The sequence below is a fragment of the Clostridium pacaense genome (assembly GCF_020709765.2).
Lineage (GTDB): Bacteria > Bacillota > Clostridia > Lachnospirales > Lachnospiraceae > Enterocloster > Enterocloster hominis.
In genome coordinates this window covers 1-57,671 of record NZ_JAJFEB020000024.1, presented here as the reverse complement: position 1 = coordinate 57,671, position 57,671 = coordinate 1, and the positions used below count along the sequence as shown (strand labels likewise).

Here is a 57,671-nt window from a genome sequence, read left to right as displayed (position 1 = left end):
AACCGGTGGCAGGAAGCGCACACCGGGATAAATGGCTCGGTCCGGTACACCAGGGAATCGTAGATACGCTCATCATAGTACCCCTCCACCATGGCAAACTGGATATCCCCGTTTGAAAGCTTATGAAGAAGCTCATCCGTGTTGCCGATGGATACCCGGATATCCGCATCCGGATGCCGGTGTATATAGGAAGCCAGGGGCGTGGATATGACTGACTCCCCAATGGTCCTTGTGGTCCCAAACCTCAAGGTAGGGGCCTGCTCCGGAACGCAGGCCAGCAGCTCCTTCAGGTGGGCCTCGTCATTCTTGAGCGTGGTGGCTGCCTGGAGCAGCCTTTCACCTGCCGGGGAAAGATGTACCTTCTTCCCCTCACTGATAAACAGCCTGACCCCATAAAGCGTTTCCAGATACCGTATATGCTGCGATACGGCTGGCTGTGTAATGTGCAGCTCCTCAGCGGCCTTAGTGTAATTCATATGCCTGCATACGGCAAGAAATGTGTAAACCCTGAAATCCAGCATGATCCAAATCCCCTTTATCCACCTATATTTCCAACGTATTTTATGCTTATTCCTTATCATAACATAACTTTATCAAAATATAAATATATATAATTTTACTTTATGCTTTCCATAAGTTACCATGTATTCCAGGTTACACCAATACATACCGATATTTTGAGGAGGAAAAAGGAATGATAGGATTGAAACAAAAATGGAAGGGACTGCTTCTGTGTCTGGTCATCGCACTGCCGTCCTGGTTTTTAGGGAAACTATTCCCCATTGTAGGAGGCGCCGTGATTGCCATCCTGGCGGGCATGGTCCTCACAGGCTTCATCCGGCACAAGGAAGCGCTGGAACCGGGAATTAAATTTACATCAAAGAAAATACTTCAATGGGCCGTCATACTTCTTGGCTTTGGGATGAATCTGAGTGTTGTCCTGGAAACGGGCAAACAGTCCCTGCCAATCATAATCTCCACCATCACAACCTCCCTGATCATTGCATATGCATTACATAAAGCCATGAATATACCATCTAAGATATCCACCCTGGTGGGCGTTGGTTCCTCCATCTGCGGTGGTTCCGCCATTGCGGCCACTGCCCCGGTCATTGACGCTGACGATGAAGAGGTTGCGCAGGCAATCTCCGTCATCTTCTTCTTTAACGTGCTGGCAGCAATCCTGTTCCCGGCCTTTGGGAAAATGCTTGGATTTGACACAATGTCCGGCAACGCTTTCGGCGTATTCGCGGGCACTGCCATCAATGACACCTCCTCCGTGACAGCCGCCGCATCCACCTGGGACGGCATGTGGAACCTTGGCTCCGCCACCCTGGACAAAGCAGTGACCGTAAAGCTTACCAGGACCCTGGCAATCATCCCAATCACCCTGTTCCTGGCATTCATAAGGACCAGGAACGAAGAAAAAAATGACAGGGCACAGGGACAGTCCGTAAGCTTCAAGGATATATTCCCATTCTTCATCCTTTACTTCATGGCTGCCTCCATCCTCACCACCATAGCCCTTAATGCGGGTGTGCCCATGGCCTTTTTCCAGCCCATCAAGGAACTGAGCAAATTCTTCATTGTTCTGGCCATGGCTGCCATCGGACTTAACACCAACCTGGTAAAACTCATAAAGACCGGCGGGAAGCCAATCTTCATGGGTGCGTGCTGCTGGGCGGGCATCACGGCTGTAAGCCTGGGGCTTCAGAGTATTCTCGGCATCTGGTAAACCCAGCCCCCTTCCAGTGTTCAGTTTCCTGCGATTAAAATAAGGCCGCCACCGTCAGCAACGGTGCGGCCTTACTTCATATTCCAATCGGTAACCCTGCCTGAATGTATCCCGGATCAGGCGTTCTTCCCTTCCAAAGCATGGACCATATTCACCACAAACTCATGGCTTGGCACTGGTACGCCCACCTTTGCCGCGGCGCGCACAACCGAACCGCTGATGGTGTCCACCTCGCTCTTCCTTCCATCCCTTAAGTCGGCACGGATGGAGGTGCAGCCATTGGGAGACATCTCGGAGGTCTTCCTTACCTTGGCGGCAATGGCTTCCTCGTCAGCCTCAAGGCCCATGGCCTTGGCCACTGCCACCGCCTCCTTAATGAGCCTGCGTGTCATGGCCCAGGCGTATTCATTGGATGCGATGTAGCCCATATCCACCTGAAGGATGCCTGTCACCGCGCTTAAGGATACATTGGTAAACAGCTTATCCCAGATCAGCTGCTGGATATTGGCATGGATTTTCACATTGAACCCGCAGCAGTCAAATGCTTCCTTCAGTCTTGGCAGGAAACCGTCCTTATCCTCAACCAGCATGCCCACATTGGTGTTTCCCTCACCGCCGCGTCTGATATGGCCCAGTCCAAGAACCGCGCCATTATCCTCAGTGGTCCCGATAACAATATGGTCCTGGTCAACAAACTCTCCCAGGATGTCTTCATGTCCGGAACCGTTCTGCAGTGTCATCACATAGGTATCCGGCCCGATCAGGCTCTTATTGCCTGACAGGGCTGCCCGTGAGAACAGGGACTTCACGAACAGGATGACCAGATCCACTGGTTCAAGCCCCTCCGTGGATGTCATGGCCTGTGGGCGGTATATCACATCCTGGCCGTTCTCCTGTATCTTAAGACCTTCTTTCCGGATATGCTCCACAACCGGAGCAGCCGTATCTACAAGATATACTTCATTGTTCTGTGACAGATGTCCGCCATAGATGGAACCCATGGCTCCGGCGCCGATTACAGCTATTCTCATATTTCCCACCTTCTATCATGCATATTATGCAGTAAATCCTGGCAGACCCTCGATTGCATATGCGCGGACCGGCATGGAGTCAGCGCCAATGAGCGGTAATGGGGTATAGGACATGAAGAAGGTATCGGTAGAAAGCTCCTCCAGGTTCTTTAATACTTCCAGGAATACAATGTCCACTTCCATCAGGATATCATGGAAAGGCTTAACGTCCTCGTTGCAGTTCTCAATGGAAACACCGTCGCCAAAGCCCACACATTTCACTTTGTGGTTGCGGAACCACCATGCGCTCTCGGCATTGATGAACAGACGCTTGTCATCCGGGCTGTTGGTAGCGGGTGTGAATGGAGGGAACTTCCAGTTGCTGTCCAGGATCACAATATCCCCTTCCTTGATGCGGTCCCCGCATGCACGGTCCAGGTCAGCTGCGCTGATGTGTGCATTGGGCTCCAGGAAATCGATGTTCACATAGATTGCACGTCCCATAAATGTAGTCAGAGGAAGATCCCCAACCGACTTCCCATCCTCAAAGTGATGGTAAGGACACTCGCAGTGTGTTCCCAGATGGGTGGTCAGATCCAGCGCCGTGTGGAAATCCGGGATCGGGCCGCCTGTGTTGTAGCGGATCAGATGACATCTTCTGGACTCTGTTGCCGGATCCAGCACCTTTGTTAAATCAACCAGTCTTAAACCATTGCCTAATTCGTATACGCTCATTGCTTAATACCTCCTGTTAATATGATTCATTATCGTTGAGTTCATTATACCAGTATACCGGTATACCGGTCAAGCACTTTTTCATTGACTTTATAGAATATCTGGGGTATGATTAATCCAATATCCCATAGGATTAAGAGTAAGGAGTTTTTTATGATGGTTGCCAAAAATTCACTGCAGTCCCAAGCATATAATACACTGAAGGAGCAGATCCTCTCCAATATCCTGACACCGGGAGAGCTCTATTCCGAGACAAGGATAGCAAAGGAGCTTGGCATCTCACGCACCCCCATGAGGGAAGCGCTCCAGTGCCTGTCCCAGGATGGCTATATCACTATCATTCCCAGCCGCGGCTTCATGATACGCCAGCTGAGCAGGGAATCCATGAGGGAATCCATACAGATACGCTGTGCCATAGAGGGTTTCTGCGTCCATCTGATTGCATCCCAGCCATCGGAGAAACGCTGCCAGAAACTATTAAAGGAAATGGAGCGCTCCCTGGCCCGCCAGAAAAAGGCCCTGGACTCCCCCAATGCACGGCGTTCCTTCATCGAGGAGGACCACCGGTTCCATCTTCTCCTGGTCCACTACGCGGACAATGACGAATTCAACCACCTGTTCCAGAGGCTGATGTACATGATCCATCTGACCACTGCGGGCGCCCTGGCCATTGACGGCCGCGCCCAGGCCACCTATGATGAACACGAGGAGCTTTACAGATGCCTGAAGGACGAGGACGGCGACAAGGCCTACCGGATCCTCATCGCACACCTGCTGATGCCTCTTAACATGGACCTGCTTTAACGGAATCCCTGATGGAAAAAATGCATCTTACACCAGTGCTGCCTGGTGCAGGATGCATTTTTAAAGTTGCCAAAGGACACTTAATCCATTTTTACAACTACCTTCATATAATTGCCGGGATTTTTCTCAATATCCCTGATTGTCTCAGGCGCTTCCCCAAGTCCGATGGTCTTTGTGAGGATTTTAGCCACATCCACCTTTTTCGTGTAAATCAGCTGGATTGCCTCCTCAAATTCGCCTGCGCTGGTACGCGCGCCCCGGATGTCGATTTCCTTGCGGGTAATCAGGTCCGTTGGTATCGATGTCTCCTTTGGAGGCCATCCGGTAAGGGTAACCCTTCCGGCATGGCTTACAAGGTCAAGGCTTAAACGGACAGCCGCATTGGCGCCGCTGCACTCCATTACCTGCTGCGCCATCATCCCTCCGGTAATCTCGCGGACGCGTGTTTCCGGATCCTCATTGCTGGAATTGATGACATATTCAATCCCCAGCTCCTTTGCAAAATCCAGACGCTCCTGTACCAGATCCAGCAGGATGGCATGGGCGCCGTAAGCCTGGGCAATCATTCCGGCCAACAGCCCGATTGGGCCTGCACCGATGATGGCGCAGTACTCCCCTGCCTTCAATCCGCCCCTGTGGACACCATGGAGGGAAATGGTCAGCGGCTCAGCCATGGCTGCATCCGTCCAATCCATATCCTCCGGCATCTTTACCAGCATGTCTGCGGGATGGCAGAAATACTCCGCCATGCCGCCGTCAATATGTACGCCCAGAACCTTTAAGTCCGTACAGCAGTTGGTGCGCCCGATGCTGCATGGATAACATTTCCCACAGTAAAGATAAGGATCCACAATCACCTTATCCCCCGGCTTTAAGCCCTTTGGGTTATCAGCCGGAATCTCTTCAATGATGCCGGCCAGCTCATGGCCGATAATCCTTGGATAGGATACCAGCTTGTTGGTGCCTCTGAAGGCGCCGATATCACTGCCGCATATGCCTGCTGTCTTAATCCGTATCAGGGCCTGCCCGGGTCCTGGCACCGGCTTTTCAAGTTCAACGCAGTCCACCTGTCTTGGTTCTGCCAGTTTAATTGCTTTCATTGTCGTCTCCTCCTTACCGCATGCAATGGACCCCGCCGGGATCCATGCCCGCCCCCTATTACAGAGCTACCTTCACAACTACCTTCTTAACCTCACATGGTCCGCCTGCCTGGCATCTTGGCTTGTGGGCATCCTCAGGCGCAACCACGATCAGGTCGCCCTCCTCCAGGAATACGCTTCCTGAAAACTCCGGCTCCTCATAAAAGATTAAATCGCTGGCCTCGTTGCGCTCCTTCTCAACCAGTCCGTCACGCTTGCACACGCCAAACTGCTCTTTGCCTGAAACCATGTACTGGATGTCAAAATATTTCTCATGTGTTTCAAAGGAACCCTGGCTTGCAGGAAATGTGGTGTACTCCTGGACATTGGCAACCACCGTGTCCCCCATGATGGGATAGCTTCCCGCAGCAAGGGACTTGATGTCGGTCTCAGCCAGCCACTTGTAGGCGCAGGTGAATTTCTCTTCCAGGTAATTATACTTCTCTGCAATACTTACATTTGAAAAAAACATGGTCATTACCTCCCTGTGTAAAAACCCCAGCACTGTCCGCGCTGTGTCATATTGTCATATATACTATTTGCTTGCAATGTCCTTTGTCTCCAGGTTGCCTGCCGCAATGGCCTGCACCTGTTCCCATACCAGCTCATCCACATTCACGCCTTCAGCCATACTCCTGGCGCGTGTTGAAACCGTGCGCTCGCCCGGACAGGTCACATGGCTTCCCTCGCGCTCCGGGTGGCTTGCGTCAGCGGCTGCCACACGTCTGTTAAGCATGGACTGGATTTCATCCTTAGAACCGAACAGATAGGGGTCAAAGGCAATGAAAACCTGGCAGCAGCCAGTGCAGCTTCCCTGATTCGCCTCATCCATATCGGTTCCGCAGTTGCCGTTTGCCAGCAGGGCAGCAGCCAGGTCAAGGGCAATCGCCATGCCGCTTCCCTTCCAGTATCCGGTGGGGAGGATCCGCTTGCTCTCCTCAATCGCGCCAGGGTCGCTGGTCAGGTTGCCGTCCTTGTCAAATCCGCCTGGGAATGGAAGCTCCTTGCCAGCCAGACGATAGACGCCCAGCTTGCCGTATGCATACTGGCTCATGGCCATGTCAAGGACAATGGGTCCGTCCTCCCTTGGGATGGCAATGCAGAATGGGTTGTTGCCCACGCCCGGCTCATCGCTTCCCCAAAGAGGCATGCAGCTCTCGGTGTTAATCCAGCTGATTCCCATGAATCCTGCTTCTGCCATACGCCACGCATAGGTGCCGCCCCTCATCCAGTGGGTTGTATTCTTAAGCGTCACACAGCCGATGCCGTGTTCCTTGGCCAGCTCCATGGCACGGTCCGCACAGAACAGTGCATTGGTGATTCCGATTCCCAGATGGCCGTCATAATTCTCCACCGCTCCCCTGGCTCCCGCCAGCTCCGGCTTACCCTCCAGATTAATCCAGCCTTTCTGCACATATTCCACAAAACGCGGGATACGGTTAAGTCCGTGGCTCTCAACGCCGTCCGCGCTTGACTGGGTGTGGATGGTTGCGCAGACCTCCGCCTGCTCCTCGCTTAACCCCACATTTAAAAATGCCTTCTTAACAGTTTCCTTGATAGTATCATAGGGGATACGTAAACTCATAGTCCTTCTCCTTTTTTCCGCACATTCCATGCGCTTTTATACACATTTTACAATCAATTCATATCAATCCGCGTCTGACGGCCGTCCCATGGCTTTTGCCGGATCAGGATCATCCTCCGGCAGACCGGAATCATCCTTCACCGGACCGGAACCGCCTTCCGCCGGACCGGAACCGCCTTCCGCCGGACCGGAACCGTCCTCCGCCGGACCGGAACCGTCCTTCACCGGACCGGAACCATCCTCCGCCATACCGGAATCGCCTTCCGCCCGGTCCGCCTCCAGTTCCTCCACGGACGGACACGGCTTAAGTCCTGCAAACTCCATCATTTCCTCGTAAAGCCCGCTGGCCTCTTCCGGGGAGTAACCATAGACCAGGAACACGTCCATGACATAGGGGGCATAGGGGATGCCCGTTATCTCCCTTGCAAATGCCATGGCAGCAATCTCGCTCAGGGCAATGATGGTGGAATCGTTGTGCAGGGGCCCAAGGGACCAGAGCCTGATTTTCTCTGTCCTGGTATAAATCTCATGTTTGTATTTTTCTTCCACATAATGGAAGAGTTCATGGGCCAGCAAAAGCCTGCTTATATTCAGGCTGTCCGTGAGCACATCCCTGATTTCCGGTTTTTCCAGGAATTTCTTTGCCTTTTTCACCGCATCCATATAGATGCAGATGGTGTCCGGCACCCGGTATTCGGCAAAAAGCACCCGGTCCGTCTTTTCAGGATAGGTGGGATAGGATACCTTCATGCCCATGGCCTTGGCAATGACCTCCGGATCGGAACTTTTATATTCCTCCATTACCTTTACCGCATATTCCCTGCCGCAGGCCAGGGCGTGTTCCATCCAGTCCCTGCGCTGCCCATCGTTAAATTTGCCGTTCAGGGGTTCCCGTGAGAACACGTACCGGAACCATTCCACCGCGTCAATGGAAGCCAGGTCCCGAAGCATCCGGTCCAGTGGACGCAGTGGAAAATGGGGACGCTCATAGCGCCTCGTCCCCTGTTTTCCAAACAGCCCGTCTGTTATGGGCTTTAAAGCTTTCTGAAACTCTTCCTTATTCATAGTAGATTAAATCTCCGTCACTGATGCCACGATAATGATATCCTCATCCGGTTCCCTGTCTCCCAGATCCAGGTCCATCAAAAGGAAAATCTGCTCTAAGTCAACCGCGCTGTAGTCGCCTACACGCGGGCCTACACATACGAAGAAGTCCGGTCTGAGAACGGTATCCGTCTTGAACACAGCGCCGTCCTTCCACATCTGGTCAACCACTTCCTTGTACTCGCTAACCTTACACTTGGTAACCTGTCCGTTGGAACACTGAACCTTGATGAAGCCCTTTTTATCAACAATACGCAGGGGTGTCTTGTCGCCGCGCACGCCCTCGTATACATAGAACTTGTCGGTCTTCTCGGAAAGCTTGATTTCACTGACCTTTGGTCCGAAGTCCTGGGTTGCCAGCTCGCATGCTTCTGCCTCGTCGCATTCCTTTAACAGGTCCGTGGTCTTAACCTCGGTGGATCCGGTTGCGATTGCGGTTACCTTACCGGTCTGGTTGTCAATCTCAATATGGACCTCAACCGTGTCAGGTGACGCGCCGGAACTTACAGCCATGTCGGCCGCTTCTTTCTTAAGTTCCCTGATATCGTCCTGGGACGGGTTGGGGATGACACGCTCCACCACGTCACGTACCATGGAAAGGGCCACGCCGATGGATGAGATGACTTCCGCATTCTCAGGAATGCTGTACTGGAGTCCCATCTTTCCTGCACAGTACGGAACAAGGGAAGCAGCGCCGCCGCCGCAGCCTACCAGCTTCATGCTGTCATGGTCAAGCTGATACTTCTCTGCCAGGGCAGTGATGGTTGCGTTAACCTTCTCAAAGTCCTTATCCAGGATCTGGGTTGCCAGTTCCTCCACCGTGATGCCTAACTTATCAGCCACCGGCTGCATGGCCTTGCGGGCCGCGCCCGCATTGCCGTGCGCAAAGTACTGCTCTTCAATCAGTCCCAGTACATTGGCAGCACATGTGTTGGTAAAGCAGATGCGCTTCCCGTTCTTTAAACGGATGGTGACATAGTCCGCCGGGTCACCCTGCTTCGGGCTTACCATCTCAATCTGCGGGTCTTCAATCTCCTCCTCAGGAGTAAAGCAAGCATACTCACATCCGGCAATATGGGCGGAACGCGGTCCTACATCCACAACCGCCTTGTCGTTAATACGCACCATGGAGCCGCCTGCGCAGCCCAGGATACGCACATCCAGGGAACTGATATATGTGTCATGTCCGCCAATCTGGGCATAGTCAACGCCCGGACGGCCATTCTTGATGACGCCGATGTTGGTGGTGGTCCCGCCCACCTCAAAGTAGATGGCATTGGAAGCACGCAGGTACATAAGGGAACCCATGACGGAAGCAGCCGGTCCTGAAAGTGCTGTCAGGATAGGACGCTTACGCATCTCGCTGATTTCCATGACGCCGCCGTCGCCTCTCATGATCATCAGGGGAACGGTAACGCCTGCCGCGCGTACGGATGACTCGGTTGCATTGGCAGTCATCATCATTTTTGGCAGGATGGATGCATTAATTGCAGCGGTACGCGTACGGCGGGTAAGGCCGTACAGCTTTGTAATATCAGAAGCCATGGTAACTGGCACATTTTTCTTCTCCGCACAGTTATGGATCATCATTTCCTCATCCATACTGTCTACACCAAAGGCCATGGAGGCAACGATTACCTGTGAACCCTGGTTCAGTAATTCATCAATATTCTGGTTAATCACATCTTCTGTCAGCATTTTCTTCTTAATGAAGGTGTTGTATACCTTAATCATCCTGCCGACCTTTTCATCCAGCACGATATCCTTAAGGGCAAGCTGGCGCTTTGCAAGGAATCCCTCCAGGCCGCCGCCTGCAACACCGACCACACCAACGCTGGCCACGTCGCCTTCAATAAAAGCGTTGGTAGCCTGAGTGGTAGAGTGGGCAACGAACACAACATCCTCAGGGGCAATGTTATTCTCGCGCATACAATTCTGAAAACTCTTCACAACACCGGCAGCAACGCCACTCTTGTCATCATGTGTAGTCTTAACCTGATTTTTTCCTATAATTTCATGGGTTTCATTATCCATTGCCACGCACTTGGTGTAAGTTCCGCCAACGTCAATACCCATACGAACAGCTCTGCTAATACGCTCTGCCATAATTTTCATTCCTTTCACTCTACAATACGTACCCGCGATTCTTTTATCGGGGACTTCCATTCATAATCTAACGAAACATTTGTCAGGGGATAACGGGTGCGCATGACACGCACCCGCTTCTATAGAATAAATCTTTATTTTTTAAGAGAGATTCACTGCTGGAAATTAGATGAACCAAGCAGCTCCAAGTCCGCCTAACAGGATGAATGCAGCAACATACTGGATTACACCTGTCAGATAAGCATTCGGAATTGACAGTTTCAGGAAGTCTCTGGATTCTACCTTGGTATAAGCAAGACCCCATGCCACCCAAGACTGGGTGATACAGCTTCCAATATTAACGGTTATGGTCGGGATGGCAAATACAGCATATAAGAACGGTACTGAGAAGGATGCAACATTAGAAAGCACACCCAGCGTAGCAGCACCACATCCAACCAGTGTCATAGGTCCGCGGAACAGGCCCATGAACAGCAGTACGGCAAAAATCACACACACAGCCAGTTCACTCTTAGGCATTACATTTCCTAAAATCGCCTTGAAGTAAGGAGATGCATAGGTTGCAACCTGGTTGAACATCGGCAGGGTAAGAAGGAAGCCTACCAGCGGAGCAGTATCAACCACACCGTCATAGTACAGCTTGTTCACTAACTGACAGTTCTCTTTAAAGGTTCCTTTCATCCTGCCGCAAAGGAACAGGGCCAGGAAACCTGCAATGATGAAGCCGCCGATAACGGAGAAATCCAGCCAAATTTTCAGCACAACCGGAACGATTGGGAGGATTAATGTATACATTGGCGCATTCTTCTGGTCAGCAGAGGAATTGCGGCTCTGGGCTGCCCAGGAATGTACTGTCTTTGACTTCTTAAGATAAATTGCAGCCAGTAAGGTGGTTGCCACCAGCATGATGATCAGGGCTGCATAACCCCAGTGAGCTGCATACCATCCCAGTGTGAAGTCCGGCATCTCATCTGGAGTGATGTAGAATGCGCGGTACTGCGCAAAGTTAACAGGGTTCAGGTAGATGCCTGCTGCAACAGAGCCCATGAAGGAGAACATTGCAATTGCCTTCGGTACGCCAAGGGACATTAAGATTGGAAGTACGATAACGCCGATAGCGATAACAGGGCCTGCACCGGTCATGGCTGTGAAGATCAGCGCCGTAACGATGTTTAACAGTGCGATGGTAACCATTGGCTTGTCTCCGCCAAGCTCAACTGTCTTACGGATCAGGGTAGATGCAATGCCTGTGTCCATCAGGACGCGGCCGAACCATGCGCCCCAGCACACATTAACCAGGGTGGTGCCCCAGCCTTCAGGAGCGCTCTGGAAAATCTTGTTCAGAATGGAAACCAGCTTTGTATCCGTGCCCGCGCCGAACTGAAGTACGGGGTTGGATTCGATGAATGCCGGGCTGGCAAACAGGGTCCCAAACAAAGGCAGAACGGTCCAGATTACGGTGATAATCAGGAATCCGATCATCAGGTTGTGGCCTTTAATACAGTAATATGCCAGGCCGAAGAAAGAAAGTAACAAAATTATACCAATTATGTATTCCATGGTATTCCTCCTCATATCTTTTTTTATAATCCTACACTGTGGAACTGTTTCGGAAACCTGCGGTATCAGGCTTCCCTCTCTCTCAAAACATCAGAATATCCTAAATCCATCCCCCTTCATCATGTAATTAAATATATTTCCATCCAGATCATGGAACCGGATCCCGCCCGGGCCTATCTGGAAAAGAACTGTGGGTAAATCCCCTGGAGCGTATCCGTATTCCAGAGAACCGCGTTAAAATGGTTGGAGCATATAAGCGACGCCGCCTCCGCGTCCCCGCGTATGATGTTGTCTAACAGCAGACGCGTCTCCACCTGGGTGTGTTCCCAGCGTGTAAGGCTTGACATATACACCTTGAAGTTGAAGGTACTGTACTGAAGGTAATTGACCCGCATCATGTCGCAGTCCAGTGTCCTGAAGTAATCCCAGATATGTTCCTTGCCGCAGAAGGTGGATAAGAGATACCGCATGTGCAGGTCCGCTGCCAGCAGCTCCAGCACATCACTGTCCCCTTTTACTTCTTTCTGCTTCTCCAGGCTTTCTTCCAGTAGGGCTTTCTGCTCCGGTGTCAGCCCCTGCCTGCAGACCTCCTCAATCACTGCCTGCTCCAGCACGATATGCGTATGTACGGACTGTTTAATCCTCTCAGGGTCAATCATGGTGACCACGGTCCCCCGCTGGGGATAGACCACGATATAGCCCTCTTCCGTCAGACGGGCCAGGGCGTCCCTTACCAGTGCACGGCTTACGCTCATCTGGGACGAAAGGGAATTCTCGCTGAGCATCTCCCCAGGCTCAATGGACAGGCTCAGTATCTGATTGCGCAAAAAGGAATAAATGTCATTCCTGGAATCAATTTTCGCCACCTTGTCAACGACCTCAGGCATCTCCCCATCCCCTCTCCGTCTGCCCTGACATCCCCATGCGGGGGGTCTGCCAGGATTGCATACAAGTTGATTTTTCTTTTGCATACCAGTTCGAGTCAAAAATGCATATCAGTTGCTCTTTTTCCGTCTCTCCATTGATTGTATCAATTTCAAGACATATACAAGATATCACATTTATCCCATGAACGCAACTGTTTTTTTATCATTTTCCACATGTTTATTGTTAAAATTTTGTTTACCAGTTGCTTTTTTCACAAATAATGATAAGATAATAGTAGAAATTACAAAGCAATAAATTGCATACAAGTTTATGATTGGAAATTTTTTACATTTCAATCTCCGGCTCTAATAAGGAAGAAAGAGCAAATGCATACTTATCAGACCGGATCTTCTATGCTATAATTTGATTTGCTGTACCAATCGAACGAACCGGATATCTGACAGAAACCAAGAAAGGTGATTGCCATGTCACTACTACCCTTTGATACCAATAACCGAATGATTGCAAGGCGCCCCACTGAAGACGCGCGCCAGTACGCGTACCGCGTAATAAAGAACTGTATATTAGAACTGTTCCTTCCCCCGGGACAGAAGATGAACGAGGCGGACCTGGCTTCTTCTTTAAATGTAAGCCGCACCCCGGTGCATGACACGTTTACCAGGCTCTCCCGGGAAAAGCTGGTGGATGTCATCCCCCAGAGGGGGGCTTTTGTGTCCAGGATTGACTCAGAACGGATTGAACACGCCATCTGGCTCCACACCCGGCTGGGAACTTCCATGCTCCACACCATCTTCATCAAGAACGTGAAAAAAAGCGACCTGGAGGTGCTGTACTACCACCTGCGCCAGCTGGATGACTACCTGTACCAGGGCAACTTAAACCAGGCGCCCAAGCTTCTGACGGATTATTACCACCAGCTCTACATACTGGCCGGGGACATGGACCTTGTATGGGAGTCCCTGCAGAAGGTGGACATGGACCTGCAAAGGCTTTTATACCTGGCCACCAGCAGCTCCGCCATGGTGGAAGGCTTCCTCTGCGAGCTGACCAACTTAACCGACGCCCTGGCTGACCGCAATAATGACCAGGCCTGCCTGATTTACAGCCATCACATGTCCAGGATGCTTTTACTGGTGCCGCCGTTAAAGCAGCACAACCCGGAGTATTTCATCTGTGACAGCACGGATGCCGCATCCTGATACTGGTACAGACTTGGATTGAGACGAATAAGGAGGATATATCTATGGAGAATTACCAGAACCTGTTTTCCCTGAACGGCAAGACAGCCCTGATTACAGGCGGGACCGGAGGACTGGGCAGCGCCATTGCCCTGGGCTTCTTACAGAACGGCGCCGATGTGGCTGTGTGCGGAGGCCATCCGGAAAAGGCAGCCGGGCTGGCTGACTATGCGGCCCAAGCCGGAAGGAGATTCCTTTCCCTGCGCTGCGATATCCAGAAACAGGATGACATTGACCGGATGCTGGATGAAATCGAGGAGCAGCTCGGCACCCTGGACATCCTTGTAAACAGTGCGGGCATGAACCGCCTGATGCCTGCCGAGGATTATGACGAGGAAGCATTTGACCAGGTCATGGGCCTGAATGTCAAGGGCCTTCACCTGGTAACCAAGGCCGTGGGCAGACGCTTCATGATTCCCAGGAACTACGGCAGGATTTTGAACCTTTCTTCTGTAAAAAGCTTTATCGGTACAACGGAAAACTATATTGCATACTGCGCCAGCAAGGGCGCGGTGAACATGTACACCAAGCAGCTGGCCTGCGAATGGGGCAAGTACCGCATTACCTGCAATGCCATCGCCCCAACCTTTGTCCGCACCCCCATTAATTCCTTCCAGTTAGATGACCCTGTATTCTATAAGAAGCTGACAGACCGTATCCCCCTGGGCCGCATCGGGCAGGAAAAGGACATTGCAGCCGCAGCCATCTACCTGTGCAGCGACGCGGCTGCTTTTGTGAACGGACAGGTACTGGCCGTGGACGGAGGTCTTACATCCATGCAATAATCACGGACATGTCTGGGCGCCGGACATCCGCGCCCGCGCCCCGGCAGACCTCTGCCAGGGTAACATGAATCATATAAAAAGTCAGGAGGCACCATTATGATATTCGGAAATGTAAACAATGAATTCTTTGAACAGCAGACAGCAATCCTTCCCGCTCCCCTTAAAAGCGCCCTTTGCTTTTTAAAGGAAACGGACCTGGCAGCCCATGAGCCGGGCAGGTTTGATATTGAACTGGGAGGCGTTCCCATGGTCCTCCAGGTCCTGGACCTGACCACGGCCCCCCGCCAGACCCTGCGCCCTGAAATCCACCGCAAAAACATCGATGTCCAGTTCCTGGCCGCCGGGGGACCGGAAAGGGCCGGATACTATAATGATGACAAAACCAGCGTGGTGGACGAGGACCTTCTTGACACCCCAAGGGATATCCTGTTCTATAAAGATAACCAGGACGCGCCCGAGGGCACCATTGAGATGGTTCCCGGCACCTACGCGGTCTACTTCCCATGGGATGTGCACATTCCTGCCATCCAGACCGGGGATGTGCCTGCGGCCATCCGCAAGATCGTAATTAAAGTGCCCATGGATGCCTGTCTTTGCGCAGAGAGAGGCTGAGGACCTGATTATGGAGATTAAACGCCATCTGGAAACCCTGGCCCAGAAAGACCCGGACCTGCGCCGCCAGGCGCTGGCAGATGTCCTGGACGCAGAAGGCCTGTCCTGCTTCCTTCAGGAGGACGAACCCAGCTTCAAGAACCCCCGCGGCACTGTGAATTATATTCTGGATCCGTGGCAGGAGGCGCCCAGCCTCCTGTTCTGCGCCCACTATGACGCTGTCCCCGGAAGCTTTGGCGCCAATGATAACGCCGCCGCACTCTGCATCCTCATTGACCTTGCAAAGGACCTAAAGGAAAATGGAGTCCCTGCACGCTTCGCTTTTTTTGACGGCGAGGAAACCGGCAACTCCGGAAGCAGGCTTTATGTGTCCTGTCTGGACAGGCAGGCCCCTGATAAGCAGGGCCTTCTAAAGCAGGAACCGGACAGGCAGGTCATCCGCAGGCAGGACCTTACCGGGGTCGTGAACCTGGACGTATGCGGATTCGGCGATACCATCGCCATCTGCGGCAAGGGCAATGAAAACAAACCTGTCTTTGGTCCCTTCTGCGACAAGGCCCTCTTAGGCAGACACAACGCGCAGGTATTAAAATACCTTCCAAGAAGCGATGAGGCCTCCTTTGCAGGAAGCCGCATCCCAGCCTTAAGCCTCTGCGCCATCCCCCGCTGGGACATCCAGTACCTGAAGGCCATGGCCACCTACGGGGACGGTTTCTTAGGCCGTCCCCCGGAGTTTGACATGATGATGGAGCAGATGGAAGTATCCACCACCATGCACGGCGGCTACCGCGACCATCCGGAATACGTGGAACCTGAGGCAATGAGCCGGATATACCATTATCTCAGAGAGGCCGTGACGGCGCCCCCGGCCGGCAGGAAGAAGCTGTTTGGGCTGCTGTAAGGCCAGGAGGTAATATTGAACCTTTTTAAAAACAAAGAAAAAAGAGCTGATAACCGCGGATTTTGACTGCCATAGGTTATCGGCTCTATATTTTTGTATGCTCTTCGGGTCATACCAGGGGTCTCCCCGTCTTCCCCAATGCCCGCAAGGTACTGTCATGGAGGATTTCCTTGGAGTACTTATCCTGGGACACATAACAGGAGTAAAAGATATCGGTCATCAGCAGGATTGGGAACTGAGGGGAAATGACATTGCCATGGTTCAGGTGGATGAGGGAGGGAAGGAGCATGACCTCATCGCAGAACGAGTCAAATTCCGGCTTGTTCTTGGCTGTGAGCAGCACGGTCCTTGCCTTTTTCTCATGGGCCTCCTGGAGCAGGAAGGTCACATCCTCCGTATCTCCGCTGATACTGACTCCGAACACAAGGCTGCTCTCATTCAGGAACACGCCCCTCATGCGGATCATGTCCCCGTAATCCATGGAGGTGATGTCCACGCCGATCCTCATGAACCGCAGCTCCATCTCCCTGGCCGCCAGGCCTGAACTTCCCATGCCGCAGACGAATACGCGGGCCGCCTTTGACATGTAACGGCAGATGCGTTCCACCTGCTTTTCATCCACCAGGTTATAGGTCTTATTAAGCAGTTCCTGGTAGGTGTTAAGGACAGTCCTTGTATTGCCTGTCATGGATTCCTGTTTGACCACGAAGTTTTCCCCGTACTGGTATATGAACTCCCGGTAACCTTTAAAGCCGCACTTCTTGGCAAAGCGGGACAGGGATGCCTCAGACACAAACAGCTTCCCGGCCACTGCCTTGGCTGAAAAGTCCATTTCCTCCCTGTTATAAATAAAGAAATCCGCAATACTGCGTTCCACCGTGGTGAAGTTGTCATAGTTGGACTCAATTACCGGTATGACTGATTTCAGATATTCCATGGTTTCATCCCTGTCTCTCTTTAAAATGATAATAGGCTCCCTTCATTCCGGCGTCATTGCCGTGTCTGGCAAAGGCCAGGGTGGTGTTCTTACGGATGCCGGACACCAGATATCTTGTGATGGCAGCCTCAATCCTGGGCTTTAAGTATTCCTCCTGGGCCATGATCCCGCCTCCCAGTACAACGACCTGGGGGTTCATCACATAACAGATATTGGCAATCCCTTTCCCAAGCACGTCGCACATCTCATCGATTGCCTGGACGCAGACAGCATTGCCCTGCTTTGCCAGTTCAAAGATACGCAGGCCGTTCCACTTCTGTTCCGGTTCCCCAAAACCAGCGGCCACCCGTTTTGTCAGGATACTGGCGGCGCCCAGTGTCTGGAAGTCACTGCCGTCCATATGCATATAACCCACCTCGCAGGCGCTGTTGCTGTATCCATGGTATACCCTGCCGTCAATGAGGATGCAGCCCCCGATTCCGGTCCCCACCGTCAGGCACAGCGCCGACCTGCTGCCTGCCGCTGCCCCGGATCTGGCCTCCGCCAGGCCTGCGCAGTTCACATCATTTTCCACTTCACAGGGAATACCGAATTCAGCTTCCATCCTGGCCTTGATTGCCGTGCCTGCATAATCCGGGATCAGGGGCGCTGCATAGAATATCTCCCCCTTCTCCACGTCCACCATGCCGGCCGTGGACACACAGATTCCATCCGCCTTCCAGACCTTCAGGTAATCCCTCACGATTCCAACCACCTTTTCTAAAAGGCATGGGCCGCCCTTTGATGCCTCGGTGGGTGTCCTGTCCTTGGCCAGGAACATTTCCTTTTCATCCATGATGCCATATTTAATCTCGGTGCCGCCGATATCGATACATACATACTGTTTCATAATGCCGCTTCTCCTTCCATCCCCGGTACCTTTATGACCACTGCCTGCCGCAAAAGGCAAACCTGCCGTCTGACCGTGGTTTGCCTTTTCTGGTTCTGGACTATATCCCCACCTTAAAGATGGCTTTCCTGATTTTCTCCGGTCCGTCCACAGCCACGGCTGTGCGGTGCCCGTCGTTGGGATAGCAGATAAGGAAATCCCCAGGCCTCAGCACCACATGGCTGTTGGCCTCCCCCTCGAGGGGAAGGAAATCATCCTTTTCCACAAATTCCTTCTGCTCCATATTCTCTATAAAGTTTAAATCAATCTGTTCCTGTCCGTCAAGCATTAAATGGACATCCAGATACTTTCTATGGGCTTCCCAGAACCGGTTCTCCGGCAATGTGGTTTCATATTCAACTATATTGACAAAGAAGCGTTCCCCGTCAATGGGATGGCTTCCCTTTTCAAAACCAGCCAGATCATGGTTGGCCGCATATTCAAAAAATTCCTTAACGTCCCTGGGAAGAAAACCGTACGTCCCTTCCTGTCCGATATTTCCAAAAATCATATGATTCCCCCGCATTCCATCCCAGGGCGTGGTATCACCGGCAGGACCAGCCTTCAAAAACCGCTGTCATGTCCGGCTCCCACGTCCAGGGACCTAAACTGGTTGATTAGTTGTGATAAACAGTAGCATCCGCCACCGGCTTCGAGTCATCCCCATCCATTTTCCTGGTGATGATGCTGACCGGGATTCCGACCACCAGCGAGATGGTGATGGAAATGATGGAGTAGGACCAGATGGATACTGCGCCGGCCGGAGCCATGTATTTGATGCATACCATGGTGATGGCTGCCACAAAGAATGCCACGTAAGCGCCCTTTGCATTGGCCACCTTCGTGAATGTGCCAAGGGCAAAGGTACCGCCCAGCACGCCCAGCACCAGACCCATGAATCCGTTGAACCACTCGTATGCGGACTTGATCTCACCGTTGGCAAGCACCATGGAAACACCGATAGCAACAATACCCACGCCAAGGGACACATACTGTGCAATCTTTGTCTGAAGGGCAAAGCTCATTTCCTTTTTAGACAGGCGCTCCTGGATATCCAGGGTCCAGCTGGTTGCCACGGAGTTAAGTCCTGTGGACAGGGTGGACTGGGATGCAGCGTAGATGGCTGCCAGAAGGATACCGGTGATACCTACAGGAAGCTGGTATGCAATGTAGGATGCGAAGATCTGGTCCTGCTGTGCTGCCGGCGGAAGCGCGTTCTGGCTGTAGAACACATACAGTCCTGTACCGATTAAGTAGAACACGGTTGCGATGAAGATGGACAGGGCGCCGTTGGTCAGCATCATCTTGTTCAGCTTCTTCATGTCGGTTGTGGTGGTGAAACGCTGTACGATATCCTGGCTGGATACATAGGAGGAGCAGGTATTTAAACCAGCGCCCACAATCAGCAGGAATACGCTGTCCTTCAGGATATTCGGGTTGAAGATCGGCTGGTCAGGCGCCAGGAACTTGCCCTGCCCCATGGTGGAGAAAATAGCCCCGAAGCCGCCGTCAATGCCGTGGGCAAGGTACAGAAGGGCAAATGTGACGCCCACCAGGAGCACGCTGCCCTGGATGAAGTCGGTCCAGAGAACGGATTTCAGTCCGCCTGTGTAGGAGTAAATGATTGCAATCACACCCATGGCGATGATCAGTATATTTACATTGATTCCTGTAAGATTGGATAATACCATGGACGGAAGGTACATGATGATGGACATACGGCCCACCTGGTAAACGATGAACATGATGGCGCCCAGCACGCGCAGTCCCTTGCTTCCGAAACGGATTTCAAGGTAATGGTAAGCCGTGTCAATATCCAGCTTGCTGTAAATCGGCAGGAAAAACTTAATGGTGATGGGGATTGCCACAATCATTCCCAACTGTGCAAACCACATGATCCAGGTTCCCGCATATGAATTGCCTGCCAGTGACAGGAACGAAATCGGGCTTAATAAGGTTGCGAAGATGGAAACCGAGGTAACCCACCAGGGTATGGTTCCGTCCCCCTTGAAGAACTCCTTTCCCTTCATCTCCTTTTTGGAGAAGTAGAGGCCGGCAAATAATACTGCTCCGAGATATACAATAAGAATAATCAAATCAATTGTTGTGAATCCCTGCATTGTCAAACTCCCTTTCTATCATACATACCATTGATTTCCTGCGCGCCCTCCGTCCCTCCCGGAAGGCGCCGGAAAAATCTGTTCCCTCTGTCAAACCTTCTTTTGCAGGTATTTTTAGCAGAATTTTGCAACTGCCTCTTTTACCATGCGTGCCGCTTCCTGCGCAATCGGCAGGTCTGCCTCCACCAGCTGGGGAAGGGGTTCCCTTACGCCCCCAAGGTCCAGGTCCTCGTTGATGCGGAGCATTTCCTTGATAGCGCCGTACATATTGCCGCGGCAGGAGCACATCTTGTAAATGATGTCGTTGGCAGCGTACTGAACTTCCTTTGCTTCCTCCAGCCTGCCTGCATTTACCAGCTCATCCATCTTTAAGAACAGCTCAGGCATCGCGCCGTAGGTACCGCCGATTCCTGCTTCCGCACCGATGACGCGGCCGCTGATGAACTGCTCGTCCGGGCCGTTAAAGATAATGTAGTCATTGCCCGCTGCAGCCTTGAACATCTGGATATCCTGCACCGGCATGGAGGAGTTCTTTACGCCGATGACCCTTGGGTTCTTGCGCATCTCAGCAAATAATCCCTGGGTCAGTGCAACTCCGGCCAGCTGCGGGATGTTGTAGATGATGAAATCCGTATTTGGGGCCGCCGCGCTCATGGCGTTCCAGTACGCAGCGATGGCATGCTCCGGAAGATGGAAATAAATAGGAGGTATGGCTGCGATTGCATCCACGCCCAGGCTCTCGGCATGTTTTGCCAGTTCCACGCTGTCCTTTGTGTTGTTGCAGGCCACATGGGCGATGACGGTCAGCTTTCCTTTTGCAACTGCCATGACATTTTCCAGGGTAATCTTGCGGTCTTCCACGCTCTGGTAAATGCACTCGCCGGAAGAACCGTTGACATATACGCCCTTAACGCCTTTTCTGATGTGATATTCAGTCAGCGCCCTTACACGCTCCGGGCTTACATTGCCCTCCTCATCGTAGCATGCGTAAAATGCAGGAATGATACCTTTGTACTTTTCTAAATTTGCCATGATTGTTCTCCTTCTCCCTTTTGGGGCTGCTTTGTTTATGTTAACTCCTACTTTGTTTCCATGTCCGCGTTCTGGTCCGGGCGGCTTTCCCGGCCCGTCTTTCCTGGACCGTCCTTCCCGGTCCGGGCGGCTTTCCGGCCTCATCTGTCCCGTCCGGTGCCGTCCTAGCCGTTCTATCTGAGCGCTTCTGCAAATGATTTTGTAATCAGCTGGGGCCTTGTGATGATGGAGCCGACAACCACGCTGAACGCTCCCAGCTCAATGACCCGCCTTGCCTTCTCCGGCGTGTTGATGTTGCCCTCTGCTATTACCCTGTGTCTTACCTTTGCCACTATCTCACGGATGATGGCGAAGTCGTCTGCTTCTATTTTAAGTCCCCTGCTCTGTTCGGTGTATCCAACCAGCGTTGTGCCTATGAAGTCAAATCCAAGTTCATCCGCGTGGAGCGCTTCCTCCACCGTGGAACAATCCGCCATAAGAAGCTGTTCCGGATATGCGGCCCTGATTTCCCTGTAAAACCCATCCAGCGTCTTCCCGCCCGGTCTTAAATCAGAAGTGGCGTCCAGGGCGATGATTTCGGGTTTTACCTCCATCAGTTCCTCAATCTCTTTCATGGTCGGCGTGATGTATACCTTGCTGTCCTCATAATCCCGTTTTACGATTCCGATGACCGGCAGGTCCACCTGGGCCTGTATCTCGGCGATGTCTTCTTTGGTGTTGGCACGGATGCCGGCTGCGCCGCCCTCCTTTGCGGCCAGTGCCATCCTTCCCATGATGAAGGAAGAGTGGAGCGGTTCGTGCGGCAGTGCCTGGCAGGAAACAATCAATTTTCCTTTCAGGTTTTCGACTTTGTCATTCATGTCTGTTTCCTCCTCGTAACAATCACTTGGTTATGTCTCATGTCCTTGTAGCCTTAGTATAACAGGTTTGTTTTTATTTTCAATAGTATGTATTTATCCTGAAAGTTCTTTCATAATCTTTGATTTACCCCCGCCTTTTCGCACAATTTTTCCATTCTGTTTTTGTCTAATATGCACAATTATACGAAGGTTGTTTCTCTCAAATCGCAAAGGTTCATTGATACGTCGGCAACAAGGATTTAAACTTCAGGCAAATGCTGTCAAATATCCAGGTATCAATAGACCCTTATCTGTATATCTGTCTCAAATCACTGCCATCGATAGGATACAAAAATAGCCGGAAGCCCGGACAGGGCGGTTTTCCCACTCTGTCCGGACTTCCGGCTGATAATTCCAGATACTCTTTTAATCTTTATTTCACTGTGCAGAACAGGGATTTCCCCATGGTTTCTTCGGTCAGTTCCTGTCCGATGCCCGGCCTATCCGGAACAGAGAAGTATCCGTTCTCAGGCTGGTAATTGTACTTGCACATATCGATATTTTCCTGAATCAGCGCTGCCTGATGGTGTTCATGGATAACAAAGTTAGGAATCACTGCTTCCAGCTGCAGGGCTGCCGCCGTGGAAATCGGGCTGCCGCAGATATGGATCTGTACGCCGATATCATAGGTGTGGGCCATATCGCAGATTTTCTTGCCCTCTGTCAGGCCGCCTGTGTTGCACAGGTCAGGCTGGATGATGCTGAGGGAACGGTCCTCATAGAAGGGACGGTAGCCCCATCTGGAGTATATCCTCTCGCCGGATGCCATCGGAATCCTGACATTGTTCGCAATCTCCTTAAATAAGGAAGGATTAAGGGGCTGTGTCGGCTCTTCATAATAGAAGCATCTGTATTGCTCCAGCTCGCGTCCCAGCTGGATGGCCGTATTGGTGTCGGTGAGGGAGTGAAGTTCGATGATGATATCAAGTCCCGGCCCGCCTGCTTCACGGATGGCTGCCACGCGGTCAACCGCAACCTTTAACTGGTCGTATTCCAGAAGGCCGTAGTTGCTCCACTCCATCCAGTTGCCCTTGGTGTTAAAGCCAACCGGGTCTACCTTTATGGCAGTATAGCCTTCTGCCATTGCCTTTCTTGCGGCATTGGCATAATCCTCCGGCGTTACCATAGGCGCGCAGACCGGGCCCCAGTCAAACTGGATCTGGCTGGCATAGGCGCGCAGCCTGTCGTTGGTCTTGCCTCCAAGGAGCTGGTATACGGGAACATTCAGGGCCTTGCCCCGGATATCCCAAAGCGCGATATCAATGGCGCTGATGGCTGAGAAGATAATGGTTCCGCCGCCCATGCCCCAGAATGTGTCGCGGTGCAGCTTATTCCATATCTGCTCGTTGTTCATGGGATCCATGCCGATGATCATCTGGGCAAAATCCTTCATCAATCCCAGGGCAGCGTCGCTGCCGCTGCTGTAGCATACGCCTGCCTCGCCAAAACCTGAGATACCTTCATCCGTGTTGATACGGCAGATGGATGCCTTCCAATATGTACCTGCCACACTTGGCTTTCCGCTGGTCACCTGATAAAGGTCTACGCTGGTAATCTTCATGATAAAATCCTCCTCATAATTAATTTTTATAGTTATAGATTGGTCATATGGTTTCTATATCAATCGTCCCAGACAGACGATTCGATGTGTACGTAAGGGCTCTTGCTGCGGATGAATCCAAACGCAAAGCAGCCACCGATGATGATAAGGTTTGCAATGGTTATAAGTGGTGTCAGTGTAAGGCAGGAGTTGATGAACACACATGTATAGGCAATGACACTGACGGTAACCATCACATAGTACAGCTTATCGGGCATGTGGAGCCTGGATTTCTTCCATGCCTCAGGATACCGCTTGGGAAGCTGGTAATACGCAAACGCATACAGGAATGACAGGGACGAGTTAATCAGCATGATGTTGTTGGTGATGGTGGTGACGCTGAAGTTAAGCAGCAGCGGGATCAGGCCGATCAGATACACAATGGTAAGTATCCTGTAGTATGACCCCCTCTTATTCTTCTTAGCCAGGGACTTGGGAAGCCAGCCGTCGGTACATGCCTGGGCAATGGGAACGCAGTTGTATGCCAGGGATGAGTTCATGGTTGTCATCAGCGCCATGATTGGGCCGCCTACCATGAATACCACAAACAGGATGGGGGACAGGGCGGTCCGTGCAACAAGGGTAAGGGGCTGGTTCTCCACTATCTCCAGAGGAAGGATACCTCCTGCAACAATGGCAACGCCGCAGTAAAGGATGACTAGGGTCGGAACTGACATCAGGATGGCCCAGGGTATATCCCGCTTTGCATTATGGGCGTCCCGGCCGTAGTTCATGGTCAGTGAATATCCGTTGGTGGAATACACAAACAGGGCAATCGCAGCTATGAATCCCTTTCCCCCATGTCTGATGAAATCCGGGGAGGATATCTGCAATACAGGCGTTTCCAGCTTTGTCATGCCCACGAAAATAAACATGAGCAGCACTGCAATCAAGGTCCATGTCATAATCTTCTGCGCCTTTGCCATGATGTCCACCCCGCCCAGGTTAATCACATAAAACAGGGTCAGGAAGACAATCCCCACAATACGCGGGTTTAACTGCGGCCACAGGGAATTGGCGTACACCCCCAGGGAAACCCCGAACAGGGAGATGCTCATGGTCTGCCACAGGAAGGCCACTGCGTACATCCCTGCCGCCTTCTCATTGGCAAGGCCCGCCAGCATGGAGTAGTATCCGCCTCCCAGCCTCAATGTGGATGTCACCCACACCACCGGCATGATCATCAGGAACCCCCATATGATGGCTGCACCATATGCAAGCCAGGCAGAGTATCCTGTCAGCGCCATGGCCGGACCCACAAGTGTGATGACTCCTGCTCCGATTACCTGTCCGATGGACAAGGCATACAGTTCCGGCTTCTTAAGAATACCCGGCGGGGGCGCTGGAACATATGTAACTTTGCTGCTTTCCTTCTGCATAACGAATCCTCCTTTAGTTGTTTCTCCTATTTATCTATTCACTTGTTCGCTAGGTTGATAATACATCAAGTCGCTAAATAATTCAATAGGTTTTATATATTTTTTTACTTTTCATCAATATGAACTGATCCAATTGTGACATATAGACAAAAAAGGTATTGTACCAGGAATACAGTTCCTTTGCACAATACCTTTTCTTCACCATGTCTTTTATTGTCTTGTTTATGTGATTATCTTGTTTACCTGATTGTCTTGTTTACCTGATTATCCTGTTTACCTGCTGATTACTCATCCAACGCAGGTATCAGCTGAATCTTAAGCATTCTCTCCCGCGCCCTCTTCAATGCCTCAATATCGCCGTTGCAGATGCCATTGATGATTTCCACATGCTCATCCTCACGTTTTCCGCTCTTTTCTTCCCATTCAATCTCCTTGCGGATCCGGCTCTCCAGCAGTTCCCGTATGTGGCTGACGATTGCCTTTTTCGTCATCAGGTAAATATCGGTATAAAGATCGTTATGGCTCATGCGGATGACCTGATGGTGGAATTCAAAATCCGCCTCAGCCAGTTCATCCATCAACCGTTCGTTGTCCACATCCGCTTTCAGCTGGGAGCGTTTTTCCTCATACAGTTCGTAGCACTGTCTCAGTTCATCCCGCTCCTCCTCAGTGGAAACGGACACCGCAATCCGCATGGCCTCGCCCTCCAGCAGGTTCCTTAATTCCCGCACATCATTCAGGTGCTTCTCATCCATATAGATGTCAGCTATCTCATTCATATAAGGGGCCATGGAGAACTTCCTGACATAGGTGCCGTCCCCTACCCTGGTCTCTAAAAGCCCCAGCGTGTTCAGCTTCTGCAGCGCCATGCGCACACTCAGCCGGTTCACACCAAAGGTATCCGCCAGATCCCCTTCCGAAGGAAGCTTATCCCCTGGTTCCCATGTATGGTTCAGGATATTATCCTTCAAGGCCTCGCTTACCTGATCAACCACCGATACTTTCTTTATCTTCATACATTCCCTTTCCGTACACCGAGGCATGTCAAGCATGCCCTCAACCTATATCTGTACAATATATTGTCTATTCATCTGTTCGATAGATATACATATATTTACATTATATGGCACACGGAAAAATATTACAAGGGCTTCCTTAAAACCGCTTAATCTTCTTAGAAGGCGTCTTCTCAAACTCCGTCTCCCTCACGATCAGGCTGTAAATCCTCTTATACACAGGCATATCCTTATTAAAATCATCCACCAGCTCCTGAAGCTTCCCCTCCACATCCTTCACATGCTTTTTCTTTGCATACTCATAATCAGGGAAGATTTCCGCCTCAATCACCTTATCCTTTTCCCGCACCAGGATTTCCTTCACCAGTTCAGAGCGGCTCAGCTGGTTCTCCAGTTCCTCCGGCGACACATTCTCGCCGTTGGCAAGAATGATCAGGTTCTTCCTGCGGCCCGTGATGTAGACGAAATTGTCCTCATCCACATAGCCCAGGTCCCCGGTTTTCAGCCATCCGTCCTCCAGTGTCTCCGCGGTCTGCTCCGGCATCTTATAATATCCCTGCATCACGCTGGAGCCCCTGACCCAGATTTCCTCATCCACCACCTTGGCCTCGCAGTTGGGGAGCAGCTTGCCCACCGAACCCTTTTTGTTCTCCCACTCCAGGTTGGTGCTGATGACAGGTGAACACTCCGTCATGCCATAGCCCTGAAGGATGGTGATGCCATACTCTTTGAACTTATCCACATAATCCGGGTCCAGGTAAGCGCCGCCGCTGCATATGATTCTTAAGTTTCCGCCAAATGCAGCCTTTGCCACCATTTTCTTAGGGATAAGGCTGCCTGCGTCCTTAAGCTTGCCGTAGATGGATTCAATCACAAGGGGAACCAGCAGCACGATTTCCGGCTTAAACAGCTTCATGTTCCTCTGCACATGCATGATGGAATCATTGATGCAGATCACAAGGCCGATGTGAAGTCCCTTGATGATGTCCATGGTCAGGCAGTACACATGGTTAATGGGCAGAAGTGTCATGGAGACGGTTCCGGCCGGAATCTTCATATCCAGGCACACCGCATTGTCCACCAGGTTCCTGTGGCTTAACATGACGCCCTTGCTCTTCCCCGTGGTTCCTGAGGTGAACAGGATGGTGGCCAGCTGGTCACCGCTTAGTTCCTTCTCATATTCCCCTGCGTGCAGGGCCATGAGCATGGACAGGGACTGTATCCCATCCCCTGCTTCCTCTGCCTGCATGGAGACAATATAGCGGACAGACGGACATTTTTCCTTTACGGCCTTTGCCACATCCCTGCGGATTTCATCAAAGATAAGCATTTCCACGTCCGCCCGTTCCAGCAGTTCACACACAGCGTCCGCCGGAAGCTGGGCGTCAATGGGCACTGCCACGCTGCCGCTGCCCACGATCCCAAAGTAGCCCACAATCCACTGGTACGTGGTTGTCCCGATAAGGGCAATGTGCTTTCCCTCCATGCCCATGGATTCCAACATACGGCTGACAGCCATGGAATCCCGGTTCACATCCAGGTATGTCCTGTCCACGATTTCCTTCTTCACTTTATAGCGGAATGCTGTCTGGCTTCCATAGGCATCCGCCCCATGGCGTATAATATCCCTCAAGGTTCCTACCGGCATAGTTTCCTCCCTCTCTGGCTTCCAAGCCCTGCTCCCCTCAGTCCTTTCATCAGTCCTGAAGTGACTGGATGTATTCCACTGCATCCTTTACGGTCTTTACATTGACCACTTCACGCTCTTCCACTTCCACATCGAACCTTTCCTCGATTTCCCCTACCATGCTCATGAAGTCGTAAGAGTTAAATCCAAGGTCCTCGATGAACCGTGACTCCTCTTTGATTGCAGACGGGTCCACGTCCACATACTCACATATCAATTCCTTCAATTCCTCAAACATTGCCAATCCTCCTATATTGTTGAACCATTTCCATTGTTAAACCACTTCCATTGCTGAACCATTTCCATTATCAGACCATTTCCATAATTTCCCCTACCGTGCGCTCCGGGTCTTCCACACCGCGGAATATGATCCTGCACAGGTAGTAATAGATATACTCCAGTTTTTCCGGCGTCACCACCCCGGTCTGGTACTCAAACCCAAAGTCCAGTCCATTATCCATGGTCCGGTGGCTCACGGTCAGGTACAGGGTGTGGGCCGCCACCCCGTTGGAATAGCGGGCAGTCTTATATTTGATGTCGCCCAGCTTATCAAGGCCCGGTCCGTCGTATTTCATGGCCAGGGGCTGGTAGGTCAGGCTCAGGGGTTCATAGGTCTGTCCGTCCTTCAGCTTATAATAGTCATGACGGAAATTAAAATACTCCGAGGGACTGTAGCCGGCATGACGGAAATACTGGTTCTGGGCATCCCTTATCTTAAGCAGCCCTTCCATGAAGGTATCCTCCCTGGGCACAATGGTCCTGAAGGGGAAACAGTGGATCCTGCTTCCGCCGCACCGCTTTTCCAGTAAGGTGGCCCGCCTTGCAATGGTGGTTGTGATGGAGATATCGTCCTCGTCATTTTCCTTCTGAAGGAAGGTGCGCAGCCCCATCAGCAGAAGGCATGTCATGGAAATGCCCTTCTCCTCACAGAAATCCAGAAGGCGTTTGGATGGCCCGCCCTCCAGGTGGAAATTAGTGATGTTGGCCTCCACGTTGTCAGAGGTGTTGGTGGCTGCGCGCAGCTTTTTGTTGCGGCTCTCCTTACGCTCCTTCAAAAGCTTTCCCGGCCCGTAAATATCCGCAAAAACCGGTTCGGACGAGGCAATCAGGTTTTCGAAAAACTCCCTGTCCCTCTGGCACGCCCTGCTGCCCGCCTCATAGGCCAGGTCCTTTTCCAGCTGCTTGATGTAGGAGGACATTTCCTTTGGATAATTCACCTCTTCATACAGCCTGCTGCAGTAGAGTTCGATTACATCCTTGAAGAATACAATCAGGGCCTGGGCGTCCATGGTCATATGGTCCACACAGATGTAAAGCCCCTGATAGCCGTCCGGCGTTTTTATCATCACAATACGGTGCATGGGGGAATCATAGCGTTCAAAGGGTATCTCGGTCCACTCCCTCAGCTTCTTATCAGCGTCCTCCTCCTGCCAGCCCGTGAAGTCAAAGTGCTCAATCTCCTTTGTCTCCTCCTTCACCACATACTGATAGATGCTTCCATCCCTGTCCTTTGCAAACCTGAGGCGCATGGATTCGCAGCGGGCAATGGCTTCCTTGATGCACTGCCTGAGCACATCCCAGTCCAAATCGCTCTCAATGGTCAGGCTGGAACCGATGTTCAACACCTGTTTTTTGGGACAGTACTTCAGACAGTAAAAATGCAGTTTCTGGGCAGCCGTCAGCGGATATGCCTTATAGCCTTTTCTGGTCTTCATCTCTCTATTCCCCTTTCTCATCCCGGGAGTCCCGGCCTTCATGCCTGTCTCCCAGCGGTTCAATGGTCCGTTCAATCAGCCCTGTTACCGCACGTTCATAGCTCTTTGTGTCTTTATAGTAGGCCTCTGCATGGGCTGCCCCGCTAATGACCAGCAGTTCCTTCCCGGAGCTGCATGCGCCGTAAAGCTGGTAAACCATGGAGCATGGCACAAAGGTGTCCGCATCGCCGTGTATGAACAGGATGGGAATCCGGGCCTTCTTAACCTCGTCCCTGGCATTGCACTGGTCAAGCCCATACCCGGCTTCCTGCCTTGCCATGCGGTCCGCTATCTGCATGATGGGGAAGGGAGGCATATGGTACATGGATTTAAGCACATAGCTGAACACTTCCCAGGCAGAGGTGAATCCGCAGTCGGAAACAGCTGCCTTTACCTGAGGCGGAAGTGAAAGCCCGGTGGTCATGAGCACCGTGGCCCCGCCCATGGAAATGCCGTGGAGCATGACCTGGCAGTCCTGTCCCAGACGTTCAATGACATACTCAATCCAGAGCCTGGCATCCATCCGGTCCAGGCAGCCGAATCCGATGTAGGTGCCTTCGCTCCTGCCATGTGCCCTTTCATCCACCACCATCAGGTTGAAGCCCTGCTCCAGATAGAACCTTGCAATGGAGGAAAAATCATTCAGCCCTTCGCTGGTGTATCCATGGAAGCAAATCACCGCCCGGTCAGAACCAGGGCATGGGAAGAATGTGCCGTGAAGCCTTAAGCCATCGTCCGAGGTGATATACACATCCTCCTGGGGCTTTCCCGACAGCCATTCCTTGCTGGCCCTGATGCCCGGGATATAGGCGTCCCAGTCCGTGCCCGCCATTTTCTGGGTCCGCTCGCGCTTTGCATTGCCGCGCACCACCGTCCGGTGGAAAAAGTATCTGGCAATCCCATATTCCCCTGCCGCGCCCGCGGCTGCCAGGCCAAACAGTAATCCAATCTTACCCATATGTACTCCTTTCAGATGAATGCCGGTTACACAAATTTCTGAAGCTTCAGCGCCTTTTCCAGGCTTCCCTCCACCTTAAGCTTTCCGGTTGTAAATGCAAAAACAGGGTCCAATTTTCCTGCTGCCAGCTTTAACAGTGTGTCCGCAGAGCAGATGAAAATTGCATCCCTGTCATAGTACTCGTAAGGCTCCACATAGAGCTTGCCGTCCTTTGCTTCCGCATAAAAGATGCCTTCGCCCTCTCCTGTGATGTTAAACTGAAATGCCAGATGCTCATCCACCTTGCTCACATCCGCCTTCATGAATATTTCCTTTACCGTTTCAAATACTTTCTCGAATGTCATGATTGTCTCCTTCTCCTGATTTCAGGGCCTGGCCGGACAACAGGTTCCTGTATCCAGAATCCCCAGGTATCTATCCCCTTCTTTTTTCGACCAGTGGTCGAATCAACATTAAATTAACCATAACACTTTTTCGACCGCCAGTCAAGTCTGGCTTTTTCCATTGGCATCTGTTATACTGGGAAGTATTCTAAAGAGGAAACCGAGGTTTTTTTATGCAAAACAATAACAAACGGGAACGGATCCTGGACGCCATGCAGGAACTGATGCGCACCGCCAGCGCCCAGGCCATTTCCGTCAGCGATATTGCCCAAAAAGCAGGAATAGGGAAAGGAAGTATTTATTACTATTTTTCCTCTAAAAATGATATCATTGACGCTGTCATCGAGCGCTCCTACTCCCGGGTGCTGGACGCAGGCAGGGAACTGGCTGCCTCCTCCCACATGGACGCCTTTCAGAAAATGGAGATTATTTACAATGCCTGTCTGGACTCTTCCACGGAACTTCGGCGCCAGGAAGCCATCGGCACCTTCAATGAACAGCAGGAAAGCGCATTCATCCACCAGAAGTTTGCCCGCATCATCATCACCAAGCTAAAGCCCATACTGACCGACATCATCCGCCAGGGCATAGACGAGGGCGGCATCCGGTGCGAATACCCGGAGGAGACAGCCCAGATTGTCCTCACCGTGCTGACCATAACCCTGGACAACAACCTGGTTCCGGCCGGACCGGAACAGATTGGGCGGGTCCTGACCGCGTTCACGCAGATGCAGGAAAAGAGCATGGGGATGCCGGCGGATACCCTGCAGTTCCTTATGAGGAAAAATGAAGCGGCGGCAGCCCGTCCCCCCGAAGAAGCGGACAGATGATAAAGACGGCAATAGATTAAAAAAACAAAACCATAAAACGCCAAAACACTCCAAAATCATACTCTTTTTTCACTTTCCACTACCCTTTTTCCCCATTCTGACTTATAATATCATATGGCATAGTGGCCTGGTAAAAATATCCAGGCCATTCTATGATTGGCGCCCTTTCAGGCATTTCCCAAACACATCCGGGCGCGGAGAGGATAATCAGGAATTATGAAAGAAACACGAAAGAAGGCCCTTATCCAGGTACTCCTTTGCATACGCAATACAGCCGTCGGCCTTTTGGGCATCATGGGATGGCTTCTCCACACCCTGCTGGCAGTCCTTACCGTGGGACTTATAAGCGCCGCCCTGGTGTGTATCCTTATCTATGCAAAGGTCAAACCGCAGCTGGATGAGTGCCGTGAGCTTGCATATGACAAGCTGGCCCAGATGGAGCGGACGGATTTCTCCATGCTCTCTGATACGGTCATTTACGACAAGGACGGCAGGCAGGTGGGCCTCATCAATGCCGGACACTACCAGTATGTGGATATTTCCCACATCAGCATGAATATCCAGAATGCATATATTGCCCAGGAGGACAGGCGCTTTAAAAGCCACACAGGCGTGGACTGGATTGCCACCTTCCGCGCGGGACTGGCCCTTCTTAAGCACAACGGGCAGGTGACCCAGGGCGGAAGCACCATCACCCAGCAGGTAATCAAGAACACCTACCTGACCCAGGAACAGACCTTTACCCGCAAGATTGTGGAAATCCTCCTGGCCCCTGAGATTGAAAAGAAATACTCCAAAGCAGATATCATGGAGTTCTACTGCAACACCAATTTCTATGGCCACCAGTGTTACGGCGTGGAAGCTGCCAGCCGGTATTATTTCGGCAAGCATGCGGCTGATTTGCGTGTGGACGAAGCCGCTGTCCTGGTTGGAATCAGCAACAGCCCCTCTGCCTACGACCCGGTATCCCATCCCAAGGCATCCCTTGAAAAACGCAATGACGTCTTAAAAAGCATGCATGAAACAGGCGTACTGTCCGCTGAAGACTACAGCGAAGCCATAGAACGCCCCCTTACGATTGTAAAACAGGAATCCGAGGGAACGGACGAGAACTACCAGAGCAGCTACGCCATCCACTGCGCCGCCCTTGAGCTTATGAAGCTGGACAGCTTTGACTTTCAATACACCTTTGAGGACAAGGACAGCTACACCGCATACATGGACCGTTACAAGACCGTGTACACGGAGAAATCCGACCTGATACGCGCAGGCGGTTTTAAGATTTACACCTCCCTTGACAGCGGTCTTCAGGAAATGCTCCAGGCTGATATTGACCAGGGCCTTGCCTCCTACACGGAGCTTCAGGAGAACGGCAAATATGCGCTTCAGGGAGCCGGCGTCATCGTGGACAACCAGTCCAATTACGTGGTTGCCATCGTGGGCGGCCGGGGCAGCGAAGACCAGTTCAACCGGGCCTACCTAAGCGCCAGACAGCCGGGAAGCACCATCAAACCCCTGATTGACTACGGCCCTGCCTTTGACACCGGGGAGTACTATCCCACCCGTATTGTGGATGACCACAAATGGGAGGACGGTCCCTCCAACAGCGGGGAGCATTACTATGGCAGCGTGACTGTCCGGGAGGCCTTAAACCGGAGCCTGAACACGGTGGCATGGCAGATCCTTGAGGACATCGGGGTCAACTACGGCCTGAATTACCTTGGGGAAATGGAGTTCCAGAAGCTGACTTATGTGGACAACGGGGTGCCGTCCCTGAGCATCGGCGGCTTTACCAACGGGGTCCGCGTGGTGGACATGGCCAAGGGCTACAGCACCCTGGCCAACAACGGCATATACAATGACCGTACCTGCATCACGAAAATACTCCACGAGCATGACGGCGAGATCACCAGGGACATGAAAGCCTCCACCAAGCAGATATACCGGGATGACTCAGCATTCATGCTGACCGATATCCTGAAAGGCACCCTTACAGCCCCCTACGGCACCGGACGCGGCCTGGACCTGGACGGCGGCATGCCTGCCGCAGGCAAGACAGGGACCACCAACAGCAGCAAGGATACATGGTTCTGCGGCTATACCCGCTACTATACCACTGCTGTCTGGGTCGGCTACGACATACCAAGGAACATGCCGGGCATCTACGGCGCCACCTATGCAGGGAAAATATGGAAGAACATAATGAACCAGATCCACACCGGGCTGGAGCCATGGGACTGGGAGCAGCCCGAGTCCGTGGAACGCCGGGTGGACCCCAAAAACGGCATTGAGGATTACTTCAGTACCACGGCAGAGATGCGGGCACAGCAGAGCCTGCACGACAAGGAACAGAAAAAGCTCACTGACTCCCTTAACGCAGATGTGGAAGACTTCACCTCACGGGAAATCAACACCGTAGAAGATACATACGCAGTCAAAAGCCAGTATCAAAGCATCACCTCAAGGCTTCCCTTGCTGGATGACGGGGATTTACGGGCGCGGCTGCTGGAGCAGGTGGAAAACAGGTATGACTACTTTGAGGGAATCATCAGCCAGATGTCAGACACCATTGCCCTGTATGAAAAGCAGAAGGCCGCCTATGCGGCCAAGGCCCAGGAAAAGGCCATGAAGGATGCGGAGGAACAGCGCAGACAGGCCGAGAAGGACACCAGGAAAAATGAATTCCTCCAGGCGCTCCAGGCCGTGGAGGAACTGGAATACCAGCAGCCCAATGCCCAGACACTGGTCCAGGATGCCATTACAAAGCTGCCGCTGGTGGCAGGGGACCCGGAACAGCAGGCCCTTGCAGACCGCCTCCAGAGCGCCATCAGCCGGATTACCACCCTGCCCACGGAGGAGGAATGGGTTGCAGCCCAGGCCGCTAAGCAGGCCGCAGAAGAACAGGCCCAAAGGGAAGCGCTGCAGCAGGCCCAGATGCAGCAGAACCAGCTTAAATCCACCCTGGACAGGGAAAAGTTCAAGTGGAACAATATGGAATACTACGGACCGGGAGGGAGGCCGGAAAATGATAAATAAAAAGCTGAACAGAAGAAAAACATCCCCCGGCCCAAGGCGGCTAAAGGACAGGGATAGCGATATGACAGCCGGCAGGAATGGCGGGTTACATGACGGTTTGTATAAAGGATTGGATAAAGGATTGGATCAAGGGGTAGATAAAGAGGTAGATAAAGGAGTCCATAAAAAGGTGGATACAGGAATGAATAAAGGCGGCGGTGTGGCAGGCAAAACAGATAACGCCAGCACGCCCCCTGATAAAATGAGCAGTACCCCCTCCTTCCGCAGTTACTCCATGCCGCCCCGCGCCTGGTTCTTCACCTTCATGTGTATGAACATCCCTGTTGCAGGCTGGATATACCTGCTACGGCTGGCCTTTGGAAAAAAGGACAACCAGCTCCGGGATTTTGCCAAGGCTTATCTGCTGTACAAACTGGTATTCCTGGTCATCAGCCTTGTGATACTGGGAATCTTAATCTATATCGGTCTGGATGCCGCTGATAAAATACTGGCTTATATGGAAATGCTGTAAAGGCCATTAAACAGACCGAAAGATAAAGCGCATTTAAATACCCCCTGTCATATCCCAGCCGTGCCAGCGGCCCTGGGGATAATCAGGGGGTAAAATTTATTCCTATGTCCAAAACAGCTTAATCCCCAACCCCTTTCCCTAGTTACATCAAACGTCCTCCACTATCCCAGATAGTCAACCAGTGTCCACCACCTAACACACCACCAACACCACACCTGCCCCAGTAATCTCATATACCCGGTTCTGCCCGGCATCCCAAAATGTAAGTGTCAGCCTTCCCCCATGTTCCTTCACCTTCCTGCACGCATCCTTATTCCTTCCGAAAAAATATTGAAGCAGTTTTTTTCTTGATTCCAGGGGAATCTCATCCGGCGGTACCAGCGAACTGCCCAGCCATCCTTCCTGTCCCTCCATGCAGGCAACGCACAATCCGCCTGACAATATACGGTCAATATCGCTTTTCAGTTCTTCTTCCTCCCCATAAGCATAATGGGCATGGAACCGCCCAAACACCATGGTAATCTCATCCTCAAACCAGACATAGATGTCCCCGCCGCCAGACGGATTGTTAAGGACTGCCTCAATCTTATCCGGCTGTTCCCTGATTTCCGGCAGATAATCCTTATAACACGTCATAAATAAGGCAGCCTGCTGTTTTATGTCTACACGGTTAATCTGGTCAATCAGGACAGCCTCTTCCTTAAATCCATCCAATGTCCTGCGTTCTGCATCCACATAATGATACCCATCCCGGACAGCCCAGAACCGCACCACCGCGTTTTGGTCTTCCCTGTTCACGGACACCATCAAATCGAACTCTGTATCCGGAAATTTCTCCTGCAGCTGCATTTTTATGGAACGGTATATGGCAAATGCCTGACCCGGCGCATCCTCCCCGCTGACATACAGTTCATTGCCATCCCATTCCAGGTCTGTCAGTTCCCGCCCATACCTGATTACATGTCCAGTATCAAGGCCGCAGAAATTACCTGCTCCCCAGAACGGGTTCCCATCCACTGTTTTTGCTGTCCACACCTGGTATTGATAATCCAGTCCCACATCCTCCGGATGCCAGGAGGCCAGAAGGCGCTCCATTTGAAAATTACATATCATCTATTCCTTCCTTATCCCATCTGTTTCAATCTATTACCAATCAATGATTTCAAAAAATTCGTTTATATTGGATTCTCTTTTATTTTCATTGCCCCATGCTATATCCGTATTTAAGATTGTTATTTCAAAATTCCTTTTGTTAATCTGATACTGATTGGTTACAATTTTCTCCCTTAATCTTGATAACATCAAACCAAAAGAATTATTTTTGGTATTCAGATAATGATACACATCTCTTTTACCCTTGAATTTTTCTATATTGGCAAATCCCAATGTCTGCTCTATATATTTTTTTACATCCTGTCCCTGATAATCAGCAATATGTAAACATGCAATATATTCAAAATCAGGATTGTCCAGTATAAGAAAAAGCGGTGTTCTTTTACTGTTGTTCTGCAATCTGCAATATTCTATTATCTCCTTTAACTTAGGCAATTCTCCCGGATGTTTTTTCGCCCTGTCAAAATCAATCATGATAAACTTAGCCAGGCAGTTATTACTTGCCTCCTTTTTAATTGCTTCAAGAAAATTCGTATACCCTCCCCCTTGCATATTTATAGGCTTTAAGGCTAATTCTACCCCCTGGTTCAGACGCATTGCATCAACATAATTGTATTCTGTATCGCCCTCACAAAACACAATGAATCTTTTACGCAAATCTCTCTTTGGTCTACTCAAAAGCTGTCCCTCCCAGGATTCCTTTCATATAAAACTCATAGATTTTCGTCGTTTCATATCTTATTTCAGGAAAATCAGCCAATGAATATAGTTCCGAATTCAAATCTTCCTTATTCTTTGTCACGAAATAAATCTGTTCCTTCATATAATTTTTTAAATCTAAATGTAATACATTATGGGTGGAAAAAATGAACTGTCCTTTATGTTTTTTTCCATTGATAAATGCAACCATACGTTCCGCTAAAACAGGATTGATTACCCGGTCCATTTCATCTGCAAAAATTATTTTGTCCTCATAAACCACTCTGAACAGCTGGACCGCCCATGCAAAAAATTCCCCAACACCGCCTGAATCCATATTAAGTTCCCTGGCGAAATCCTCTCCGCTTTTCATTTTCCTGATAATTTTACTTTTTCTAAATGGTTTTTCATCGTCAATCTCAACACCGCAGATACTGTAATCTACCATACGCAGGATTTCTAAAAAGCGTGAATCCTTTATTATTCTTAAATCATCTTCTTCATTCTGTATATTTTTATATAGATAGTAATTATAATTTTTACTTTCTACAATCAGCTTATTATTAACCCAGTCAACAAACTCCAAGGCATGAACATCTCCTAAAATGGCTAATTTGGAAACAAAAAGTCCTATATCCCCTTTTGCGAAAGACGCCTGTTCAATAATTCTTTTTACTTCCTTATCACAATTTTCCGTATCCAATCCAAAAGAAACCGCAATGGAACCCTTGCCCTCTTCCCGTTTCATTTCATTCCTTTTTGCCGACACAATAAGCTTTTCCTGTCCACTTTTTGTACACCTGTAAGTCAGCTTTTCCTGAACAATACTAAATTCGTCTATCTGTAAATCGTAATGGTATATGGCTCCACTCCCGCCAATCATATGAATATTAAATTCCTGTTTTGTATCACATTGTGCAGGACATGCGGAAGGAAGATTGTTGATATTAATCAGTGCCCTGTAAGAATGTTTGGACTTATTATTTTCAAACAGACTTTTTAAAAAGGAAATGCTGTTAATAAAATTCGTTTTTCCTCCGGCATTCTCTCCGATAACAACGGCCGTTTTCAATACATCATATCCTGCTTCTGTTTCAATATAATTATCCGGATATCTATTTTTCACTTTGTTTCCTGGTGCAAGTAAATCAAATTCCGCTTCATTGCAAAACGAACAGAAGTTTTTGAACTTATATGATATCAGCATAATTTGAACCCTCTAATCTGTTTTTTGTTTTTATTATACTATTTTACCGTCAAAACACAATATTATACGTTCATAAAAACAAATATTTGTTTTATAATCATCTTCCTCCTACACTACCTCCACACAGGACAGCCGCTCCCCTCCATCCGTAAACGCCGCCCGCGCGCTTCGAAAACAATACATCTGCATCGGCACAGCCTCCCCATTACAGACAAACGCCGCATCCTCCGGCCTGCCTAACCTGTTTCCCAGGATACGGAGCATTTTCATTTTGCCGTGTTTTCCGTACCCACTGTCCATAATAATACCAATATGGCTTTTCATGATCAGGAAGGAACTGCTGCCCTCGACCCCCGGATGGAACACCCACTCTGAAGCAAAGTCTGTCTTTACCAAATCAAAATCATTATAGTAGTAATACCACAGATTATCCTGTTCATCCACATTCATGGCATAGCAGTCCGCGATAAAATGCTTTGTATTCTCCCATATCTTCTGTCCGTCCCGGTTCCAGACCACAAGCCCCTTGTCCCCCAAAGGCTTATTCCATCCGAAGTTTCCAAAGACCCCCTCGTCAAAATAGCTTGTGATGATCCTGCCGTCACCCAGCACCATGCATTCCTGGATTCCATCCCCAAAGCATGTGCTGGACAGGATCTTACCATGGCGGGTCAGGAACACCGCATTCTGGTCCGGAATCCCATTCTTATACATCATGGACCTGGCGCCCAGCAAAAGGATGTCATCCCCAATGGGCTGTATGAAATGGAAATTCATTTTCCGCACCCCGAATTCCAGGACCTCCTCCCCCAGGAGGCTTCCGTCCTGCCAGTCAATAAAGAGGCACAGGGCGCGGTACTCCGTGTTGGCCTGGGTATCCACGAACATACCCTGGATACGTTCCGGTACCCGGGCCGAAAACAGCAGGTACACGGCATCGTCATACCCGATTTCCATGTTCACCATGGTGTATTGCTCCAGTCCGTATTTCCTGATGATACTTCCGAGATTGATGCATTCCTTAACCGGTATCTCTTTCAATTCCATCCCTCCTGCCTGATTCATTTTCCCATATCACATCATTTAATCCCATTATACAGTCAAACCAGGGCCAGGGCCAGACAAACCGGCAGGAAAATAAAATCAGGGCGTACCAGCCCTGGTAACCGCCCTGTATCCATTACTCTGTTTATGTTATTATGCAATGACCTCCGCGCATTCCTGGGCCTCAATGGCAACCTTCATGGTATCAAATATATGCTCCTGGGTGATGGCATGTTCGGTCCGGTTAAGACAGTCCCTTATCAGCTGCCCGAAAAACACGAATCCCACCTTCCCGGTGACCTGTTCCCGGTGCTCCTCCTTCCGGTCCACCCAGATGACATGGTCGCCTTCAGGGGAAGTTCCAGGGTCAATGTATTTGCGGATTTCAATGGTTCCCTCCGTGCCCATGATGAATACGCGCCCGTCCCCCCAGGCGCCAAGTCCATCCGGCGTGAACCAGTCCACCCTGAACCAGCAGGTGGCCCCGTTATCAGCCAGAAGGGTGGCTTCCCCAAAATCATAAAAATCCTTTTTATCCCGGTTTCCATAATTGGCAACCGCACTGTGAAGGACCCTGGCGGTTTTCGCACCGCAATAGGTCAGGAACTGCTCTATCTGATGGCTTCCCAAATCCGTGATGATCCCGCCATTTTCCTGCTTCTCAAAAAACCAGTCCGGCCGGACCAGCCGGTTCAGACGGTGGGGGGCCAGGATGGTTACCTGAAGCACCCGGCCTACCTTTCCCTGCCTGATCAGCTGCTCCGCAAAGACCGCGCCCTCCACATGGATGCGCTCCCCATAATACACCACATATTTTCTTCCCGTGTCCCTGCATGCCTGGCTGGCCTGGTCTATCTCTTCCATGGTCAGCATTCCGGGTTTATCCACAAAATAATCCTTATTGTGCCCCATGACCCGGATTCCCAGGCCGCACCGCTTTGAAGGGCGGATGGCGCTGGCAATCATCTGGATGTTTCCATCCTCCAGTATCTCATCCTCACCCGCTGCCACAACGGCCTGGGGATACCGTTTTACGAACTCCAGACATTTATCCGGGTCCGGGTCCCACACACAGGCCAGTTCGGCCCCTGCTTCCAGCAAACCGTTACAGATTGCATATATATGTCCATGATCCAATCCAATCACACCAAACCGGAACTCCCCCGGTGCGCACACCTTCTCAACAATTCCCTGTGATACGGGCGCATAATTCATTCCGTCTGATTTCTGCATCCTGCTTTCCATGATTACAGCGTACCGCCTACCTTTATTCCCGTGTCAGCATAATTTTCAACGCTCTTTTTCTTCTCATTGAACCTGACCGCCTTCTTAAGAAGCCCTTCCCGGGTATAGAAAGGATCTTTTGCACTCATGGGCAGCTTCACCCTGGTTCCCGTAAATGCAGACTGGTAAACGGCTGATATGAATTCCACGGTCTTGCGGCCCTCGGTCCCTCTGATTAACGGCTCCGTTCCCGTCTCTATGGCATGGATCATGTTCTCTATCTGTCCGCAATGCTCCGTGTAGCGCAGGACCTCCCCGCTGTCAAACACCTTCTCAAGGGCCTGCCTTGCTTCATTGTCATCCTCAGGATATCCGTTTTGCATCTGCCTGCTGACACTGACCTTGTGAGGGATCTCGATGGAGCCTTTTTCACCGTCAATAATGATTTTCTGCTCTTCCCCATGATGAAGAAGGGAGGCAACCATAAGGCCCACGGCCCCGTTCTTAAAGCGCAGGGTGCTCAGGGACACATCCTCCACCTCGCTGTTGTGATGGTTCTGGTTGGCAACCATGGCGGAAATCTCATCCAGGTCCCCCATGAGCCACAGGAACAGGTCGATGTGATGGACCGCATGGATGAAGGTACATCCGCCGCCCTCCTTTTCCCAGGTTCCCCTCCACCACAGGTCATAATAATTATCCCCCCTCCACCAGAGGGAATCCGCCTGGGCAAAGTAAAGCTGCCCCAGGGCACCGCTCTCAAGCATCTGCTTTGTTTTCATGATGTCCGGTTTAAAACGGTTCTGGGCCACCACTGACAGCTTTGCCCCGCCCTCCCCCGCAGCCCTTATCATGAGGTCGCATTCCTCCAGGGACGGCGCCATGGGCTTCTCACACAGCACATGCTTTCCCGCCTTCAGGAAATCCACCGTGACGCCGCAGTGGGCAGCCGGGGGCAGGCAGACGGATACCAGGTCCACATCCTCCCGGTCCAGCAGTTCCTTATAATCCGCCACCACATCACAGTCCAGCCCATACTTCTGTTTCTTTGCCTCTGCCTTGTCTGTAAATATATCCGCCAGCGCCACGATCCGGCAGCGTCCGGCCAGCTCCTTATATGCTTCTATATGTACATTGGCGATATCGCCCGCACCTAATATTGCTACTCCAACCATACTTACACCTGCTTTCTGTCTAGTCTGTTCCTTCAGGCCCGTGCTTTTTAAGTTCTATCCTGCGCCCTTCCCTGGCCGAACGGTATGCGCCGTAGATGATCCGCACCGTGTCATATGCCAGGGAAAAACCTGACTCAGGCTCCTCTTTCCTGCCCGCGGCGCACAGCAGGAAATCCCTCAGTTCCCCCACATATCCCCGTGCCATGTCCTCGCACAGGAAAATGCTCTGCCAGCCCTTTTTCGTCTCCACCTTTTCCGTAAAATACTGGCCGGACAGTTTTTCATCGTCCACATGATAGGTGGTCATCTGGTCGCTTGGCGCTATCCTGCACTGATACACGCCTCCGGTGGTATATACCTGGACTTCATTGCGCACCCCGCCAAGTATCATGTCCCCCGCCGTTATGAGGGCCTTTGTCCCGTCTTCAAAGGTGAGGATTACATTGGCCAGGTCCTCCACATCCTTTGGCCTGGCCTGGATGTACGTCAGCTCCTCCTCATTAAGGGTGGGCACGATGTAACCCATGTCCGCCATCACGCTCACGGCCCCTGCACCATTTTTATGTTCCAGCTGCTTCAGGTACAGGAGGGCGGACAAAGGATGGCAGCCCTGACGGATCAGGGAGCCGCCGCCGTTCATGCTCCACAGGGCGGCGTGGGCTGCATGGGAACCGCTGTGGGATTCCTCCCCTCTCATGAACAGGATATGTTCACCTGCTGCCCGGATAAGGGACGCGCTTTTCTGCACCGCCGGGGCGTATATGAAATTCTCGGCGTAAAAGAACTTCCTGCCGCTCTGTTCCACCACGCCGCGCAGATGTTTAAGCTGTTCCATGACCCGCCCGGCCATATCCGGCTCATCGCTGCTCCCGAACCATCCGGTCAGGGGCTTCTCACAGATTACATGACAGCCGGCCTTCATTGCGGCTTCAATCATGGAAGCGTGCAGGCTGGGAGGGCTGCATATATCCACAATATCCGGCCGCTCTTCCTCTATCATCCTCTCCATGCAGTGATACACGGACGGTATCCCATACTCCCTGGCAAATTCCCCCGCCCGTTCCGACGGGGAAGCAACTGCCGCCACCCAGGGTTCGATACCATATACCTGTCTGTACGCCTCCATGTGGAGGACGGCGGCGAACCCGCTTCCCACAAGGGCTATCTTAACCCTATCCATTGGCTTTTCTCTTCTTTAAACGGTCAAATACATGGAACTGGGAAAGAATCAGCACCACAATCGCAATCAGGAATATTACGCTGATTGGCCGCTGCAGCATGGGCATGAAGCTGCCCTCGCTGATTGTAAGCGCCCTTCTTAAGTTGGAATCCGTCATGCTGCCCAGGATGACCCCCAGAAGGAAGGGAGCTGCCGGGAACTCTGCCGCGGAAAGGAAGAATCCGATGATTCCGAACACGAACATTATCTTTACGTCGAACATGATATGGTTGATGACAAAGGAGCCAACCACGCACAGCACGTAAATGACAGGCATGAGGATTTCCTTCTTAACGCCCAGTATCTTAACGGAAAACTTGGAAACAACCTGCGCCAGAAGCCACATGGCCAGCGCTGCCAGGAACAGGTCCACACAGATCTGGTACAGGAACTCCGGGCTTTCATTCATAAGGAGGGGGCCTGGACGGTATCCGTGCATCATGAATGCTGCCAGCAGGACGGCTGCGGGAGCGCTTCCCGGGACCGCAAGGGACAGGATGGGTATGATGGCGCCGCCGATACACGCATTATTGCCTGCCTCTGCCGACACAACGCCTGCCGTCTCACCATCCCCAAAGGTTTCAGGATGCTTACTGGTGGACTTGGATGCCCAGTAGCTGAGCCAGCCGCCCACATCCTCGCCAACACCCGGGATGATTCCCACGCCCACGCCGATAAAGGAGGAACGGATCAGTTCAACAATATGGTTCTTTAATACGCCGAATCCCTCTTTCAGCTTAAACGGTGAGAACTCCAGCACATGTGTCTCCGTCTTTTTAAATGCCTTTATGATTTCAGGGAATCCGAACAGTCCGATCATGATTGGGATAAGCGCCAGGCCCGCCATGATATTTACATTGCCATATGAGAATCTTGGATACGCGTCCAGCTGGTCCAGTCCCACCTGTGCAACCAATAGCCCGATCACGCCGGATATCCAGCCCTTGACCGCATTGCCGTTGCTCGTCAGGTTTCCGCAGATGATGACGCCGAACAGGCTCAGCAGGAAGAACTCCCAGCTTCCAAACTGCAGGGAAACCTTGGTGAGAAGAGGGGTCAGGGTCAGCACGCAGATGACGCTGATCAGTGTGCCGATGCAGGAGGAAGTGGTCGCCAGGAAGATTGCCAGGCCGCCCTTGCCCCTGTTGGCCAGAGGGAACCCGTCCAGCGCCGTTGCAGCGCTTGCAGGTGTGCCGGGGATATTCAACAGCACGGCTGCCTGGCAGCCGCCTGAGATAGCCCCCACATACACGCCGATCAGCGATATGATGGCGCTGGTGGATGACAGGCTGTAAGTCAGCCCGGTCAGCAGCGCCACCGCCATGGTCGCGCTCAGTCCTGGGAGCATTCCCATAATCAGTCCGGCAAATGTGGAAAGGAGCAGGACCCCCATATTCATCGGTGTCAGCACAGCCCCGAATGCCTGCGCCAGATATTGTAAAGCCATAATCTTTCCCCTCCTTTATGGTAACGGCACTCTGAAGCATACCTGGAACAGGAAGATGACCAGTCCGGTAACCAGAACCGAGATAACCACGATTTTGACAATGGAACCCGCCTCCAGGAAATACATCAGAAGCAGCATGAACAAAAATGTAGCAAGCCAGAAAGGAAGCATTCCCAGAAGCACGAATGTATACAGTCCCATCAGCACCACCCCAACCAGCATGCGCATGGTGTTGGGATCCGCCTTCACCTTCCTGGACCAGTCCTTAATCTCCGCGGTCCTGGCCTGCATACCGCCTTCTTTCAGGCTCTCCGCAAACAGGACAATGGATAAAACCAGCAGGATGGTTCCCAGCATCAGCGGAATCAGGGCCGGTGAAAGATACAGCAGCTTTCCTGACTTCGTATATATGTTATATCCCTCAAAAAGCACGTACAGCGCCAAAATAAAAATCACGGCTGAAGACATAAAGTCCTTCATTTTCTTGTTGTTTTCCAAAATATCACCTCTCCTAATCCTGCCTGTCCCCTTACCAGGGCGCATTGCCAACATGCCCCATCACTCCGGAAGCGGAGACCCCAGGGGCCTGTTCATCAATCACATTCCCCAATCAGCGCCCCCGGCGTATTTACGCCGGGAGGCGCCAGGCACCCGCCCTAAGGTTTAACGGCTTATATCGAATTCTTCCGGTGAAATGGCAGCAACGCCGCAGTCATACAGCGTCCAGGTAACCGTGGATGCCAGCTTGTCAACATAAGCAGCCGCTTCCTGCCTGCCCATGCCATTTACGATAAATCCTTTTGTCTCACAGAATTTGAGGAAATCCTCACTCTTAAGCGCCTCGTCAAAGGCCTTGTCCAAGGCTTCCAGCACATAGTCCGGCTCGCCCTTTGGAACCGCGATACCAGTTGTCTCGCCCATGGGCAGCTTTGACTCCAGGCTTGGGACAAATTTAAGGATGGACGGAATCACGGTCCCGTTTTCCAGGGTGATATCTTCCGCTGTAAAGTTTGCAAGCGCCCTCATGTCCCCTGAAATAAACATATCCTGCATCTCAACCAACAGCTGGCTGGTGAAATCAACCTCGCCTGCAAGGGCTGCCGTGATTGCCTTTCCTCCGCCTTCGTAGGGAACATGCTTATATGTAAGGCCTGTCTCCGCACAGAGCACCTCAATGCCAAGATGTCCGCCGGAACCCATGCCTCCGGTTCCGTCCGTGATTGCATTGGGATTTGCTTCCATTGCATCCAGAAGCTCCTGGGCTGTCTGGTAAGGCGAATCCTTGCGCACGGCCAGTACATTAGGGGTAAATGTAGCCAGATAGAAATCCCAGTCCTTCTGTGTGGTTTCCGTGTATCCCAGGACCGGCATCGCCGTAAGGGCCAGCATACCGTTTGCCAGGATATTATAGCCGTCCTTCTCAGCCTTCTGTACGGTCAGGGATCCCACTGAACCGCCGGAACCAGGCGTATTGGTAACCACGATATTGGTCCCCATGCTCTTGCCCATGGCGTCCGCCAGCGCGCGTCCCGTAAGATCCGTTGATCCGCCCGGATTCCACGGCACAACCATGTTGATATCACGTGATGGATATTTATCCGTCTTATTACCCACCTGCTGATAGATGACACCTGCTGCCAAAGCAACTACCACAATTCCCGCTACCGCCATAAGAGACTTTTTGTTTTTCATTTCTTTCCTCCTTGAATATTAAGAGACTTATTTTATACAAAGCCCTCCCTTTGGGATGGCCTGTGTTCCTGTAAGTAAACGATTGCCTATGGACTATATGGCCAAAGCTGCCCTGGCCCTTGCCAGCATACCTGCCTCCCATTCAGATATTCCTTAACAACTTTTTATCGGCAAACGTTTGCCTATTGCCCAGAAAGAATCGTCTGCCATGCTACAGCTGACAAACGGAATCCCCTTCTTTTAATGTTGCCTCCTGCACCTTCTGGTAAGGTGCAATGGGCTGGTCATTGTTAATGATATCAAACAGCACCTCGGCTGCCATGATTCCCATCCCGGTACCATTCAGGTCCACACAGGTAAAATGATTATTACCGGTCTGTACCCAGTCCGGCGCGCCTATGATCAGTACGGACAGATCCTGTCCGACCCTGATTCCCTTCCTGGACAGGAAGTCCACGCCTCCCCGGGCCTGTATGTTATAAGCGTAAAGCACTGCCGTAATCTCAGGGTGCTCTGCCAGCGCCCTGGCGGTCAGTTCCTCACCGCTTTCCTCTGTAAATTCACCGTTATATACAATCTGTTCCTCACCCGTAACCCCATATTCCCCAAGAATGGTACGGTATGCCTGTTCCCTTCGCTCCAGTCCGCCAAAATCAGCCTTCCACCCAATGAATGCAATGTGGCGGTGCCCTCTCTTTAACAGATACTCCGCAGCCATATAGGTACTCTCATAGTTCTGGGCCGACACCAGGAAATAGTCCTCGCTGATATTCAGCAGACGGTCAACCACGACCATGGGCACGCCAATCTTGCGTATCTGCCGTGTATTCTTGCCACCGTCCTTGCTGGGGGTGATGATGTACCCATCCACCCGCTGGCCCTGCATCCTCTTGATGATCTCCAGTTCACGCTGTGGGTCATCGAATGTATTGCAGATGGAAAGGATATATCCGTAGCGGTCAGCCACCCTCTCCACCCCCAGTACCAGCTCCGTAAACATCTGGTTGGCAAACTGTGGGACCAGGACAGCTATGATCTTGCGCTTCTTCCCCTTCAGGCTGCTGGCCGCGCTGCTCTTGACATAATTCAGTTCCTTTGCCGCTGCCTCAACCCTGCGCCGCATGTCCTCGCTTACATACCGCTTTGTTGAACCATTCAGGATATAGGATACCGTTGCCGCTGTCGTTCCCGCCCTCTCCGCCACATCCTTGAGCGTAGCATATTGTCCTTCCATATAGTACCCTCTTTCGTTACCATCCGTTATCGGCAAACGTTTGCTTGTGATAAATTTATCATACCATAGTTGAACAAGACCGTCAATATCTACATTTTGTCCAAATATAGGCAATACGTTTTGTCCATACTGCACAAACAAGAACACTCCCGCATCCTGTCAAAAAGGCCTGCCTCACATTCCCTGTAAAGCAGGCCCATCCTTGTACCACGATTTTTCCTGTATCCCTGTATCCTTACCGTACAGCCGCCAGCTGTTCCAGCTGTGCCTTCAATGCTGCAATCTCCTCCCCATACTCCAGAAGCAGCCTGTCCTTTTCCTCCAGAATACGGTCCTTCTCCTCCAGTATCCGCTTCTGCTCCTCCACAATACGCTGTACCATGCTGCGGTCCATCATGGATTCAATGATATCCCTCAGCTCATCCACGGTCTCCCCGGGAGTCTTGCCCTCCTCGTCAATGGTGATGTCCGCATACTTCTCATAATAGGGCACCCGTTCATTGTAAAGGTCGCGCAGGGTAAATCCCGGCTTTAACGCCACGCCGCGGTCCACCACGTTGCCGATGCGCTTTTCCATCTCCTCGTAGCTCATCTTAAGATAAACCACCTCGCTGATTTCCTTCAAATGGTTCATGGCCGCCTCGCCGTAGATCACGCTGCCGCCCGGAGCGATGACGGAAAGCTGCACATCCAGTCCTGCATTGACGCGCTCCTCCACCTTCAGGAACCCGTCCATGCCTTCCTCTGCAATGATTTCCTTCAGCAGCCTTCCTTCCTTTTCCTGAATCACAATATCCACATCCACAAAGGAAAATCCCAGCCTCTTGGCCAGCAGCACGCCCACGGTGCTCTTGCCGGATGAAGGCATTCCAATCATGGTAATATTCGGTTTCACTGTCGTATCCTCCTGGTCTGTCGTCTTACTGGACTATTTTATTCCGTATCCTTCTTATTCTGCGTCATGACTGTTCTAAACCATTCCGGTCTGCAAACTATCCCTTTTTCGGACCATTCCTTTTTGGATTCCTGGTTTTCGAGGTCTTCCCCTCCGATGCCGCGGGGCGTCTCTTCTTAATATTCTTCTTCACCGAATATCCAAAGCTGCCCAGCTTTTTCCCCAGTTCAAAATACTCGCCGTGGGAATAGCACACAAGGCCGGAGGCGTTCAGGTTGAACTTGCCCCTGTCGTCCATATACTGGTTGTCAATGGTCACGCCCACCACCTCTGCGATGAACATATCGTGGCTTCCCAGTTCCTTTACTTCCTTCACCTTACACTCAATATTAACCGGGCTTTCCTCAATCCCGGGCGCTTTCACGTTACGGGATTCCTGGACCGTAAGCCGTGTCTCGGCAAACTTATCCACATCACGGCCCGACCTGACGCCGCAGTAATCCGTTGCCCGCACCAGCCTTTTATTCACCAGGTTGATGACAAACTCCCCTGTATCCTTGATGATATCATGGGAAAACCGTTCTTTGCGCACGGAAATGGACACCTGCGCCGGGTCGGAACAGATGGTGCCCGCCCATGCCACCGTTATGATGTTGGGGGTCTCTCCGGGCCGTCCGCAGCTGATCATCACCGCAGGCACGGGATACAGCATATTGCCTGGCTTCCAGTATTCTTTTGACATATTTTCTCTCCTAATCCTGTTCCGCCAGCATCAGCTCCGGAATCAACTGCTTTTTACGTGATACAACTCCCGGAAGGTTCAGGACCGGTTCCTCCTGGTCCTTGGCTTCTTCTATATCCAGATGGAAGGCCTTGGCCGCCAGCTGGACCGCTCCCTGTCCCTGGCATATCAGGTCCGTGGACTCGGTCAGTATATTGGTCAGCATGAAGAAGGTCATGTCCAGCCCGCTGCCCTCATGGGCCTTATCCATGAATGCAATCATCCTGCCCCTCAGGTGCTGCAGCTCCTCGCCGTTCAGGGACGTGATCTGTCCCACGCCGATCAGCACCTTTCCGGCTGTAAAGCGCTTGAAATCCTGATAGAAGATTTCCTCATCCGACTTATCCTTAAGGTCGCTGCCTGCCCCGAACATTTCCATGGCGTACTTCTCAATGTCAAGCCCTGCCATCTTGGCTAAGGCCCTGGCCGCCATCTCATCCACCGGCGTACAGGTTGGCGAACGGAACAGCAGGGTATCCGACACAATGGCGCTGCACAAAAGCCCTGCAATGGCCTTATCAATCTTAACCCCGGATTCCTGGTACATCTGATAGATGATCGTGGCCGTGCAGCCCAGGGGCTGGTTGCGGAAAAATACCGGTGACATGGTCTGGACCGTGCCCAGCCTGTGATGGTCGATGATTTCCTGGATTTCCGCACTTTCAATGCCTGCCACTGCCTGGTTCTTCTCATTGTGGTCCACCAGGATTACCTGCTTGCCTCTTGCGCCCAGCAGGTTCCGGCGTGAAATCATTCCCAGGTATCTTCCCTCCTTATCAAGGATAGGGAAGTCCCTGTGCCTCTTGCTGGCCATGACCTCGCGGATCTCGTCCGTATAGTCATCGCTGTTAAATGTAATCAGATGCTCCCTTGTCATGAAGTAGCTGATAGGCATGCTCTGGTTAATCAGACGGGCAGCCGTGTATGTGTCATAGGTGGTGGCAATCACGGTGCAGCCCCTGTCCTGGGCAATCTTCTTGATGGTCATGGACACCCCTGCCCCTTCGCACACAATGATGCAGGCAGCCCCCATCTCGATGGCGCACAGCTGTGACTCATACCGGTTGCCCAGTATGACCAGGTCGTGGGGTTCAATGTAAAACTCCATCAGATCCGGATTGGCCGCGGCAATCAGCACCTTTCCCTTATCAAAATAAACATCCGCATCCCCCACCAGCAGATCTGCCTCCAATGTCTCGATGATATTGGAATACTGTGTATTGGCCTTTGAAAGGATACTGCTGTCATAGATATTCATGTATGTCTTTGTGATGTCGCCCACGGTAATCAGGCCTTCCAGGGTCCCGTCCGGCCTTACGGACGGAATGGTCACGACATTATTCTCCTGCATGATCTTCCATGCCTTTTTCAGGGAAATGTTGTCCGCCACACCTTTGGTCTTGCGGATTTCAATATCCTTGACCTGGGTCCTCACATCCTCCACCAGCTTTGGCTCCTCCAGCCCAAAGTAGTTAAGCACGAACTGTGTCTCCCCGTTCACATGCCCGGCCCTTGCCGGAACATACTCATCCCCTGTCAGGGCGCGCTTCAGATTGGCATAGCAGATAGCCGAGCAGATGGAGTCCGTATCCGGATTCCTGTGCCCGATTACCATTGTCTTTCTTTTCAATTCCTGTTCCATTCTCTCTCCCTCAATTCCCTGCAGCCGCGGCTGCCAGTGGCGGTATGGTCCATGGCAGTTTATGGCAGGCAGTCTATGGTACTATGGTAATTTGTAATCTTTCATAATCTGTTTACATGGGATTCACATTTCGTTCATATTTATTTTTTATACTAATTTCATAAGAACTTGATATGTTCCAACAGGTTTAATGGTAAAATTGCACATAGATTTTTCATAATTGCCCCGGTTGTTGTTTAACCGGGGTCTCCTCATGTCATGGGGTGCCATATGGCATGGACTCCCCCTCATGTTCACGATTCTTCCCGCCATTTCAGTATATCAAACCAGATTTCTTTTTTCAACCAGAATATAGGCCGGGATACGCCATGGTGTATCCATTTTGCATGGATATGGATATCCATTGTCAAAAGCAGAGGGGTGCAACTTCCGTCACACTCCCTCTGCCCATGGATTTCATCTGCCCCCGCATCCCAGCCGACGGAAAGCAATTTTCAAACACGCCCTACAGCTTATACTCCGCGTCACACTCAAACACCGGAAGCGCCGCGCCGCCTGACACCTTGCCGCCCTTTGCCCCGCTGCTGTCCGTGTGATACAGGACCCCGCCGTCCAGGCGGTACTTATATGTCCCGTCCACCTTATAAGCCTTCTCATTGGTCTGTATCTTACCCGCGGTATTCACCAGATACACCTTGCCGTCCACCTTAAAGGCCTGGTAGTCCGTGCCTTCCTTTGCAGTCACAAGAAGCCCGTTATAGTAAAGGAACCCGTCCTTTTCCCCGCTAAGCCCGGCCCCCTTGCCTGAACCGGACGCGTTGAAATAAAACGTATGCTTTTCCCCGGAACCGTCCGCAATCCCGTCAATCCGGCCGGTGCGCATCTTCCCGTCAGAATCCCTGCTTCCGAAATATCCGGTCAGGACCGTGTCACCGGCCGTTACCTTCACAAGCCCGTTCTGCCTGCATCCATACTGGTCAAAGAAATAACCTTCCCCATTAATCTTCGTAATGGCCCCGTTCATGGTCCTTGCCGTGGTCTTAAGATATGCCGGGACGCCGTCATTTTCAAAATAATACCACGCCTTATCCCCTTCCTGCGGCCCTTTGTAGGAATCCAGCCTGTTAAGCACGCCCTTATCCTCAGAATCCCCCGGATGACTGGACAGTTCCTTCCACTGCCCCTTTACCAGATACCCGTCGTCCGGTCCGCCCAGGTACACAAAACGGCTGATTCCCACCGCATCGCCTGACTGTGGGGACGCCTTGACCGCGTGCCAGCCCGTAAGCATGACGCCATTTTCATCAAAATAGTACTTCTTCCCGTCAATGGATGCATCCTTAAAGTCCTTGGAATCCGCCCGTTTGGCCCTGCCGTTGGACTGGAAGTAAAACCACTTCCCATCCTCGCCCGCAGTCGTGTATTCCCTGGATACCGCGCCTTCCTGGGGCAGCTTATCCTCATCGAATTCCAGGCACTTCCAGCCCCTTGCCATGGCGCCGTTATCACCCAGGTAATAAATGTTGTTGCCTTCATAGTACCAGCCCGTGCGGAGCTTTCCGTCGCTGTCAAAGCAGTACCTGCCGTCCTCTATGTTCTTCCAGCCGTCCTCCTCTGCCTTACCGTCCTTGCCGAGGTAATACCAGCCCTCCTCCTTAAGTCCGTCCTTACCGTCGGCGTGGATCCAGGTATTCCTGACCATGGCGCCGCTGTCATCCACATAATAGGTATTGGCAATCCAGGTGCCCTTCTCTATAATTCCTTCACTTCCCAGATAATAGGACTTTCCATCCCTTGTCTTCCAGTCATTGACAGCGTAATTACCCTTGCTGTCCTTGTATCTCCAGTCCCCGTCTTCTTTTACCCAGCCGCTTTCGGACTTCTTCACGCCTGCTGCAACGGTTCCGTCCACAGGCCCTCTTTCCTTTGGTTCGGCCTTTGTAACCCCTTCGGTAACGGTGTCATATGCCGGGCCTTTGCCCGCAGCTTCCTCTCCCATGGCTGTCCCGGCTGCTGCCGATGCCATCCACAGTCCTGCCGTCACTGCCCATATCACTCTTTTTGCGGTCATACAATCCACCTCCTTATAGATTTCATTTTACCAGAAACCGGAACAAAATAACAGGAAGACAAAGGGGAAAATTACATAAGAATTCATTAATTTTTATAATTACCCCTGTTCCGGCTGGTGCTTTTGGCATGTAAGCCATCTCCGGTAGGTCAGGTCAATGAGGAACGCCCCCAGGGGCGCCGTGATCAGGATTGCAAGCACTGCCACTGTCAGCACGATATTCCCGCAGGCCAGCCCCATGGACAGGGGCACGCCCCCGATGGCTGCCTGGACCGTGGCCTTGGGCATATACGCCGCCATGCAGAACATCCGCTCCTTAAGGCTGAGACGGGTCCCCAGAAGGCAGCACATGACGCCTGCCATCCGGAATACCAGCGCTCCCAGTATAAGCAGGATGGAGGCAGCCCCGGCTGACACGGCATAATGAATGTCCACCGTTGCCCCAACCAGGACGAACAGCAGGATTTCCGCGCCCACCCAGAGCTTGTTAAACTTTAAGGAAAGCCGCCCAGCCACTGTCTCACGCTGCTTCTGAAGGGTAATCCCCATGCACATGACAGAGATAAGGGAGGAAAATGTAAATGTCCCCTTCAGCGCATCCTCAAGGCTCACCAGTACAAAGGAGATGCACAGCAGGATGATGACCTTGGCCGTATCCCGGATATGGACCCATCTGAAATACAGGGCCAGGAGCGCCCCTGCCCCGCATCCGGCCAGGATACCCGCCAGGATGGACCATGGTATCTGCACAAAACTTACAGGCGAAACACTTCCCCCCTGTGCCAGCCCTGTAAACGCCGAGAACAGGACAATCACAAACACGTCGTCCACCGACGCCCCTGCCAGTATCAGCTGTGGGATGCTGTTATCCGTACCATACCCTTCTTCCATGAGCATTATCATCTTTGGCACAATGACGGCCGGGGATACGGCTGCAACCACAGCGCCCATGACAGCGGCCTCCAGCACGGTAATCCCCAGCAGCCTGGGCGCCAGGACCAGCATGCCCAGGATTTCAAAACAGGCCGGCACAAAGCACATAAGGATGGCCGGCCTGCCCACCCGCTTCAGATCATCCACATCCAGGGACAGACCTGCCCGCATCAGTATGATAATAAGCGCAATCCTGCGCAGCTCCGCTGAAATCCCAAGTATGGAGCCGTCAATAAGATCCAGCACATAAGGCCCCAGCAGGATTCCTGTGGCAATCATTCCTGCAAGGCCCGGCAGCCGCAGCCTCCTGCACGCCCAGCCCGCAGCCATCCCCACCATTAACATGTACGCAATACTTAAAAGCATATCCCATTCCTCCTGAAAGCGCAAAAAAAGCCGATGGTTCCTGCGTGAAATCACACAGAAGTCATCAGCTTAAATAAGCGGTTTTAGTATGACACTAAGGGAGAACCTCATTCCCCTGTAAACAATCTCTACTATATCCTATTGGGAATCAGTTGTCAATCCATAATTCTTACTTTCTGACAGTAGAAAAAATATGGATTAAGTGCTAGAATGGGGTAAAATCCAACTGTATTCCCATCGGAAAGGAGTAAGACCATGCACCCATCCCCCATCACCATCCGCACCGCCTCTGTCAGCGACGCACCTGCCCTTCTCTCCATCTATGCCCCCTATGTTGAAAGGACAGCCATAACATTCGAATATACGGTTCCCACCCTGGAAGACTTCAGAAGCCGCATCTCCCGCACACTGGCCCGGTACCCCTATCTTGTGGCTGAATGCAGCGGGATTGCCATGGGTTATGCCTATGCATCCGCATTCCACCCACGGGCCGCCTATGACTGGTCCGCGGAGGTTTCCATCTACGTATCAGAGGACGCCAGGGGAACCGGAATCGGTACCCGGCTGTACGGCGCCCTGGAAGATATATTGAAGCAGCAGAATATCATCAATGTCAATGCCTGTATTGCCTACCCCAACCCGGGCAGCATTTCCTTCCACGAGAAGCTGGGCTACCGGACAGTCGGTCATTTTACAAAGTGCGGATATAAGCTGGGAAAATGGTGGGATATGATCTGGATGGAAAAAATGCTTGGGGACCATCCCGATGTTCCCGGCAGATTAATCCCTTATCCTGAATTAGGAAATGGATGCATTCCATCCTGAACTCCAGCCGCCGGATTCATGCAAAGGCAGTCCGGCCGTATGTCTGCGAAGGAAATATCCCGTCCATCAGTCTGAGCCGGAAGTCCCCAGCCTGCCATATATCCTTGCCATACGCCTGCATTTTCCTATCAGCGTCTCATCCAGATCCCCGGAGCGCATCCTCCATCTCCAGTTCTTACCCAGTGTCGACGGCTCATTGGTCCGGGACTCCGTTCCCGTGCCCAGGTAATCCTGTACCGGAATCACGGCCAGCCGGGCCACGCTGGCAAGCGCAAGCCGGATGAAATCCCAGTGTATCTCCTCCTCAGGCGTATACCGGTTTCCTATGTACTCCCTTGCAAATGCCTTATCCCTGTCATTCATGGATGCAAACCACCCTGCCAGGGTATCATTGTCATGGGTTCCCGTATAAACCACACAGTTCTCACCGTATTTATGGGGGAGATAGGCGCTGTCCTCTGTATCGTCAAAGGCAAACTCCAGCACCTTCATGCCTGGGAACCCGGTGTCCCTTACCAGCTTCAGGACAGTGGGGGTAAGGAATCCCAGGTCCTCTGCAATGATAGGCAGGTCCTGACCGCCAAACCGCTGCTGCATGGTCTCGAATATGCCGATTCCCGGCCCCTTCTCCCAGTGCCCGTATTCCGCTGTCTTATCCCCATAAGGAATGGAATAATATTCATCAAAACCACGGAAATGGTCCACCCGCACCACGTCATAGAGATGGAAACTGTAAGCCATGCGGTCCATCCACCACCTGTACCGGGTCTCTTTGTGGTATTCCCAGTCATAAAGGGGATTCCCCCACAGCTGTCCCGTGGCTGAGAATCCATCAGGCGGGCATCCGGCCACCGCCACCGGCATATTATCCGCATCAAACTGGAACAGCTCCGGATGGGACCAGCTGTCCGCGCCGTCGAATGCAACATAGATCGGGATATCCCCTATGATCCGGATTCCCTGCCCATTGGCATACCGCTTCAGGCTGCCCCACTGCTCCTCAAACTTAATCTGCTGGAATTCATAGAAACCGATCTCGTCTGACAGCATTTCCCGGTAAGCAGCCACTGCCTCCGGTTTCCTGAGGCGGATATCCTCATCCCACAGGTTCCAGCTCTTAGAACCAAAAAAGTTCTTAACCGCCATATAAAAACAGTATTCCCTGGTCTCATCGCCCAGGGTTTCGGCTGCAGGTCCATGGACTGCAGGTTCATGGACTGCGTCTGCCAGCCCGTTTTTCCATCTCTCATACGCCTTCCTGAGAAGCGGGAACCTGCCGTCATACAGTTTTCCATAATCAATGTCCCTGTCATCACTTCCAAAATCCACTGCCTGGCATTCCTCTTCTGTCAGCAGGCCTTCCTCTGTCAGCTTCTCCAAATCAATGAAATATGGATTCCCTGCAAAGGCCGAAAAGGACTGGTAAGGCGAATCCCCAAAACCGGTAGGTCCCAAAGGCAGGATCTGCCAGTACTGCTGTCCTGCCGCCTTTAATTTATCAATAAAATCATACGCTTCCTTTGAAAATGCCCCGATACCATACCGCGAAGGCAGGCTGGCAATCGGAAGCAGCATTCCACATTCCCGCATCCCATTCATCTCCTTTATTCCAATCCTGGTTGAATCCGGTCCAACCCACTGGAAAATGCCGCTTAATTGTATCACAGTTTCCTCCCAGATACAAGACCACGGCAGACCAGCCATACGCAGCGGCCGGACGCACAGCTGACGGAAAGCAATTTTCAAACACGCTCTAGTCCGCATCCCCATCTTTCCTGTACTCCCCCGGCGTCCCATGATACTTTTTACGGAACAGGCGGTTAAAATAGGAAATATTATCAAAACCGCACTTCTGTGCAACATCGGTCACTGGCAGCGATGTGGTGCGCAGGAATCCCGCTGCTTTTTCTAGCCTGAAATCATTAAGGTATTGTGTAAAAGGCATTCCCATATACCGCTTAAAGTACTTCATGAAATGGGAATTGCTGTAAAAGCACAGGGCTGCTCCATCCTCCACGGTAATCCGCTCGCCATAATGTTCTTCAATATATCCCAGGAGCAGCTTCATCTTTTCCCTGGATTTACTGGGGCGCTCCCCGTTAGCAGGAAGGCTTTCCGCCGCCAGAAGGCACAGAAGTGAGAACAGTTCTCCCTTAACCCCCAGTTGGTAGCCATACGGCTTATCCCTGCACAATACATCCAGATGCCTGATGCATTCCGACAGATATATATAATTCCCCATGCCCGCCTTCATATGGACCGGGCTTTTAATCCGGCCCTCGGACAAGGGAAAGAGGAACTCTGCCGTGCACACATCCTCATCAGCCGTCATGAGCATGGAGGGACGGAATATGATATTCTCATACTCCATTGTCTCCCCGCCTGTCTGGCTGATTCCATGAAGCTGCCCCGGAAATACAGCAACCGCATCCCCCATCCCCACCTCATAGGGAACCATATCCACCGTAACCAGACCCCGTCCCTTTTTAACGGATATAATCTCCATCTCCTCATGCCAATGGACCGGAACCAGCTTAAAATCAAAAGGTATGGAACAGGGATAGATATTAAAAGGGAAATCCCTTCCCGCATGTTCCTTAATCTCATGGTAATCATAATAATGCAGACTTACATGCCCATCCAACCGGATAATCCCTCCCTGTCCTTTTATTTTGATAGTATTGTACTATATATAGACATAATTATGCAAGATTTTCTTATCATATAACACTATAATACAGACAAACGTACTAGAGCCTGTTTGAAAATTCATTCCCGCCATCTGCACGCCCCACTTCGCGGTATATTTGGCCCCGATTCAGTCAGCGTAGC

The 57,671-nt window shown here is 51.6% G+C and carries 53 protein-coding genes, 1 pseudogene and 1 riboswitch (1 of these 55 running past the window's edge); of the genes and pseudogenes, 11 read left to right on the top strand and 43 right to left on the bottom strand.

Annotation, left to right across the window (positions count from 1 at the left end):
* Nucleotides 1-521: the 5' portion of a LysR substrate-binding domain-containing protein gene (locus LK536_RS54625; RefSeq protein WP_008719597.1), read on the bottom strand. Its footprint begins 355 nt before the window's first position; only the first 521 of its 876 coding nucleotides appear in the window; the start codon lies at nt 519-521; its stop codon lies beyond the left edge, outside the window.
* Between the two features lie 173 nt (nt 522-694).
* On the opposite strand from LK536_RS54625, the gene LK536_RS54620 reads away from it, so the two are divergent.
* On the top strand, nt 695-1,735 hold the full coding sequence (locus LK536_RS54620) for a YeiH family protein (RefSeq protein WP_025485671.1): 1,041 nt from the start codon (nt 695-697) through the stop codon (nt 1,733-1,735).
* Between the two features lie 116 nt (nt 1,736-1,851).
* On the opposite strand, the gene LK536_RS54615 is transcribed toward LK536_RS54620, so the two are convergent.
* Both LK536_RS54615 and LK536_RS54610 read right to left on the bottom strand, forming a co-directional pair.
* Nucleotides 1,852-2,766, bottom strand: coding sequence for a ketopantoate reductase family protein (locus tag LK536_RS54615; protein ID WP_025485670.1), 915 nt, complete (start codon nt 2,764-2,766; stop codon nt 1,852-1,854).
* Between the two features lie 24 nt (nt 2,767-2,790).
* Entirely contained in the window at nt 2,791-3,480 is a 690-nt protein-coding gene (locus tag LK536_RS54610; RefSeq protein ID WP_025485669.1) for a cyclase family protein, read from the bottom strand.
* Nucleotides 3,481-3,633: 153 nt separating this feature from the next.
* Here LK536_RS54610 and LK536_RS54605 point away from each other — a divergent pair, with 153 nt between their 5' ends.
* Nucleotides 3,634-4,284, top strand: coding sequence for a GntR family transcriptional regulator (locus LK536_RS54605; RefSeq protein ID WP_331472143.1), 651 nt, complete (start codon nt 3,634-3,636; stop codon nt 4,282-4,284).
* An 80-nt stretch (nt 4,285-4,364) separates the two neighbouring features.
* On the opposite strand, the gene LK536_RS54600 is transcribed toward LK536_RS54605, so the two are convergent.
* The 7 genes from LK536_RS54600 to LK536_RS54570 all read right to left on the bottom strand — a co-directional run bounded on the left by LK536_RS54600 (nt 4,365) and on the right by LK536_RS54570 (nt 12,665).
* Nucleotides 4,365-5,384, bottom strand: a complete 1,020-nt coding sequence (locus LK536_RS54600) for a zinc-binding alcohol dehydrogenase family protein (RefSeq protein WP_008719606.1) — start codon at nt 5,382-5,384, stop codon at nt 4,365-4,367.
* A gap of 58 nt (nt 5,385-5,442) precedes the next feature.
* On the bottom strand, nt 5,443-5,895 hold the full coding sequence (locus LK536_RS54595; protein WP_008719608.1) for a NanQ anomerase/TabA/YiaL family protein: 453 nt from the start codon (nt 5,893-5,895) through the stop codon (nt 5,443-5,445).
* A gap of 63 nt (nt 5,896-5,958) precedes the next feature.
* Entirely contained in the window at nt 5,959-7,008 is a 1,050-nt protein-coding gene (gene yiaK / locus LK536_RS54590; RefSeq protein WP_008719610.1) for a 3-dehydro-L-gulonate 2-dehydrogenase, read from the bottom strand.
* 63 nt (nt 7,009-7,071) lie between these two features.
* Nucleotides 7,072-8,073: an ICP22 family protein gene (locus tag LK536_RS54585; RefSeq protein WP_227795748.1), complete on the bottom strand. Its 1,002-nt coding sequence runs from the start codon at nt 8,071-8,073 to the stop codon at nt 7,072-7,074.
* A 6-nt stretch (nt 8,074-8,079) separates the two neighbouring features.
* Nucleotides 8,080-10,218 carry a hydantoinase/oxoprolinase family protein gene (locus LK536_RS54580; protein WP_025485662.1) on the bottom strand — a complete coding sequence of 713 codons (2,139 nt, stop codon included), beginning with the start codon at nt 10,216-10,218 and terminating at the stop codon, nt 8,080-8,082.
* A 165-nt stretch (nt 10,219-10,383) separates the two neighbouring features.
* The gene (locus LK536_RS54575; RefSeq protein ID WP_008719615.1) at nt 10,384-11,778 is read right to left on the bottom strand and encodes a hypothetical protein; all 1,395 of its coding nucleotides are present in this window, start codon (nt 11,776-11,778) and stop codon (nt 10,384-10,386) included.
* A 173-nt stretch (nt 11,779-11,951) separates the two neighbouring features.
* Complete coding sequence (locus LK536_RS54570; RefSeq protein ID WP_008719620.1) at nt 11,952-12,665, bottom strand: GntR family transcriptional regulator; 714 nt, start codon at nt 12,663-12,665, stop codon at nt 11,952-11,954.
* 465 nt (nt 12,666-13,130) lie between these two features.
* Here LK536_RS54570 and LK536_RS54565 point away from each other — a divergent pair, with 465 nt between their 5' ends.
* The 4 genes from LK536_RS54565 (at nt 13,131) to LK536_RS54550 (ending at nt 16,202) form a co-directional block, all read left to right on the top strand.
* Complete coding sequence (locus LK536_RS54565) at nt 13,131-13,865, top strand: GntR family transcriptional regulator (protein WP_040380202.1); 735 nt, start codon at nt 13,131-13,133, stop codon at nt 13,863-13,865.
* Nucleotides 13,866-13,909: 44 nt separating this feature from the next.
* On the top strand, nt 13,910-14,689 hold the full coding sequence (locus LK536_RS54560; protein WP_008719627.1) for an SDR family NAD(P)-dependent oxidoreductase: 780 nt from the start codon (nt 13,910-13,912) through the stop codon (nt 14,687-14,689).
* Between the two features lie 96 nt (nt 14,690-14,785).
* Nucleotides 14,786-15,301, top strand: coding sequence for a NanQ anomerase/TabA/YiaL family protein (locus LK536_RS54555; RefSeq protein ID WP_227795749.1), 516 nt, complete (start codon nt 14,786-14,788; stop codon nt 15,299-15,301).
* Between the two features lie 10 nt (nt 15,302-15,311).
* Nucleotides 15,312-16,202: a M28 family peptidase gene (locus LK536_RS54550; protein WP_227795750.1), complete on the top strand. Its 891-nt coding sequence runs from the start codon at nt 15,312-15,314 to the stop codon at nt 16,200-16,202.
* A 109-nt stretch (nt 16,203-16,311) separates the two neighbouring features.
* On the opposite strand, the gene LK536_RS54545 is transcribed toward LK536_RS54550, so the two are convergent.
* From LK536_RS54545 to LK536_RS54480, 14 genes are all read right to left on the bottom strand, one after another.
* Nucleotides 16,312-17,139 carry a MurR/RpiR family transcriptional regulator gene (locus LK536_RS54545; protein WP_008719633.1) on the bottom strand — a complete coding sequence of 276 codons (828 nt, stop codon included), beginning with the start codon at nt 17,137-17,139 and terminating at the stop codon, nt 16,312-16,314.
* A 4-nt stretch (nt 17,140-17,143) separates the two neighbouring features.
* The gene (locus tag LK536_RS54540; protein WP_227795751.1) at nt 17,144-18,028 is read right to left on the bottom strand and encodes an ROK family protein; all 885 of its coding nucleotides are present in this window, start codon (nt 18,026-18,028) and stop codon (nt 17,144-17,146) included.
* A gap of 100 nt (nt 18,029-18,128) precedes the next feature.
* Nucleotides 18,129-18,578 carry a NanQ anomerase/TabA/YiaL family protein gene (locus LK536_RS54535; RefSeq protein ID WP_227795752.1) on the bottom strand — a complete coding sequence of 150 codons (450 nt, stop codon included), beginning with the start codon at nt 18,576-18,578 and terminating at the stop codon, nt 18,129-18,131.
* A 106-nt stretch (nt 18,579-18,684) separates the two neighbouring features.
* Nucleotides 18,685-20,187: a sodium:solute symporter family protein gene (locus tag LK536_RS54530; protein ID WP_008719638.1), complete on the bottom strand. Its 1,503-nt coding sequence runs from the start codon at nt 20,185-20,187 to the stop codon at nt 18,685-18,687.
* A gap of 114 nt (nt 20,188-20,301) precedes the next feature.
* On the bottom strand, nt 20,302-21,219 hold the full coding sequence (locus tag LK536_RS54525) for a dihydrodipicolinate synthase family protein (protein WP_008719642.1): 918 nt from the start codon (nt 21,217-21,219) through the stop codon (nt 20,302-20,304).
* 173 nt (nt 21,220-21,392) lie between these two features.
* Complete coding sequence (locus LK536_RS54520; RefSeq protein WP_227795753.1) at nt 21,393-22,079, bottom strand: N-acetylmannosamine-6-phosphate 2-epimerase; 687 nt, start codon at nt 22,077-22,079, stop codon at nt 21,393-21,395.
* Nucleotides 22,080-22,491: 412 nt separating this feature from the next.
* Nucleotides 22,492-23,679: a mandelate racemase/muconate lactonizing enzyme family protein gene (locus LK536_RS54515; protein WP_008719646.1), complete on the bottom strand. Its 1,188-nt coding sequence runs from the start codon at nt 23,677-23,679 to the stop codon at nt 22,492-22,494.
* A 59-nt stretch (nt 23,680-23,738) separates the two neighbouring features.
* Nucleotides 23,739-25,097, bottom strand: a complete 1,359-nt coding sequence (locus tag LK536_RS54510) for an APC family permease (RefSeq protein ID WP_025485646.1) — start codon at nt 25,095-25,097, stop codon at nt 23,739-23,741.
* Nucleotides 25,098-25,381: 284 nt separating this feature from the next.
* Nucleotides 25,382-26,113 carry a FadR/GntR family transcriptional regulator gene (locus LK536_RS54505; RefSeq protein WP_050927269.1) on the bottom strand — a complete coding sequence of 244 codons (732 nt, stop codon included), beginning with the start codon at nt 26,111-26,113 and terminating at the stop codon, nt 25,382-25,384.
* A 139-nt stretch (nt 26,114-26,252) separates the two neighbouring features.
* Nucleotides 26,253-27,761 carry an AMP-dependent synthetase/ligase gene (locus LK536_RS54500; protein WP_227795754.1) on the bottom strand — a complete coding sequence of 503 codons (1,509 nt, stop codon included), beginning with the start codon at nt 27,759-27,761 and terminating at the stop codon, nt 26,253-26,255.
* 49 nt (nt 27,762-27,810) lie between these two features.
* On the bottom strand, nt 27,811-28,038 hold the full coding sequence (locus LK536_RS54495) for an acyl carrier protein (protein WP_227795755.1): 228 nt from the start codon (nt 28,036-28,038) through the stop codon (nt 27,811-27,813).
* 70 nt (nt 28,039-28,108) lie between these two features.
* Nucleotides 28,109-29,515, bottom strand: coding sequence for a condensation domain-containing protein (locus tag LK536_RS54490; RefSeq protein WP_227795756.1), 1,407 nt, complete (start codon nt 29,513-29,515; stop codon nt 28,109-28,111).
* Between the two features lie 4 nt (nt 29,516-29,519).
* A complete protein-coding gene (locus tag LK536_RS54485; protein WP_227795757.1) occupies nt 29,520-30,512 on the bottom strand; it encodes an alpha/beta hydrolase in 993 nt (330 codons plus the stop codon).
* A gap of 26 nt (nt 30,513-30,538) precedes the next feature.
* Nucleotides 30,539-30,856, bottom strand: a complete 318-nt coding sequence (locus tag LK536_RS54480; RefSeq protein ID WP_008719654.1) for an SCP2 sterol-binding domain-containing protein — start codon at nt 30,854-30,856, stop codon at nt 30,539-30,541.
* Nucleotides 30,857-31,068: 212 nt separating this feature from the next.
* Between LK536_RS54480 and LK536_RS54475 the strand changes: the two genes are divergently transcribed.
* The 3 genes from LK536_RS54475 to LK536_RS54465 all read left to right on the top strand — a co-directional run bounded on the left by LK536_RS54475 (nt 31,069) and on the right by LK536_RS54465 (nt 35,272).
* Entirely contained in the window at nt 31,069-31,725 is a 657-nt protein-coding gene (locus LK536_RS54475) for a TetR/AcrR family transcriptional regulator (RefSeq protein WP_008719655.1), read from the top strand.
* Between the two features lie 216 nt (nt 31,726-31,941).
* Complete coding sequence (locus tag LK536_RS54470; protein WP_227795758.1) at nt 31,942-34,761, top strand: transglycosylase domain-containing protein; 2,820 nt, start codon at nt 31,942-31,944, stop codon at nt 34,759-34,761.
* Nucleotides 34,751-35,272, top strand: a complete 522-nt coding sequence (locus tag LK536_RS54465) for a hypothetical protein (protein WP_227795759.1) — start codon at nt 34,751-34,753, stop codon at nt 35,270-35,272. The genes LK536_RS54470 and LK536_RS54465 overlap by 11 nt, the downstream gene beginning before the upstream one ends.
* Before the next feature lie 192 nt (nt 35,273-35,464).
* Here the strand turns inward: LK536_RS54465 and LK536_RS54460 are convergent, their stop codons facing one another.
* The 16 genes and pseudogenes from LK536_RS54460 to LK536_RS54385 all read right to left on the bottom strand — a co-directional run bounded on the left by LK536_RS54460 (nt 35,465) and on the right by LK536_RS54385 (nt 54,014).
* The gene (locus tag LK536_RS54460) at nt 35,465-36,385 is read right to left on the bottom strand and encodes a hypothetical protein (protein WP_227795760.1); all 921 of its coding nucleotides are present in this window, start codon (nt 36,383-36,385) and stop codon (nt 35,465-35,467) included.
* Between the two features lie 33 nt (nt 36,386-36,418).
* On the bottom strand, nt 36,419-37,063 hold the full coding sequence (locus LK536_RS54455) for an RloB domain-containing protein (RefSeq protein ID WP_227795761.1): 645 nt from the start codon (nt 37,061-37,063) through the stop codon (nt 36,419-36,421).
* Nucleotides 37,056-38,291: an AAA family ATPase gene (locus LK536_RS54450; protein WP_008719660.1), complete on the bottom strand. Its 1,236-nt coding sequence runs from the start codon at nt 38,289-38,291 to the stop codon at nt 37,056-37,058. Before LK536_RS54450 ends, LK536_RS54455 begins: the two co-directional genes overlap by 8 nt.
* 108 nt (nt 38,292-38,399) lie before the next feature.
* Entirely contained in the window at nt 38,400-39,356 is a 957-nt protein-coding gene (locus LK536_RS54445; RefSeq protein WP_506092244.1) for a hypothetical protein, read from the bottom strand.
* 132 nt (nt 39,357-39,488) lie between these two features.
* Nucleotides 39,489-40,580, bottom strand: a complete 1,092-nt coding sequence (locus LK536_RS54440) for a Gfo/Idh/MocA family protein (RefSeq protein WP_227795763.1) — start codon at nt 40,578-40,580, stop codon at nt 39,489-39,491.
* A gap of 2 nt (nt 40,581-40,582) precedes the next feature.
* A complete protein-coding gene (locus LK536_RS54435) occupies nt 40,583-41,734 on the bottom strand; it encodes a Gfo/Idh/MocA family protein (protein WP_227795764.1) in 1,152 nt (383 codons plus the stop codon).
* Nucleotides 41,735-41,753: 19 nt separating this feature from the next.
* Entirely contained in the window at nt 41,754-42,914 is a 1,161-nt protein-coding gene (locus LK536_RS54430) for a Gfo/Idh/MocA family protein (RefSeq protein WP_227795765.1), read from the bottom strand.
* Entirely contained in the window at nt 42,907-44,400 is a 1,494-nt protein-coding gene (locus LK536_RS54425; protein WP_227795766.1) for a tripartite tricarboxylate transporter permease, read from the bottom strand. Before LK536_RS54425 ends, LK536_RS54430 begins: the two co-directional genes overlap by 8 nt.
* Before the next feature lie 15 nt (nt 44,401-44,415).
* Nucleotides 44,416-44,898, bottom strand: coding sequence for a tripartite tricarboxylate transporter TctB family protein (locus tag LK536_RS54420; RefSeq protein ID WP_008719674.1), 483 nt, complete (start codon nt 44,896-44,898; stop codon nt 44,416-44,418).
* Between the two features lie 165 nt (nt 44,899-45,063).
* Nucleotides 45,064-46,092 (bottom strand): tripartite tricarboxylate transporter substrate binding protein, encoded by a 1,029-nt coding sequence (locus LK536_RS54415; RefSeq protein WP_120055310.1) that lies wholly within the window; start codon nt 46,090-46,092, stop codon nt 45,064-45,066.
* Between the two features lie 211 nt (nt 46,093-46,303).
* The gene (locus tag LK536_RS54410) at nt 46,304-47,326 is read right to left on the bottom strand and encodes a LacI family DNA-binding transcriptional regulator (RefSeq protein WP_227795767.1); all 1,023 of its coding nucleotides are present in this window, start codon (nt 47,324-47,326) and stop codon (nt 46,304-46,306) included.
* Between the two features lie 391 nt (nt 47,327-47,717).
* Nucleotides 47,718-48,203, bottom strand: a pseudogene (locus LK536_RS54405) (shikimate kinase); the annotation flags it as partial.
* A 115-nt stretch (nt 48,204-48,318) separates the two neighbouring features.
* Nucleotides 48,319-48,963, bottom strand: coding sequence for a flavin reductase family protein (locus LK536_RS54400; RefSeq protein ID WP_227795768.1), 645 nt, complete (start codon nt 48,961-48,963; stop codon nt 48,319-48,321).
* A gap of 10 nt (nt 48,964-48,973) precedes the next feature.
* Entirely contained in the window at nt 48,974-50,644 is a 1,671-nt protein-coding gene (locus LK536_RS54395) for a putative manganese-dependent inorganic diphosphatase (protein ID WP_040380217.1), read from the bottom strand.
* A 505-nt stretch (nt 50,645-51,149) separates the two neighbouring features.
* A complete protein-coding gene (locus LK536_RS54390) occupies nt 51,150-52,715 on the bottom strand; it encodes an N-acetylmuramoyl-L-alanine amidase family protein (RefSeq protein ID WP_227795769.1) in 1,566 nt (521 codons plus the stop codon).
* Nucleotides 52,716-52,814: 99 nt separating this feature from the next.
* Complete coding sequence (locus tag LK536_RS54385) at nt 52,815-54,014, bottom strand: cation:proton antiporter (RefSeq protein WP_227795770.1); 1,200 nt, start codon at nt 54,012-54,014, stop codon at nt 52,815-52,817.
* 48 nt (nt 54,015-54,062) lie between these two features.
* Nucleotides 54,063-54,138: riboswitch (Fluoride riboswitch) on the bottom strand.
* A 131-nt stretch (nt 54,139-54,269) separates the two neighbouring features.
* Here LK536_RS54385 and LK536_RS54380 point away from each other — a divergent pair.
* The gene (locus tag LK536_RS54380; RefSeq protein ID WP_120055308.1) at nt 54,270-54,839 is read left to right on the top strand and encodes a GNAT family N-acetyltransferase; all 570 of its coding nucleotides are present in this window, start codon (nt 54,270-54,272) and stop codon (nt 54,837-54,839) included.
* 66 nt (nt 54,840-54,905) lie between these two features.
* Here LK536_RS54380 and malQ read toward each other — a convergent pair whose 3' ends face one another.
* From malQ to LK536_RS54365, 3 genes are all read right to left on the bottom strand, one after another.
* Nucleotides 54,906-56,429, bottom strand: coding sequence for a 4-alpha-glucanotransferase (gene malQ / locus LK536_RS54375; RefSeq protein ID WP_227795879.1), 1,524 nt, complete (start codon nt 56,427-56,429; stop codon nt 54,906-54,908).
* 163 nt (nt 56,430-56,592) lie between these two features.
* Complete coding sequence (locus LK536_RS54370) at nt 56,593-57,483, bottom strand: helix-turn-helix transcriptional regulator (protein WP_008719693.1); 891 nt, start codon at nt 57,481-57,483, stop codon at nt 56,593-56,595.
* A gap of 42 nt (nt 57,484-57,525) precedes the next feature.
* Nucleotides 57,526-57,621 carry a hypothetical protein gene (locus tag LK536_RS54365; protein WP_506092242.1) on the bottom strand — a complete coding sequence of 32 codons (96 nt, stop codon included), beginning with the start codon at nt 57,619-57,621 and terminating at the stop codon, nt 57,526-57,528.
* Here LK536_RS54365 and LK536_RS54360 point away from each other — a divergent pair.
* The coding region (locus LK536_RS54360) for a DUF6783 domain-containing protein (protein WP_506092247.1) at nt 57,601-57,671 on the top strand (71 nt) is incomplete at its 3' end. The genes LK536_RS54365 and LK536_RS54360 overlap by 21 nt on opposite strands.

Coding starts and splice junctions, on each gene's coding strand:
- LK536_RS54620 (WP_025485671.1), top strand. CDS start 695: ATGATAGGATTGAAACAAAAATGGAAGGGACTGCTTCTGTGTCTGGTC.
- LK536_RS54615 (WP_025485670.1), bottom strand. CDS start 2,766: ATGAGAATAGCTGTAATCGGCGCCGGAGCCATGGGTTCCATCTATGGC.
- LK536_RS54610 (WP_025485669.1), bottom strand. CDS start 3,480: ATGAGCGTATACGAATTAGGCAATGGTTTAAGACTGGTTGATTTAACA.
- LK536_RS54605 (WP_331472143.1), top strand. CDS start 3,634: ATGATGGTTGCCAAAAATTCACTGCAGTCCCAAGCATATAATACACTG.
- LK536_RS54600 (WP_008719606.1), bottom strand. CDS start 5,384: ATGAAAGCAATTAAACTGGCAGAACCAAGACAGGTGGACTGCGTTGAA.
- LK536_RS54595 (WP_008719608.1), bottom strand. CDS start 5,895: ATGTTTTTTTCAAATGTAAGTATTGCAGAGAAGTATAATTACCTGGAA.
- yiaK (WP_008719610.1), bottom strand. CDS start 7,008: ATGAGTTTACGTATCCCCTATGATACTATCAAGGAAACTGTTAAGAAG.
- LK536_RS54585 (WP_227795748.1), bottom strand. CDS start 8,073: ATGAATAAGGAAGAGTTTCAGAAAGCTTTAAAGCCCATAACAGACGGG.
- LK536_RS54580 (WP_025485662.1), bottom strand. CDS start 10,218: ATGGCAGAGCGTATTAGCAGAGCTGTTCGTATGGGTATTGACGTTGGC.
- LK536_RS54575 (WP_008719615.1), bottom strand. CDS start 11,778: ATGGAATACATAATTGGTATAATTTTGTTACTTTCTTTCTTCGGCCTG.
- LK536_RS54570 (WP_008719620.1), bottom strand. CDS start 12,665: ATGCCTGAGGTCGTTGACAAGGTGGCGAAAATTGATTCCAGGAATGAC.
- LK536_RS54565 (WP_040380202.1), top strand. CDS start 13,131: ATGTCACTACTACCCTTTGATACCAATAACCGAATGATTGCAAGGCGC.
- LK536_RS54560 (WP_008719627.1), top strand. CDS start 13,910: ATGGAGAATTACCAGAACCTGTTTTCCCTGAACGGCAAGACAGCCCTG.
- LK536_RS54555 (WP_227795749.1), top strand. CDS start 14,786: ATGATATTCGGAAATGTAAACAATGAATTCTTTGAACAGCAGACAGCA.
- LK536_RS54550 (WP_227795750.1), top strand. CDS start 15,312: ATGGAGATTAAACGCCATCTGGAAACCCTGGCCCAGAAAGACCCGGAC.
- LK536_RS54545 (WP_008719633.1), bottom strand. CDS start 17,139: ATGGAATATCTGAAATCAGTCATACCGGTAATTGAGTCCAACTATGAC.
- LK536_RS54540 (WP_227795751.1), bottom strand. CDS start 18,028: ATGAAACAGTATGTATGTATCGATATCGGCGGCACCGAGATTAAATAT.
- LK536_RS54535 (WP_227795752.1), bottom strand. CDS start 18,578: ATGATTTTTGGAAATATCGGACAGGAAGGGACGTACGGTTTTCTTCCC.
- LK536_RS54530 (WP_008719638.1), bottom strand. CDS start 20,187: ATGCAGGGATTCACAACAATTGATTTGATTATTCTTATTGTATATCTC.
- LK536_RS54525 (WP_008719642.1), bottom strand. CDS start 21,219: ATGGCAAATTTAGAAAAGTACAAAGGTATCATTCCTGCATTTTACGCA.
- LK536_RS54520 (WP_227795753.1), bottom strand. CDS start 22,079: ATGAATGACAAAGTCGAAAACCTGAAAGGAAAATTGATTGTTTCCTGC.
- LK536_RS54515 (WP_008719646.1), bottom strand. CDS start 23,679: ATGAAGATTACCAGCGTAGACCTTTATCAGGTGACCAGCGGAAAGCCA.
- LK536_RS54510 (WP_025485646.1), bottom strand. CDS start 25,097: ATGCAGAAGGAAAGCAGCAAAGTTACATATGTTCCAGCGCCCCCGCCG.
- LK536_RS54505 (WP_050927269.1), bottom strand. CDS start 26,113: ATGAAGATAAAGAAAGTATCGGTGGTTGATCAGGTAAGCGAGGCCTTG.
- LK536_RS54500 (WP_227795754.1), bottom strand. CDS start 27,761: ATGCCGGTAGGAACCTTGAGGGATATTATACGCCATGGGGCGGATGCC.
- LK536_RS54495 (WP_227795755.1), bottom strand. CDS start 28,038: ATGTTTGAGGAATTGAAGGAATTGATATGTGAGTATGTGGACGTGGAC.
- LK536_RS54490 (WP_227795756.1), bottom strand. CDS start 29,515: ATGAAGACCAGAAAAGGCTATAAGGCATATCCGCTGACGGCTGCCCAG.
- LK536_RS54485 (WP_227795757.1), bottom strand. CDS start 30,512: ATGGGTAAGATTGGATTACTGTTTGGCCTGGCAGCCGCGGGCGCGGCA.
- LK536_RS54480 (WP_008719654.1), bottom strand. CDS start 30,856: ATGACATTCGAGAAAGTATTTGAAACGGTAAAGGAAATATTCATGAAG.
- LK536_RS54475 (WP_008719655.1), top strand. CDS start 31,069: ATGCAAAACAATAACAAACGGGAACGGATCCTGGACGCCATGCAGGAA.
- LK536_RS54470 (WP_227795758.1), top strand. CDS start 31,942: ATGAAAGAAACACGAAAGAAGGCCCTTATCCAGGTACTCCTTTGCATA.
- LK536_RS54465 (WP_227795759.1), top strand. CDS start 34,751: ATGATAAATAAAAAGCTGAACAGAAGAAAAACATCCCCCGGCCCAAGG.
- LK536_RS54460 (WP_227795760.1), bottom strand. CDS start 36,385: ATGATATGTAATTTTCAAATGGAGCGCCTTCTGGCCTCCTGGCATCCG.
- LK536_RS54450 (WP_008719660.1), bottom strand. CDS start 38,291: ATGCTGATATCATATAAGTTCAAAAACTTCTGTTCGTTTTGCAATGAA.
- LK536_RS54445 (WP_506092244.1), bottom strand. CDS start 39,356: ATGAATCAGGCAGGAGGGATGGAATTGAAAGAGATACCGGTTAAGGAA.
- LK536_RS54440 (WP_227795763.1), bottom strand. CDS start 40,580: ATGGAAAGCAGGATGCAGAAATCAGACGGAATGAATTATGCGCCCGTA.
- LK536_RS54435 (WP_227795764.1), bottom strand. CDS start 41,734: ATGGTTGGAGTAGCAATATTAGGTGCGGGCGATATCGCCAATGTACAT.
- LK536_RS54430 (WP_227795765.1), bottom strand. CDS start 42,914: ATGGATAGGGTTAAGATAGCCCTTGTGGGAAGCGGGTTCGCCGCCGTC.
- LK536_RS54425 (WP_227795766.1), bottom strand. CDS start 44,400: ATGGCTTTACAATATCTGGCGCAGGCATTCGGGGCTGTGCTGACACCG.
- LK536_RS54415 (WP_120055310.1), bottom strand. CDS start 46,092: ATGAAAAACAAAAAGTCTCTTATGGCGGTAGCGGGAATTGTGGTAGTT.
- LK536_RS54410 (WP_227795767.1), bottom strand. CDS start 47,326: ATGGAAGGACAATATGCTACGCTCAAGGATGTGGCGGAGAGGGCGGGA.
- LK536_RS54400 (WP_227795768.1), bottom strand. CDS start 48,963: ATGTCAAAAGAATACTGGAAGCCAGGCAATATGCTGTATCCCGTGCCT.
- LK536_RS54395 (WP_040380217.1), bottom strand. CDS start 50,644: ATGGAACAGGAATTGAAAAGAAAGACAATGGTAATCGGGCACAGGAAT.
- LK536_RS54390 (WP_227795769.1), bottom strand. CDS start 52,715: ATGACCGCAAAAAGAGTGATATGGGCAGTGACGGCAGGACTGTGGATG.
- LK536_RS54385 (WP_227795770.1), bottom strand. CDS start 54,014: ATGCTTTTAAGTATTGCGTACATGTTAATGGTGGGGATGGCTGCGGGC.
- LK536_RS54380 (WP_120055308.1), top strand. CDS start 54,270: ATGCACCCATCCCCCATCACCATCCGCACCGCCTCTGTCAGCGACGCA.
- malQ (WP_227795879.1), bottom strand. CDS start 56,429: ATGCGGGAATGTGGAATGCTGCTTCCGATTGCCAGCCTGCCTTCGCGG.
- LK536_RS54365 (WP_506092242.1), bottom strand. CDS start 57,621: ATGGCGGGAATGAATTTTCAAACAGGCTCTAGTACGTTTGTCTGTATT.